The sequence below is a fragment of the Sphingomonas sp. IC-11 genome, from assembly GCF_021043365.1.
GTDB lineage: Bacteria > Pseudomonadota > Alphaproteobacteria > Sphingomonadales > Sphingomonadaceae > Sphingomonas.
In genome coordinates this window covers 112,775-170,083 of record NZ_JAJNDU010000005.1, presented here as the reverse complement: position 1 = coordinate 170,083, position 57,309 = coordinate 112,775, and the positions used below count along the sequence as shown (strand labels likewise).

General features: G+C 66.2%; 49 protein-coding genes and 1 tRNA gene (2 of these 50 only partly in view). 34 read left to right on the top strand and 16 right to left on the bottom strand.

Annotated elements, in window-relative coordinates; translation table 11 throughout:
- A protein-coding gene (locus LQ954_RS14615; protein ID WP_231023776.1) for an aminopeptidase P family protein crosses the window boundary here: on the top strand, positions 1 to 1,739 show its 3' portion. Its footprint begins 64 nt before the window's first position; only the last 1,739 of its 1,803 coding nucleotides appear in the window; its start codon lies beyond the left edge, outside the window; the stop codon is at positions 1,737 to 1,739.
- Between the two features lie 60 nt (positions 1,740 to 1,799).
- Here the strand turns inward: LQ954_RS14615 and LQ954_RS14610 are convergent, their stop codons facing one another.
- Positions 1,800 to 1,952, bottom strand: coding sequence for a hypothetical protein (locus LQ954_RS14610; RefSeq protein WP_227772189.1), 153 nt, complete (start codon positions 1,950 to 1,952; stop codon positions 1,800 to 1,802).
- Between the two features lie 88 nt (positions 1,953 to 2,040).
- On the opposite strand from LQ954_RS14610, the gene LQ954_RS14605 reads away from it, so the two are divergent.
- Positions 2,041 to 2,115 (top strand) — tRNA-Thr (locus LQ954_RS14605).
- Positions 2,116 to 2,127: 12 nt separating this feature from the next.
- On the opposite strand, the gene LQ954_RS14600 is transcribed toward LQ954_RS14605, so the two are convergent.
- The 5 genes from LQ954_RS14600 to purD form a co-directional block, all read right to left on the bottom strand.
- On the bottom strand, positions 2,128 to 2,610 hold the full coding sequence (locus LQ954_RS14600) for a PaaI family thioesterase (protein WP_227772188.1): 483 nt from the start codon (positions 2,608 to 2,610) through the stop codon (positions 2,128 to 2,130).
- Positions 2,611 to 2,708: 98 nt separating this feature from the next.
- Entirely contained in the window at positions 2,709 to 4,226 is a 1,518-nt protein-coding gene (locus LQ954_RS14595) for a lipopolysaccharide biosynthesis protein (protein ID WP_231023774.1), read from the bottom strand.
- A gap of 34 nt (positions 4,227 to 4,260) precedes the next feature.
- Positions 4,261 to 7,041 carry a DNA polymerase I gene (gene polA, locus LQ954_RS14590; RefSeq protein WP_231023773.1) on the bottom strand — a complete coding sequence of 927 codons (2,781 nt, stop codon included), beginning with the start codon at positions 7,039 to 7,041 and terminating at the stop codon, positions 4,261 to 4,263.
- Between the two features lie 71 nt (positions 7,042 to 7,112).
- Positions 7,113 to 7,886, bottom strand: a complete 774-nt coding sequence (locus LQ954_RS14585; RefSeq protein ID WP_231023772.1) for a hypothetical protein — start codon at positions 7,884 to 7,886, stop codon at positions 7,113 to 7,115.
- Between the two features lie 119 nt (positions 7,887 to 8,005).
- Positions 8,006 to 9,271 (bottom strand): phosphoribosylamine--glycine ligase, encoded by a 1,266-nt coding sequence (gene purD / locus LQ954_RS14580; protein ID WP_231023771.1) that lies wholly within the window; start codon positions 9,269 to 9,271, stop codon positions 8,006 to 8,008.
- Between purD and xseA the strand changes: the two genes are divergently transcribed.
- The 3 genes from xseA to LQ954_RS14565 are packed head-to-tail and all read left to right on the top strand — an operon-like array spanning position 9,270 to position 11,754.
- Positions 9,270 to 10,637, top strand: coding sequence for an exodeoxyribonuclease VII large subunit (gene xseA / locus LQ954_RS14575; protein ID WP_231023769.1), 1,368 nt, complete (start codon positions 9,270 to 9,272; stop codon positions 10,635 to 10,637). The genes purD and xseA overlap by 2 nt on opposite strands.
- 11 nt (positions 10,638 to 10,648) lie before the next feature.
- Positions 10,649 to 10,849 (top strand): DUF2093 domain-containing protein, encoded by a 201-nt coding sequence (locus LQ954_RS14570; protein WP_227772181.1) that lies wholly within the window; start codon positions 10,649 to 10,651, stop codon positions 10,847 to 10,849.
- Entirely contained in the window at positions 10,846 to 11,754 is a 909-nt protein-coding gene (locus LQ954_RS14565; RefSeq protein ID WP_231023767.1) for a M23 family metallopeptidase, read from the top strand. Before LQ954_RS14570 ends, LQ954_RS14565 begins: the two co-directional genes overlap by 4 nt.
- Here the strand turns inward: LQ954_RS14565 and LQ954_RS14560 are convergent, their stop codons facing one another.
- Positions 11,755 to 12,579, bottom strand: a complete 825-nt coding sequence (locus LQ954_RS14560) for an FAS1-like dehydratase domain-containing protein (RefSeq protein ID WP_231023766.1) — start codon at positions 12,577 to 12,579, stop codon at positions 11,755 to 11,757. It abuts the gene before it with no gap.
- A 143-nt stretch (positions 12,580 to 12,722) separates the two neighbouring features.
- On the opposite strand from LQ954_RS14560, the gene LQ954_RS14555 reads away from it, so the two are divergent.
- Both LQ954_RS14555 and LQ954_RS14550 read left to right on the top strand, forming a co-directional pair.
- Entirely contained in the window at positions 12,723 to 12,956 is a 234-nt protein-coding gene (locus LQ954_RS14555; protein ID WP_227772178.1) for a hypothetical protein, read from the top strand.
- A 50-nt stretch (positions 12,957 to 13,006) separates the two neighbouring features.
- Entirely contained in the window at positions 13,007 to 14,860 is a 1,854-nt protein-coding gene (locus LQ954_RS14550; RefSeq protein ID WP_227772177.1) for an AMP-binding protein, read from the top strand.
- Between the two features lie 107 nt (positions 14,861 to 14,967).
- Here LQ954_RS14550 and LQ954_RS14545 read toward each other — a convergent pair whose 3' ends face one another.
- Both LQ954_RS14545 and LQ954_RS14540 read right to left on the bottom strand, forming a co-directional pair.
- Positions 14,968 to 15,795, bottom strand: a complete 828-nt coding sequence (locus tag LQ954_RS14545; protein WP_231023765.1) for an arylamine N-acetyltransferase family protein — start codon at positions 15,793 to 15,795, stop codon at positions 14,968 to 14,970.
- Positions 15,792 to 17,474, bottom strand: a complete 1,683-nt coding sequence (locus LQ954_RS14540; RefSeq protein ID WP_231023764.1) for an acyl-CoA dehydrogenase — start codon at positions 17,472 to 17,474, stop codon at positions 15,792 to 15,794. The genes LQ954_RS14545 and LQ954_RS14540 overlap by 4 nt, the downstream gene beginning before the upstream one ends.
- Before the next feature lie 37 nt (positions 17,475 to 17,511).
- Between LQ954_RS14540 and LQ954_RS14535 the strand changes: the two genes are divergently transcribed.
- A complete protein-coding gene (locus tag LQ954_RS14535) occupies positions 17,512 to 18,429 on the top strand; it encodes an L-threonylcarbamoyladenylate synthase (protein ID WP_227772287.1) in 918 nt (305 codons plus the stop codon).
- Positions 18,430 to 18,432: 3 nt separating this feature from the next.
- On the opposite strand, the gene LQ954_RS14530 is transcribed toward LQ954_RS14535, so the two are convergent.
- Positions 18,433 to 18,738, bottom strand: coding sequence for a hypothetical protein (locus LQ954_RS14530; protein WP_231023763.1), 306 nt, complete (start codon positions 18,736 to 18,738; stop codon positions 18,433 to 18,435).
- 5 nt (positions 18,739 to 18,743) lie between these two features.
- Positions 18,744 to 19,289: a peptide-methionine (S)-S-oxide reductase MsrA gene (gene msrA / locus LQ954_RS14525; RefSeq protein ID WP_227772173.1), complete on the bottom strand. Its 546-nt coding sequence runs from the start codon at positions 19,287 to 19,289 to the stop codon at positions 18,744 to 18,746.
- Positions 19,290 to 19,354: 65 nt separating this feature from the next.
- On the opposite strand from msrA, the gene galE reads away from it, so the two are divergent.
- Complete coding sequence (galE, locus tag LQ954_RS14520; RefSeq protein ID WP_227772172.1) at positions 19,355 to 20,353, top strand: UDP-glucose 4-epimerase GalE; 999 nt, start codon at positions 19,355 to 19,357, stop codon at positions 20,351 to 20,353.
- Positions 20,350 to 21,189 (top strand): HpcH/HpaI aldolase/citrate lyase family protein, encoded by an 840-nt coding sequence (locus LQ954_RS14515; RefSeq protein ID WP_227772171.1) that lies wholly within the window; start codon positions 20,350 to 20,352, stop codon positions 21,187 to 21,189. The genes galE and LQ954_RS14515 overlap by 4 nt, the downstream gene beginning before the upstream one ends.
- A 17-nt stretch (positions 21,190 to 21,206) precedes the next feature.
- On the opposite strand, the gene LQ954_RS14510 is transcribed toward LQ954_RS14515, so the two are convergent.
- Positions 21,207 to 21,548 carry a hypothetical protein gene (locus tag LQ954_RS14510; RefSeq protein ID WP_231023762.1) on the bottom strand — a complete coding sequence of 114 codons (342 nt, stop codon included), beginning with the start codon at positions 21,546 to 21,548 and terminating at the stop codon, positions 21,207 to 21,209.
- 142 nt (positions 21,549 to 21,690) lie between these two features.
- Between LQ954_RS14510 and LQ954_RS14505 the strand changes: the two genes are divergently transcribed.
- Positions 21,691 to 22,848, top strand: coding sequence for an acyl-CoA dehydrogenase family protein (locus LQ954_RS14505; protein ID WP_231023761.1), 1,158 nt, complete (start codon positions 21,691 to 21,693; stop codon positions 22,846 to 22,848).
- A gap of 109 nt (positions 22,849 to 22,957) precedes the next feature.
- The gene (locus LQ954_RS14500) at positions 22,958 to 24,589 is read left to right on the top strand and encodes a long-chain-fatty-acid--CoA ligase (protein ID WP_231023759.1); all 1,632 of its coding nucleotides are present in this window, start codon (positions 22,958 to 22,960) and stop codon (positions 24,587 to 24,589) included.
- 207 nt (positions 24,590 to 24,796) lie between these two features.
- On the opposite strand, the gene LQ954_RS14495 is transcribed toward LQ954_RS14500, so the two are convergent.
- Complete coding sequence (locus LQ954_RS14495) at positions 24,797 to 25,324, bottom strand: winged helix DNA-binding protein (RefSeq protein WP_231023757.1); 528 nt, start codon at positions 25,322 to 25,324, stop codon at positions 24,797 to 24,799.
- A 186-nt stretch (positions 25,325 to 25,510) separates the two neighbouring features.
- Between LQ954_RS14495 and LQ954_RS14490 the strand changes: the two genes are divergently transcribed.
- The 18 genes from LQ954_RS14490 (at position 25,511) to topA (ending at position 47,070) form a co-directional block, all read left to right on the top strand.
- On the top strand, positions 25,511 to 27,721 hold the full coding sequence (locus LQ954_RS14490) for a xanthine dehydrogenase family protein molybdopterin-binding subunit (RefSeq protein WP_231023755.1): 2,211 nt from the start codon (positions 25,511 to 25,513) through the stop codon (positions 27,719 to 27,721).
- A complete protein-coding gene (hemH, locus tag LQ954_RS14485) occupies positions 27,718 to 28,725 on the top strand; it encodes a ferrochelatase (RefSeq protein WP_231023753.1) in 1,008 nt (335 codons plus the stop codon). The genes LQ954_RS14490 and hemH overlap by 4 nt, the downstream gene beginning before the upstream one ends.
- A gap of 32 nt (positions 28,726 to 28,757) precedes the next feature.
- Positions 28,758 to 29,480 (top strand): acetoacetyl-CoA reductase, encoded by a 723-nt coding sequence (gene phbB / locus LQ954_RS14480; RefSeq protein ID WP_231023751.1) that lies wholly within the window; start codon positions 28,758 to 28,760, stop codon positions 29,478 to 29,480.
- Between the two features lie 394 nt (positions 29,481 to 29,874).
- Positions 29,875 to 30,438 (top strand): alkyl hydroperoxide reductase subunit C, encoded by a 564-nt coding sequence (ahpC, locus tag LQ954_RS14475; RefSeq protein WP_227772163.1) that lies wholly within the window; start codon positions 29,875 to 29,877, stop codon positions 30,436 to 30,438.
- 296 nt (positions 30,439 to 30,734) lie between these two features.
- Positions 30,735 to 32,312, top strand: coding sequence for an alkyl hydroperoxide reductase subunit F (ahpF, locus tag LQ954_RS14470; protein WP_231023748.1), 1,578 nt, complete (start codon positions 30,735 to 30,737; stop codon positions 32,310 to 32,312).
- Between the two features lie 185 nt (positions 32,313 to 32,497).
- Positions 32,498 to 33,478: an NAD-dependent epimerase/dehydratase family protein gene (locus LQ954_RS14465; RefSeq protein WP_231023746.1), complete on the top strand. Its 981-nt coding sequence runs from the start codon at positions 32,498 to 32,500 to the stop codon at positions 33,476 to 33,478.
- 189 nt (positions 33,479 to 33,667) lie between these two features.
- Positions 33,668 to 34,204: a glycoside hydrolase family 108 protein gene (locus tag LQ954_RS14460; protein WP_231023744.1), complete on the top strand. Its 537-nt coding sequence runs from the start codon at positions 33,668 to 33,670 to the stop codon at positions 34,202 to 34,204.
- Positions 34,205 to 34,217: 13 nt separating this feature from the next.
- Positions 34,218 to 34,625, top strand: coding sequence for a holin family protein (locus tag LQ954_RS14455; protein ID WP_231023742.1), 408 nt, complete (start codon positions 34,218 to 34,220; stop codon positions 34,623 to 34,625).
- A 141-nt stretch (positions 34,626 to 34,766) separates the two neighbouring features.
- Positions 34,767 to 35,312: an ATP-dependent protease subunit HslV gene (hslV, locus tag LQ954_RS14450; protein ID WP_231023818.1), complete on the top strand. Its 546-nt coding sequence runs from the start codon at positions 34,767 to 34,769 to the stop codon at positions 35,310 to 35,312.
- A gap of 86 nt (positions 35,313 to 35,398) precedes the next feature.
- Entirely contained in the window at positions 35,399 to 36,820 is a 1,422-nt protein-coding gene (locus LQ954_RS14445; RefSeq protein WP_231023741.1) for an amidohydrolase, read from the top strand.
- The gene (locus tag LQ954_RS14440; RefSeq protein WP_231023740.1) at positions 36,817 to 38,109 is read left to right on the top strand and encodes an amidohydrolase family protein; all 1,293 of its coding nucleotides are present in this window, start codon (positions 36,817 to 36,819) and stop codon (positions 38,107 to 38,109) included. The genes LQ954_RS14445 and LQ954_RS14440 overlap by 4 nt, the downstream gene beginning before the upstream one ends.
- 104 nt (positions 38,110 to 38,213) lie before the next feature.
- Positions 38,214 to 40,172: a heme lyase CcmF/NrfE family subunit gene (locus LQ954_RS14435; RefSeq protein WP_231023739.1), complete on the top strand. Its 1,959-nt coding sequence runs from the start codon at positions 38,214 to 38,216 to the stop codon at positions 40,170 to 40,172.
- Positions 40,169 to 40,696 (top strand): DsbE family thiol:disulfide interchange protein, encoded by a 528-nt coding sequence (locus LQ954_RS14430; protein WP_231023737.1) that lies wholly within the window; start codon positions 40,169 to 40,171, stop codon positions 40,694 to 40,696. Before LQ954_RS14435 ends, LQ954_RS14430 begins: the two co-directional genes overlap by 4 nt.
- On the top strand, positions 40,678 to 41,175 hold the full coding sequence (locus tag LQ954_RS14425) for a cytochrome c-type biogenesis protein (RefSeq protein WP_330999985.1): 498 nt from the start codon (positions 40,678 to 40,680) through the stop codon (positions 41,173 to 41,175). Before LQ954_RS14430 ends, LQ954_RS14425 begins: the two co-directional genes overlap by 19 nt.
- Before the next feature lie 489 nt (positions 41,176 to 41,664).
- On the top strand, positions 41,665 to 42,459 hold the full coding sequence (locus LQ954_RS14420) for a glutathione S-transferase family protein (protein ID WP_231023736.1): 795 nt from the start codon (positions 41,665 to 41,667) through the stop codon (positions 42,457 to 42,459).
- 14 nt (positions 42,460 to 42,473) lie between these two features.
- Positions 42,474 to 43,829 carry a cytochrome P450 gene (locus tag LQ954_RS14415; protein ID WP_231023735.1) on the top strand — a complete coding sequence of 452 codons (1,356 nt, stop codon included), beginning with the start codon at positions 42,474 to 42,476 and terminating at the stop codon, positions 43,827 to 43,829.
- A gap of 11 nt (positions 43,830 to 43,840) precedes the next feature.
- The gene (locus tag LQ954_RS14410; RefSeq protein ID WP_231023734.1) at positions 43,841 to 44,212 is read left to right on the top strand and encodes a hypothetical protein; all 372 of its coding nucleotides are present in this window, start codon (positions 43,841 to 43,843) and stop codon (positions 44,210 to 44,212) included.
- 311 nt (positions 44,213 to 44,523) lie between these two features.
- Positions 44,524 to 47,070, top strand: a complete 2,547-nt coding sequence (topA, locus tag LQ954_RS14405; protein ID WP_231023733.1) for a type I DNA topoisomerase — start codon at positions 44,524 to 44,526, stop codon at positions 47,068 to 47,070.
- 192 nt (positions 47,071 to 47,262) lie between these two features.
- On the opposite strand, the gene LQ954_RS14400 is transcribed toward topA, so the two are convergent.
- Positions 47,263 to 48,513: a WcaI family glycosyltransferase gene (locus LQ954_RS14400; RefSeq protein ID WP_227772150.1), complete on the bottom strand. Its 1,251-nt coding sequence runs from the start codon at positions 48,511 to 48,513 to the stop codon at positions 47,263 to 47,265.
- 293 nt (positions 48,514 to 48,806) lie between these two features.
- Here LQ954_RS14400 and LQ954_RS14395 point away from each other — a divergent pair, with 293 nt between their 5' ends.
- The 4 genes from LQ954_RS14395 (at position 48,807) to LQ954_RS14380 (ending at position 53,305) form a co-directional block, all read left to right on the top strand.
- Positions 48,807 to 51,053 carry a TonB-dependent receptor gene (locus tag LQ954_RS14395; protein ID WP_231023732.1) on the top strand — a complete coding sequence of 749 codons (2,247 nt, stop codon included), beginning with the start codon at positions 48,807 to 48,809 and terminating at the stop codon, positions 51,051 to 51,053.
- Between the two features lie 170 nt (positions 51,054 to 51,223).
- Positions 51,224 to 52,246, top strand: coding sequence for a cellulase family glycosylhydrolase (locus tag LQ954_RS14390; RefSeq protein ID WP_231023731.1), 1,023 nt, complete (start codon positions 51,224 to 51,226; stop codon positions 52,244 to 52,246).
- Between the two features lies 1 nt (position 52,247).
- Positions 52,248 to 52,637, top strand: coding sequence for a hypothetical protein (locus LQ954_RS14385; RefSeq protein ID WP_227772147.1), 390 nt, complete (start codon positions 52,248 to 52,250; stop codon positions 52,635 to 52,637).
- A gap of 212 nt (positions 52,638 to 52,849) precedes the next feature.
- On the top strand, positions 52,850 to 53,305 hold the full coding sequence (locus tag LQ954_RS14380) for an Lrp/AsnC ligand binding domain-containing protein (protein WP_227772146.1): 456 nt from the start codon (positions 52,850 to 52,852) through the stop codon (positions 53,303 to 53,305).
- Between the two features lie 44 nt (positions 53,306 to 53,349).
- On the opposite strand, the gene LQ954_RS14375 is transcribed toward LQ954_RS14380, so the two are convergent.
- On the bottom strand, positions 53,350 to 55,080 hold the full coding sequence (locus LQ954_RS14375; RefSeq protein ID WP_231023730.1) for an amidohydrolase family protein: 1,731 nt from the start codon (positions 55,078 to 55,080) through the stop codon (positions 53,350 to 53,352).
- A gap of 41 nt (positions 55,081 to 55,121) precedes the next feature.
- On the bottom strand, positions 55,122 to 57,309 hold the 3' portion of the coding sequence (locus LQ954_RS14370; protein ID WP_231023729.1) for a TonB-dependent receptor. 296 nt of this gene lie beyond the right edge of the window; the window shows 2,188 of its 2,484 coding nt (coding positions 297–2,484); the start codon falls outside the window, past its right edge; the stop codon is at positions 55,122 to 55,124.

The following is a 57,309-nucleotide window of genomic DNA, read 5'->3' as shown; positions in this document are numbered from 1 at the left end:
GCTTCGTCGTGCCGCTAACCGATGAGCACATGAGCGAATATGTCGGCGCCTATGCCCAGCGGCTCGCCTGGCTCACCGGTTTCCAGGGATCGGCAGGCACCGCCGTGGTGCTGCCTGCCGAGGCCGCGATCTTCACCGATGGCCGCTACACGCTGCAAGTGCGCGAACAGGTGTCGGGCGACGATTGGCAGTTCGTGGGCGTGCCGGAGACCAGCGTTTCCACCTGGCTGGCGGGCCACGCCAAGCAGGGCGCGCGCATCGGCTATGATCCCTGGCTGCATACCCGTGCCTGGGTGGATGAGGCCGGAAAGGCGCTTGCTGCCATCAACGCCACCCTTGTCGCGGTGGACACCAACCCGGTCGATGCCGTGTGGCCCGACCAGCCCGCGCGCTCGGACGCGCAGCTCAGCGTCCACGACGACGCCAACGCCGGCCGCTCCTCCGCGGAAAAGCGTGCCGCCGTCGCCGACTGGCTTGCCGAGCAACAGGCAGATGCCGTGGTGCTCGCGTCGTTGGAATCGATTGCCTGGCTCCTGAACGTGCGCGGCGGCGACGTGTCCCGCACGCCGGTCGCGCTCGCCTATGCGGTGGTAAACGCCGACGGCACCGCCGATCTCTACGTCTCGCCCGAAAAGATGACGGACGCCGTGGCCCAGCATCTCGGAAACGCCGTGCGGGTTCATGACCGGCATGCGTTCGGCGCTGCCCTCGGCCGTTTCGCCGGCAAGCGCGTGGCGGTCGACCCCGCGCTGTCGGTTGCCGCCATCCCGCTCGCCATTGAGGCCGGTGGCGGTGAGGTGGTGGCGATGCGCGATCCCACCGTCATTCCGCGCGCCACGAAGAACGCGGTTGAGCGCGCCGGCCACCGCGCCGCCAGTATTCGCGACGGCGCGGCGCTGTCCCGCTTCCTGCGCTGGATCTCGATCGAAGCACCCAAGGGCGGTCAGACCGAGCTGTCGGCAGCGGCGAAGCTGGAGGAGTTCCGCCGCGAAACCGGCGTGCTGAAGGATCTGTCGTTCGACGCAATCTCGGCCACCGGCCCGCACGGCGCGATCCCGCACTATCACGTTACCGAGGAGTCGAGCCTGCCGATCGAGCCGGGCCAGCTCTACCTGATCGATTCGGGCGGCCAATATGTGGACGGCACCACCGATGTGACCCGCGTAGTGCCGATCGGCACGCCCACGGCGGAAATGCGCGATCGCTTCACCCGCGTGTTGAAGGGGCATATCGCGCTGGCCACCGCCGTCTTCCCGCATGGCACCACCGGCGCGCAGCTCGACGCGCTCGCGCGGCTTCCCTTGTGGCAGGCGGGGCTCGATTTCGCGCACGGCACAGGCCACGGCGTCGGCAGCTATCTGTCGGTGCATGAAGGGCCGGCGCGCATCGCCAAGCCAAGCTATCCCGGTAGTGGACCGTCGGAGCCGTTGCTGCCCGGCATGATCCTCTCCAACGAGCCGGGCTATTACAAGGCGGGCGAATACGGCATCCGCATCGAGAACCTGCTGCTGGTCGAGGAGCGCGACATCGCCGGCGGCGAATCCACGATGCTTGCGTTCGAAACGCTCACCCTTGCGCCGATCGACCGCGACCTCATCGATCCTGCCTTGATGACGCCGGCGGAACTCGGCTGGCTGAACGATTATCACGCCCGCGTCGCCGAAACGCTTGCCCCCGTGCTGGAGGGTGACGATCGCGTCTGGCTCATCGAACGGTGCGCGCCGATCGTTGCGGCCTGAATGCGGCCGGGCGGTGGTGGGCAGTGTTCAGCCGGCCGCCGCCTCCCGCAAACCGAGTCGCTATTCGGCAGGCGTCCCGCTCGACTCGGGTGGATGTGCCTCGCCATCGCTGGCCGGGGCGCCTGCCGTGCCCCGCGCCTGCGCCTTGCGCCGCCGCAGGTTGGCCCGCAGCGCGGCGGCCCGGCGGGCGTCCCGTTCGTCCTTGCTTTCCATGAACGCCGCTATCGCTTCGTGATAACGCCTTGACAATCCGTTCCCGCTCGTCTCTAGGGCGCCCTCGCCTGTGAACAGCGGGTCGAGTGCTGCCGTAGCTCAGTGGTAGAGCGCATCCTTGGTAAGGCTGAGGTCGTGAGTTCAATCCTCACCGGCAGCACCATTTTTCTTCCCGTCAGCCGGGCTGGCCGCTTTCCCGGTTCCTGTTGATCTTCTTGATCACGCCGGAAAAGCTCATCACCGCATCGCCTTCGTCGTCGATCGTACCGCGCACGAAGATCAGGCTGCGGCCTGCCTTCACCACCTCGCCCCGCGCGGTCAGCAGGCGATCAGGCCGCGCGCCACCAACGAACTCGGCGTTCAGCGTCGCCGTCACGCCATGAAACTCCGGCAGCACGGCCGAGGCGATCATGAACAGCGAAAAGTCTGCAAAGGTCAGCAGCGCGCCGCCATGGACATTGCCGCCGCCGTTGCGGTTCTTCGCCTGCGGGCGAAAGCCGCACTCAATGGTGCCGTCCGCATCATAACGCGCGAAAAATGGTCCCGTGTGATCCTCGAACGGATCGGTGCCTGGCCAGCGCAGCCAGCCCTGCCACTCCCCGTCCGTCACTGGCGTCAGCTTCACGCCGGCGGTTGCTGTGGTGGTATCCAGGATCATCCTCCTCTGCTGCCCCCGGGGCGCGCCGGTGTTGTCGCTGCGCGCAGAAGAGGAAAGCGGCCGGCGGGGTCAAGCCTGCCGATGTGGGGCCGCGGAGTTCAGCGGGCGGGCGCGCCCACGTTCGGCAACGTCGCCTCCTCCGCACTCGGCATCTTGCCGAACAGCGCGCGATCAGCCGGACCGAACGCCCAGCGCCACAGGATGAAGAGATAAACGCCGGCAATCGCCGGAATGCCGACCACGACCTCCACCCACTCCAGCCGGTGCGGAAGCGATGTGAAGGCGGCGCCAACCAGGATCGCCGCCAGCGTTGCCCACACCAATGGCCAGCGCAACGGTGACACTGGTGCGGCAAGGATCCGCCCCAGCAGCCACGCCTTGATCACCGACGTCAGCGCAAGGCTGATCATCAGGGCAATCGCCGGTGCCGCTGCCTGGTAGGCCGCAGGCAGCCCAAGCCCGCGCATCCAGAAGATCAGCGCGAAGCTCAGCCCGATCTGGAACGCCAGCATCACCGCCGAAATGAGGAGATTGCGGTGTCGCGCCGTGTACACCAGCGCGGTTTCGCAAACCGCCCCGGTGGAGGCCAGCACCTCGGCCGTCAGCAGGAACACCAGCGCTGCCGTGCCTGCGACGAACTGCGGCCCAACGATCCCCATCACCGCCTCGCCGGGGATCGATCCCATGAGGGTGAGGCAGCCCTGCGCCGCGATGATCCAGAACGCCACCTGCCGCACCTGCCGCGCGATCGCCGCCCGGTCGTTCACCGCCAGGCTCTGCGTGATCACCGGGCCAAGGATCGGGTCGAACGACGTTTTCAGCTTCTGCGGCAGGCTCGCGACCTGCTGCGCCATGTAATAGATGCCGACGATCTTGGGCTCGAACATCACGCCCAGGATGAACCGGTCGACGTTGCGCGTGCCCCATTCGAACGCATCCGCCCCGGCCAGCGGCACGTTGTCGCGGATCATCGCCAGCAGCCCGCGCACATGCGGGGACCAGCCACGCGGCAGGCCGTAGCTGCGCACCAGCGGCACGATCGATGCGATCAGCGCCGCGATCATCGACGCGACATAGCTCAGCACCAGGCCGTCGCGCGTCGTGAAGAAGGAGAACACCCAGGCCGCGATCGAGATCGTCCAGGGCTCCACCACCGCGCGCGCCGTCACCGCCGCCTTCACATTGTGCCGATAGGCCAGCGCCGCGAGGCTCACGTCGGACCAGGCGATCGCCAGCACGATCAGCGGCAGCCAGCGGTCGAGCCCCACGATCGGCGTATTGGGGTACATGACCTCGGGGAAGGTCCACAGCACCGCGCTCGCCAGCAGCGACAGCAGCGCCGCGACGACCAGCCCGTCGGCAACCACATGCACGTGCGGCCGATCCGTCCGGCTCAGCGCCTGCGCCAGCCCGCGCTTCAGGCCAAGCGTCGCCAGCAGCGCCGCCAGTTCCACCACCACCACCGCAATGGCGAACCGCCCGACGAGCTCCGGGCCATAAAGGCGCCCGGCAATGAACAGGAACGGGATGCGCGCCGCCAGCCGCAGGATGAACCCCGCGACATTGGTGCGCCCGCCCTTGGCAAGCTGCGCAATATCCTTCGACGTTTCGGTCACTGAGGCGTCCTGCCGGCCCCGCGCGGTTGGCGGGTCAATGCGCTGCCCCCCAGCTCGCGCCGGTGCCGATCTCCACCGCCAGCGGCACGTCCAGCTTCACCGACGGCTCGGCTGCGGTCGCCATCACGCGTTCGATCACCGGCTTCGCCGCGTCGACTTCGCCTTCGGGCACTTCGAACACCAGTTCGTCGTGCACCTGCAGCAGCATGCGCGTGCCGGTCAGCCCGGCCTCGGCCAGCGCCGGCTCCATCCGCGCCATCGCGCGCTTGATGATGTCGGCGCTCGTGCCCTGGATCGGCGCGTTGATCGCCGCACGCTCGGCGCCTTGCCGCTCGTGCTGCACCTTGCTCCTGATTCGCGGGAAATGGGTCTTGCGGCCGAACAGGGTGGTGGTGAAGCCCTGCTCGCGCACCGCCTGCAGCGTCTCGGCGATATAGCGGTTGATGCCCGGGAAGCGCTCGAAATAGCGGTCGATCATGGCCTGCGCCTCGTCCGCCGTCACGTCCAGGCGCCCGGCAAGGCCCCAGCGGCTGATGCCGTAGAGGATCGCGAAGTTGATCGTCTTGGCCCGCCCGCGCGTGTCTCGATCCACCGTGCCGAACAGCTCCTGCGCGGTCAGCGAGTGAATGTCGTCGCCGCGCGCGAAGGCTTCCTTCAGCGCCGGCACGTCGGCCATGTGCGCCGCCAGCCGAAGCTCGATCTGCGAATAGTCCGCCGCCAGGATCACATTGCCCGGCTCTGCCACGAAAGCGTCGCGGATCTGCCGGCCGATCTCGGTGCGGATCGGGATGTTCTGCAAATTGGGGTCGGTGGATGACAGGCGCCCGGTCTGCGCGCCGGTCAGCGAATAGCTGGTGTGGACGCGGCCCGTCGCCGGGTTGATCTGCTCCTGCAGCGCATCGGTATAGGTGGATTTCAGCTTCGACAGCTGGCGCCAGTCCAGCACCCGCGCGGCGATCTCCTTGCCCGGCGAATCCTTGTCCGCCGCGATCCGCTCAAGCTCGTTGACGTCGGTCGAATAGACGCCGCTCTTGCCCTTGCGCCCACCCTTGATGCCCATCTTCTCGAACAGGACATCGCCCAGCTGCTTCGGGCTGCCGATGGTGAAGGGCGCGCCGGCGATGCCGTGGATCACGCCTTCCAGCTCGGCCATCTGGGTGGCGAATTCCTGCGACAGCCCGGCCAGCCGCTCGCGATCCACCTTGATCCCGTGGCGCTCCATCCGCGAAATCACCGCGACGAGCGGCCGGTCGACCATCTCGTACACCCGCGTCACGCTTTCGATCGGCAGCCTCGGGCGGAAGCGGCGCCACAGTCGCAGCGTCACGTCCGCATCCTCCGCGGCGTAGCGGGTCGCGGCCTTCAGATCGACTTCGTGGAAGCCGATCGCCTTCTTCCCCGTGCCGGTCACGTCCTTGTAGGCGATGCAGCTGTGCGACAGATGCGTCGCGGCCAGCTCGTCCATGCCGTGCCCGTGAAGCCCGGCATCGAGGTCGAAGCTCATCACGATCGTGTCGTCATAAGGCGCAAGCTCCAGCCCAAGCCGCCCCAGCACGATCAAATCATATTTCAGATTGTGCCCGATCTTCAGGACCGACGCGTCCTCCAGCAGCGGCTTCAGCTTCGCCAGCGCCACGTCGCGGTCGAGCTGCGCCGGCTTCTGCGCAAACATGTCGCTCGCCCCGCCCTCGCCGACATGGCCCAGCGGCACGTAGCACGCGCGGTTCGGCGCCAGCGCCAGCGACACGCCCACCAGTTCGGCCAGCATCGGGTCCTTGGCGGTCGTCTCGGTGTCGATCGCCACCCAGCCCTGGTGCCGCGCCGCCGCGATCCAGCTGTCGAGCGCCGCTTCGTCGATGACGGTCTCGTATCCGTCATGGTCGCACGGCGGATCTTCCTCGTGCGGCACGCCGGCGGGCTCGGGCGGCGTCGGGTCCACGCCCTCGTTCTGCTCCGCCGCCAACTTCGTCAGCAGCGATTTGAAGCCATGATGCTCCAGGAACGCGCGCAGCGGCGCTTCCGGGATGCCGTCGAGCGCCATCTCCTCCAGCGGATGCGGCAGCGGCACGTCGCAGGCGAGCTCGACCAGCTTGCGGCTCAGCCGCGCCATCTCGGCATGCTCGATCAGATTGTCGCGCAGCTTGCCCTTCTTCATCTCGGGCGCGGCGGCCAGCACCGCCTCGACGCTGCCATGCTCCAGGATCAGCTTCGCCGCGGTCTTGGGGCCGACGCCGGGCACGCCCGGTACATTGTCGACGCTGTCGCCCATCAGCGCCAACACTTCGCCCAATTTGTCCGGCCCGACGCCAAACTTCTCCACCACGTCCTCTGGCCCGAAGCGCTTGTCCTTCATCGTGTCGAGCATGTCGATGCCCGGCTCGGTCAGCAGCTGCATCAGGTCCTTGTCGGAACTGACGATCGTCACTTGCCAGCCCTGCGCCAGCGCCGCCTTGCTGTACGACGCGATGAGGTCGTCCGCCTCCCAGCCCTGCTCCTCGATGCACGGCAGCGAGAAGGCGCGGGTCGCGTCGCGGATCATCGGGAATTGCGGCTTGAGATCCTCGGGCGCCGGTGGTCGATGCGCCTTGTACTGGTCGAACATCTCGTTGCGGAACGTATGCTCGGATTTGTCGAGGATCACCGCCAGGTGGCTGGGGCCATCGGCCTTGTGCAGATCGTTGGCCAGCTTCCACAACATGGTGGTGTAGCCATAAACGGCGCCGGCCGGCTCGCCGTGCTTGTTCGTGAGCTTCGGCAGCACGTGGTATGCGCGGAAGATGAAGCTCGAGCCATCGACGAGGTAAAGGTGCGGCATGTTGCGCCGCTTAGCGGATCGCTGCGCCCGGAACAAACCGTGCGCAGCGCAACGTGTTCAAACCGTGATGATCAGAGCTTGCCGAAGCGCGCTTCAAATCCCTTGATGTCGCCGGCGGCCAGCAGTTTCGCCTGCTCCAGCCAGCGATCCCGGCCCATGCGTCCGGTGAACGGCCCAAGCCGCGCGTCCAGGTCCTCGGCGGCGCGCTGGTCCAGCGCGGCCAGCTGACCGACGTTGGTAATACCCAGCTCCGCCAGCATTGCGGCGACCTTCGGGCCAAGGCCCTTGATCTGAGTCACCGGGCCCTCACCCGGAGGCGGACCCGCAGGAGCGACCGGGGCCGGCGCAGCAGCGGGCTCCACCGGCGTTTCGACAGGGGTCGCGGGCTCGGGCTGAGCCTCGACCGCCGGAGATGCCTGCTGCGGCGCGGCTGCCGCAATCGGCTCGTCGGCCAGAGGTGCAGGCTCGCTGGTGGCTGGCTCGGCCGGCACCACCTCGGGCATATCGGTCAGCGGCGGTGGCGGCGGCGCTACCGGGACAGGCGTGACAGGAGCAGCCGGGGCGGCCACCGGCGCGGCACGGCGTTGCTCCGGCTGCGCTTCAGGCCGGGCTGCGGCGCGCGGCTGCGCTGACGCAGTCGGGACATCAGTGGCGTCGTCATCGCGAAGCGGGCGATTGCTGACCGGGCTCTGCGCCAGCCGCTCCTGCTCTGCCTGATCGGCCTGCGTACGCGTGCGCCGCTTGCGAACGCCGACCATGATGGCGACGATCGTCAGCACCGCGACAATCGCGATGATCGCCAGCACGATGCTGGTCATTGTGTTGTCCACCGTGGTGGGCTGCATGAAACACTCCGCTACGCCTGGCGCCAAGCCTTAGGCGCGGTGCATGGTTCCCGCAACGGGCGGGAAGTTGCGTATTCTGGCCGGGCGCCGCGGGCAAGGGCTGCCCGCAGCGCGGCACGTCACTTGATCGCGCGCCACCCGATATCCCGGCGGCAGAAGCCGGATGGGAAATCGAGCGCGTCGACGCCGGCATAGGCGCGGCGCTGCGCCTCCGCGACATCGCTGCCCGTCGCGGTCACCGCCAGCACACGGCCGCCTGCCGCCACCAGCTTGCCGTCCACTTCACGCGTGCCCGCCTGGAACACCACCGCGCCCGTGGCCTCCGCCGCATCGACGCCGCCGATCACCCCGCCCGTCTCCGGCGTGCCCGGATATCCGCTGGCGGCCATCACCACCGTCAGCGCCACCGCATCCGCAAAGGCCGGCGCCGGTGCATCCGCCAACCGGCCTTCCGCCACCGCCCGCAGCGTTTCCAGAAGATCCCCGTCGAACCGGGCCATCAGGACCTGGCATTCGGGGTCGCCAAAGCGGACGTTATATTCGATCAGCTTCGGCCCCTCGGTCGTCAGCATCAGCCCGGCGTAGAGCACCCCAACGTAAGGCGTGCCCGCGGCTGCCAGCGCGTCGATGGTCGGACGGACGATCTCGCCAAGGGCGCGCTCCTCCAGTTCCGCGGTGAGCACGGCTGCGGGAGAATATGCCCCCATGCCGCCGGTATTGGGGCCGGTGTCGCCGTCGCCGACACGTTTGTGGTCCTGCGCGCTGCCAAAGCTCGCGGTGCTGGTGCCGTCCGACAGTACGAAGAGGCTCGCCTCCTCGCCTTCCAGGAACTCCTCGATCACTGCCTCTGCCGGTCCGCCGCTGAACAGCGCGGCAATCGCGTCCTCCGCCTCGGCCCGGGTCATCGCCACGACCACGCCCTTGCCCGCCGCGAGGCCATCCGCCTTGATGACGCAACGCAGCTGTTCACCTTCCGCAAAATCCTCCAGGCAGGCGAGCGCGCCATCCTTTGACGTCACGCGGAAATAGCGTGCCGTCGGGATACCGACCCGCGCGCACAGATCCTTGGTGAAGCCCTTGGAGCCTTCCAGCTTGGCGGCCTCGCGCCCCGGCCCGAACACCGGCACGCCGATGGTGCGGATGTTGTCAGCCAGCCCTTCGACCAGCGGCTGCTCCGGGCCGACCACCACCAGTCCAATCTGCTGCCGCCGGATGAAATCGATCACGGCGCGGTGATCCGACACGTTCAGATCGGCAACCGTCGCATGTTGCGCGATGCCGGGGTTGCCGGGCGCGGCATAGAGCGTATCTAGGCGTTCAGATTGCGCGAGTTTCCATGCCAGAGCGTGCTCGCGCCCGCCCGATCCGATCAGCAGGACGTTCATGCCCGACCCCTTTTTCGACGTTCCCGCGCGGCTGGTAGCGGACCCGACCCCCGGGGACAACGCCGCCGCCATGTCGGTGGGCGAACTCTCCAACCGGCTGAAGCGCGTGGTGGAGGGCGAGTTCGGCCACGTCCGCCTGCGCGGCGAGATTTCCGGCTACAAGCGCGTCGCCTCGGGCCATTGCTACCTGTGCCTGAAGGATGATGCCGCGGTGATCGACGGCGTGATCTGGAAGGGGCAGGCCTCTGCGCTCGCCTTCCGGCCCGAGGACGGGATCGAGGTGATCGCCACCGGCCGCCTCACCACCTATCCCGGCCGCTCCAAATATCAGGTCATCATCGAGCGGATGGAGCTGGCCGGCGCCGGCGCGCTCATGGCGCTGCTCGAGCGCAACAAGGCGCGCTTCGACGCCGAGGGGCTCTTTGCCAAGTCAAAGGCGCGCCGTCCGCTGCCGTTCCTGCCGCGCCGCATCGGGGTGGTCACTTCACCCACGGGCGCCGTGATCCGCGACATCATCCACCGGCTGGAGGATCGCTGCCCCAGCCATGTCCTCGTCTGGCCGGTAAAGGTGCAGGGCGATGGCGCGGCGAACGAAGTGGCTGCGGCCGTGCGCGGGTTCGACGCGCTGCCCGATCACCTTCGCCCCGATCTCGTCATCGTGGCACGCGGCGGCGGCTCGATCGAGGATCTGTGGGCGTTCAACGAGGAAGCGGTGGTCCGCGCCGTTGCCGCCTGCACCATCCCGATCATCTCGGCGGTGGGCCACGAAACCGATACCACCCTGTGCGACCACGCCGCCGATCTGCGCGCGCCGACACCGACGGCAGCAGCCGAACTGGCCGTCCCCGTTCTCGCCGACCTGCGCTTCACCGTTGGCGCCCACGGCCAGCGGATCGAACGTTGCGCGCGCCGCTATGTCGAGCGCGGGCGCGAGCGGCTTGATGCAATGGCGCGCCTGCTCCCCACCCGGGATCGCTTGCTGGGGCCGCAACGGCAACGCGTGGATGATCTCGGCGCTCGGCTCGACCGCGGGCTTGAGCGGCGGGTGGTGCGCGCACGCGGCGAACTCGATCGGACCGGCGCGGTGTTGCGCCCGGCGCTGCTCCAGCGGCGGCTGGAAGGCGCCCGGCAACGTCTGGAGGATCTGGGCCGGCTATTGGCCTCGGTCGATCCCGATGCGCCGCTTGCCCGTGGCTATGCCCGTGTCACGGATCGCGCCGGTGCGACGCTGACCAGCGCGGCGGCGGCACGCGCCGCTGGTGGCCTGACGCTCAATTTCGCCGACGGCGCGGTGGACACGAAGGTTGAGGGCGCCCGTTCGCGCTCCTATCCCCCAGCAAAGCCCGAACAGCCGACGCTGTTCTAGGAAGGTTGCATATGTTGATGTCGAAGACGGACCGCCCGGCGCGGATACACTACATGGCCAATGGCTTTCGCGTGCTGACTCCCGGCGATCACGTCGTTTGCGGCGTCAGTGGCGCGCATATCCCGATCGAGGATCTGCGCTATTGGGATGTCGCCACCCAACGTGCCTTTGCCAGTGCAGCGCTGGCGGCGGAGGCAATGGCGCCGCGATGAAGCGTGCCGCGCTGGCAGTTCTGCTCCCCCTGGCTGGCTGCGTGGTGCCGGCTGCCGACGCTCCGCCCCCTGCACCTGCACCTGCGCCTGCTGCGGCGCCTCGTCCGGTGGCGCCCTCCACGCCGCTGCCTCCGCCCCGGTTCGCCGTCAGCGGCATGGCCAGTCAGGGCGGCCTGATGCTCGGCACCGCGCCGACCGGCACGGTCCGGTTACTGAAGGACGGCGCGCCCATTGCGCTCGCCGCGGACGGCCGGTTCGTCATTGCTTTCGATCGCGACGCAGGGCTGACCTCGGTCCTGACCGCGACGCTGAGCGATGGCCGCACCGCGACTCACCAACTGTCGGTCGCCCCGCGCGCATGGCGGATCGAACGCCTTGACCGGGTGGCCAAGGTGCCGGTGCCCAGCGCAGACTTCCAGCGCCGTCGTCCGGCCGAACTCGCGCAGATCGAGGCCGCGCGTAGCCGGAACGAGGCCGCAGACGGCTGGCGTCAGCGCATCATATGGCCAGTCACGGGCCGAATTTCCGGGCTGTTCGGCGCCCAGCGCATCTACCGGGGCGAGCCAGGCTCGTACCATTCCGGGGTCGATGTCGCCCGGCCCACCGGCACGCCCGTTGTCGCCCCCGCCGATGGCGTGATCGTCCTTGCCGCGGACTCGCCGTTCACGCTGGAGGGCAATCTGCTGATCATCGACCATGGCATGGGCCTGAACAGCGCGTTCCTTCACCTGTCGCGCATCGACGTGTCCGTGGGCGCGCGCGTCCGACAGGGCCAGGTGGTTGGCGCGATCGGCGCGACCGGGCGCGTGTCCGGGCCGCATCTGCATTGGGCGATGAAGTGGCGCGACGCGCGGATCGATCCGTTGCTGATCGCCGGCCCCATGACGGGTTCTGGGCCGGATTGATCAGGCCAGCCGCGCCTCCGCTTCCATGCAGGCGCAGCCATCCCGGTCGGTCGTCCACAACGACAGCTGGCGGTCACCGGCCAGATTGAGCGCGGCCGGGCGATCGACGAACAGCGGCCGCGCGCCACGGAACGAAAAGTGCGTCAGCCGCGCGCCGGGCCGGTGGCGGAGCAGGTGATCGGCGAGCAGCATCGCCTGGTAAGGCCCATGCACCACCAAATCGGGATACAGCTCCTCCGTCGTCGCATAGGCACGATCATAATGGATGCGGTGCGCGTTGAAGGTCAGCGCGGAAAAGCGGAACAGCGCGGTTGCATCGAAGGTCACCTCGCGGCGCACCTCCGCAATTCGTGGATCCGCGGGCGCGGGCGCTGGCGTGCCATTGCCTGCGCCGCGGAACACCAGATCCTGCTCCTCCACCACGGCGATGGCGCCATCCACCAGAATGTCGTGTCGCACCGTCACAAAGGTCAGCCGGCCCGAGCGCCCGTCCTTCACCTTCACGTCGGTAACGATGCTTCGCCGGGTGGCAGGCGCACCAATCGGCAGCGGCGCGTGAAAGGTAAGCCGCCCGCCGGCCCACATGCGCCGCGGCGCCTCCACCGGCGGCAGGGCAGCGCCGCGCGCCGGATGGCCATCCGCGCTGATCGTCGACTGCGGCGCCTCGGGAAGGAAGAACAGCCAATGGGCGAGCGGCGGCAGCTCGCCCGCCGGCCAGTGCGCGCCATCATGATCGAACAAGGCAGCAAGGCGACGCAGCGGAGCGGCGACGAGATCGTCCTGCTGCTCGGTCGCGACCGGCGACCAGCCCTCGAATTGCTGCATTCCTCTTTCTCCAGCGGGGTTCCGACAAGCCGTAACGCTCACGGGCGGCCCCGTCACCCTCGCGCCGGTGACAGGAGCATGCCTCCTCAGCGGCCCAGGCGGGCGATGTTGAACCCCGTTAGTGGCGCGGCGTTATCCCTTTCATGGCCGGTGACTTGATGCATCCCCGCTACCCCTTGCCGCCCGCGCCGCCGACGCATCACCGCGCGCGTGCGACGATCCGGCTCGGCAAGCGCCGCCGATTCGATGCGCGGGTTGAGGTAACCAGCGGCGGACTGCTCGCCATTGGCGGGCTGGTTTCCTCCATCCTTCTTTCCACGGCGGTTCTTGTCCGCGTGGCGGTGCGAGAGGGCGGCAAGGCGCATAATCAGCACTAGGAGAAAATAATACGCCTGGCTTATATCGGGTCAAAACTAGGAGAGACCCGATGGCAACCGCGCCCGCCATGCCCACGCAGCCGCCGTTCAAGCGCCTCCCTCAGAAGGGGCCGGACATCACCGTTGAGCGTCGCTCCGACGGCACGATCCTGATCAGCTCGAATCACGCCATGGGCACGCCTGCCCGCTCGATCCCGCACCTCATGGCAGAGCGGGCCGCGCTTCACCCCGATCGTCCGTGGCTTATGCAACGCGCGCCCGGCCATGGGCCGTGGCAGGGCGTCACCTATGGCGAGGGCAAGAAGGCGGCCGACAGCGTGGCGCAATGGCTGATCGATCGGGGGCTTGGCGCCAATGACGCGGTGATGTGCCTCAGCGCGAATTCGGTCGCGCATGGCATCCTGATGCTGGGCTGCTTCACGGCCGGGGTGCCGATTGCGCCGCTCAGCCCCGCCTACAGCTTGGTATCCAGCGATCATGCCAAGCTGAAGCACTGCTTCAACACCGTGCGCCCGCGCATCGTCTTTGCCGAGAATTCGGAGTTGTTCGCGCGCGCGTTCGAGACACTGCGCAGCCTGGACCCGACGCTCACCTTCGTCACCATGGATGGTGGCGCTGGCACGATTCCGTTTGCCGAACTGACGGACACCGTCGCAACCGAGGCGGTGGACGAAGCACGTGAGGCGCTGACCCACGACACCGTCGGCAAATATCTCTTCACCTCCGGCTCCACCGGCATGCCCAAGGGCGTGCCGCAGCATCAGGGCATGTTCGTGAACCTCATCGCCGCCTCCGAAGGGCTGCGCGACGATCCCGATCCCGTTGATCACCCGATTTCGCTCGACTGGATGCCGTGGAATCACATTTCCGCCGGCACGATCCATTTCAACGCGAACATCGCCGGCGGCGGCACGCTCTATCTCGACGAGGGCAAGCCGGTGCCGGGCCTGTTCGAAACGACGATCAAGAACCTGCGCGAGATCTCCCCGATGAGCTTCGGCTCGGCTCCGGTCGCCTTCGCCATGCTGGCCGATGCGATGGAGCGCGATCCAACGCTGCGAAAGGCGTTCTTCAAGAACCTCCGCGGCATGGGCTACGGCGGCGCGACGCTGTCGGACGACCTTTATGATCGCATGCAGGCGCTGGCGATCGCGGAAACCGGCGAGCGCATGCCCTTCACCACGATGTATGGCGCGACCGAGACGCTGGGCGTCACCGTCGTTCACTGGGCATCGGAACGCGTCGGCCTCATTGGCCTGCCGCTGCCGGGCTCGACGCTGAAACTCGTGCCCAATGGCGCCAAGCTGGAGGTGCGCGTCAAGGGGCCGACCGTCACCACCGGCTATCACAATGATCCGGAAAAGACCGCCGCAGCCTTCGACGAGGAAGGCTATTACATGCTCGGTGACGCGGCCAAGTTCATCGATCCCGAGCGGCCAGAACTCGGCCTTGTGTTCGACGGCCGCGTGACCGAGGATTTCAAACTGTCGACCGGCACCTGGGTCTCGGTCGGCACGCTTCGCCCGGACATCTGCGCCGCCTGCTCGCCGTATCTTCAGGACGTGGTGATCGCCGGCCAGGACGAACCCTATATCGCCATCCTCGCCTGGCCCTCGCCGGCTGCGCTGCAGACGCTGGCGGAGGCGTCGCCCGGCTCCGATCCGATCCCGACGCTGGAGGGCCTGGTGAAGGAGAAGCTGGAGGCGTTCAACGAAACCGCCGGCGGCTCGTCTCGCCGCGTCCGCCGCTTCGCCATCCTGCGCACGCCGCCGTCGATTGACGCCGGCGAGATCACCGACAAGGGCTACGTCAACCAGCGCGCCACCCTCACCGCGCGCGACGATGTGGTGAAGGCGCTGTTCACCGAGGAACTGAGCGACGGCGTGATCGAGGTCGACGCGTAACGCCCGACCGACCCATCATTCCCGCGAAGGCGGGAATCCTATCCTTCAACGCCGCGGCTCCATCAGGACCGCGGCGTTCATGTATCGGCTATTCGCGACGCGCACGCTTAGAACAGCCCGAGCGCCGCGACATCCTCCTTCGACAAATCGATGCCGAACATCATGCTCAGCCGCATGCGATAGACGCGCGGATCCTCGATCACCGCCGCCGTCTCCTCCTCGCCCGCCCGCCGGCGATACTGCCGGTCGGTGAGCGTCGCGAAGCCGTGCGGCAGGACGATGCTCACCACCTTCAGCGTGGTGAACCGCGTGTCCGGCGCGGTGGACGTCCAGCGGTTCGCCATCTCCAGGTCCGCCGGCCACACCGTGTCCGTGGTGAAGCTGTATTGCGGCTGGAATCCCTCGCCCCCGCCGCGGCCATCGGTGCTCGCGCTATGACCATCGCGCAGCAGCATCCAGCCATGATCGTCGTCGCGCGTCAGCCGGAACGTCGCGCCATCAGGCGCCTCTGCCTCGGCGCCGTCCACCAGCGGCATCGGTGGGGTGTAGCTGCCGCCGAAACCCGGATCGGCGATCCATTGCTCATCCGCGAAGGTGACGAGGCTCAACGTGTGCGTCTTGGGCGGCACCCCGCCGCCGTTGAGCCAGACGCGCGCTAGCAGCGGCCGCGCCTCGAACCCCAGCGCCGCCAGCGCATCGAGGAACAGCCGGTTATGCTCGAAGCAATAGCCGCCGCGCCCGGCGACGACGAGCTTGCCGAACACGGCGTCTGACGAAATGTCGATCCCGCGCCCCAGCGGCACGTCGAGATTCTCGAACGGGATCGCCAGCCGATGCGCACGCTGCACCGCGGCCAGGCCATGGTGATCGACCGTCGCACGTGCCGGCAGGCGGATACGTTCCAGATAGGCGGGCAGGTTGAAGGGCAGGCTCATGCGGCAAACGCCTCCGCCTCGAGCGCGTAGAGTGGCGCGGCGGGCGCCTCTGCCGCCGCGCGCAGGCCCAGCGCCTCGGGCACGATCTGGTCGAGGTAGAAGGCAACGACTGCCTTCTTCGCCTTGCCGAACGAATCGTCGCCCGCCTCGGCCGCCTCGCGCTCCAGCAGCCAGCCGCACGTCGCGACCGACAGCATCGTCAGGAACGGGTAGCTCGCCGCCAGCCGGTCGTCGGCGTCCGCCGTCTGCAACCGCCGGCCGACCGCGTCGCACGCCGCGACCAGCTCGCCCAGCGCCGGGTGCGATGCCCCGCGCAAATCCTCGATCAGCGTCGCGAACGCTGCCCCGTTGGAAAGCGACAGCTTGCGGCCCACGAGGTCGGCGGCCTGGATCCCGTTCGTCCCCTCGTAGATCGGGGTGATGCGCGCATCGCGGAAGAACTGCGCCGCGCCCGTCTCCTCGATATAGCCCATCCCGCCATGCACCTGCACGCCGACGCTCGCGACTTCGTTGCCGATGTCGGTGCCATGCGCCTTGGCCAGCGGCGTCGCGATCTCCAGCCGGTCGCGCGCCGCCGCATCGCCTAGGTTCGCACGGTCCACCTGCCCCGCGGCATAATAGACCAGCGCACGCGCCGCCTGCGTCTGCGCCTTCATCCGCATCAGCATGCGCCGCACGTCGGGATGCTCGATGATCGCCGCCGGCTGCCCCTCGCGCGCGCCCTGGATGCGCTCGCGGGCATATTCCACCGCCTTCTGCGTCGCGGCCTCCGCCACCTGCACGCCCTGGAGGCCGACGTTGAGGCGGGCGTTGTTCATCATCGTGAACATCGCGCGCATGCCGCCGAACTCGGACCCGATCAGCTCGCCGATGCAATCGTCATGGTCGCCGAACGACAAGACGCACGTCGGCGAGGCATGGAGCCCCATCTTGTGCTCGATCGAAACGACGCGAACGTCGTTGGGCGTCCCGTCGCTGCGCACCTTGGGCACCAGGAACAGCGAAATGCCCTTCGTCCCCTTCGGGGCATCGGGCGTGCGCGCGAGCACCAGGTGAACGATATTGTCGGCGAGGTCATGGTCGCCGAACGAGATGAAGATCTTGGTGCCCTTGATCGAATAGGTGCCATCGCCGCGCGGTGTGGCAGTGGCGCGCAGCGCGCCGACGTCGCTGCCCGCCTGCGGCTCGGTCAGGTTCATCGTGCCGGTCCACTCGCCGGTGGCGAGCTTGGGCAGCCACGTCGCCTGCTGCTCGGGCGTGCCGTGATGCTGCAACGCCTCGATCGCACCCACCGACAGGATCGGCGCCAGCGCGAAGCCCATGTTGGCGCTGCCCAAAGTCTCCAGCACGGCGCACTGCACCGCGAACGGCAGGCCCTGCCCGCCGAATCCCTCCGGCACGCCGATCGTGCCCCAGCCGCCCTCGACATAGGCCTTGTACGCCGCCTTGTAGCCGTCCGGCATCACCACGCCATCGGGCGTCCACTTCGCGCCCACCGTGTCGCCGGCACGTGCCAGCGGCGCCCATTCGCCCTCGGCGAGCTGCCCGATTCCCTCCAGCACCGCCTCGATCACGTCGGGACTGGCGGCATGGTAGCGTTCCGTAGCGGCAAGCTCGGCGATGCGCACGATATGCTCGAGCACGAAACGCTGCTCGGCGACCGGGGCGGTGTAAGGCATGTTCTTCTCCAGTGTCGCGCCGCTATACCGTCCGGCGATGACGGCTCAAATCCCTCGAATTTTGCCCTTTGGTGATGCTGCGATCACCGAGGCGGCGGCGCTGATCCACTCGGGCGGGATCGTCGCCGTGCCGACGGAAACGGTATATGGGCTCGCCGCCGACGCAACCAATGCCGATGCCGTCGCGCGCATCTATGCCGCCAAGGGCCGGCCGAGCTTCAACCCGCTGATTGTCCACCTGCCGGATCGCGCGGCGGCGGAGCGGATCGCTGTGTTCGACGATGAGGCGCTGGCATTGGCGGATCGCTGGTGGCCCGGCCCGCTCACCCTCGTCCTGCCGCTGCGCACCGATGCCGGCATCGCCGGCCTCGTCACTGCCGGGCTCGAAACGATCGCGCTGCGCGTTCCCGCCCACCGCGCGATGCAGGCGCTGCTGCAAGCCTCGGGCCGCCCGCTCGCCGCCCCGTCTGCCAACGCCAGCAACGCGATCAGCCCGACCCGCGCCGAACACGTCGCCGCCAGCCTCGGCAACCGCGTCCCGCTGATCCTCGACGACGGGCCGACCACGGCGGGCCTTGAATCCACTATTGTCGGCAAGGGCGCGATCCTGCGCCCCGGCCCGATCACCGCCGAGCAGCTCGGCCTGTCAGCCGCCGCTCCCGGCGCCAAGGTCACCGCCCCCGGCCAGCTCGCCACGCATTACGCCCCAACAAAGCTGCTGCGCCTCGACGCGACCGAGCGTGACGGTGACGAATGGCTGATCGGCTATGGTGAGATCACAGGCGACGACACCCTGTCCGCCACCGGCGACCCGGTCGAGGCCGCCGCCCGCCTGTTCGACGCGCTCCACCGCGCCGACGCCGCCCCGGCCAGGAAGATCGCCGTCGCGCCCGTGCCGAACGAGGGCATCGGCACGGCAATCAACGACCGCCTGCGCCGCGCCGCGCACCGGTAAGTTTCAGGCAAGCCGATAGGGCGAAGGATCGCCCACCTCATCGATCAGTTGCGCCCGCGCCTCGGCAAGGCTGCGCCGATAATCCGCCGCCAGCGCTCCGGGCGGCAGCCCGCGCGCCGTTTCCAGTTCCGCCACGATCGCGGCATCATCCCCGCGCACGATGCGGGCGACCAGCGCATCGGCATCTTCCCCGATCCGCCCCGCGAGCAGCCGCATGGTGCGGGCGCGCAGCCGGAACTCGAAGTCCACCAGCCGCGCGGTTTCGACCTCCGCTTTCTTCAGCAGCGCTGCGCGGAGGTCGAAGGCCATGGTCGTCAGGCGGTAACGGTCGCCGCCTTGGACCGCGCCGCGAAGCTCTTGCGCAGCTTCTGCAGCTTGGGCGGGATCACCGCCAGGCAATAGGGGTTCCGCTGCCCCTCGCCGTCCCAATAATCCTGGTGGTAATCCTCAGCCGGATAGTATTCGTCGGCCTGCTCGATCGTTGTGACGATCGGCTTGTCATGATCGGCCTGCGCCCGCTTGATCGCCTGGTTCGCCTGCTCCTCCTGCATCACCGTCTCGGGGAAGATGGCGGAGCGATATTGCGTGCCGACGTCATTGCCCTGGCGGTTCAGCTGCGTCGGATCATGCGTCGCAAAGAAGATGTCGAGCAGGTCGCCATAGCTGATTTGCGCGGGATCGAAGCCGACGCGGATCGCCTCGGCATGGCCTGTATCGCCGCCGCACACCTGCTTGTACGTCGGGTTGGGCACGGTGCCGCCGATATAGATGCTTTCCACGCTCTCGACGCCGATCACGTCCTTGAACACGGCCTCGGTGCACCAGAAACAGCCACCGGCCAGCGTCGCATATTCGGTCATGGGGAAGGTCTCCTTTGCGGCCAATGTAGGAAGCCGCTAGGGCGCGCGCAAAGAGGGAGATCGGCATGGCATTGGGCGGCAAGGTGATGGTGACGGGCGGGGCCGGCTATATCGGCAGCCACGCCGTGCTGGCGCTGCTCGACGCCGGCCATGACGTCGTGGTGATCGACAATCTCGTCACCGGCTTCGACTGGGCGATCGATCAGCGCGCGGCCTTCGTCAACATCGCGGTCGAGGATCCGGGCGTGCGCGACGTGATCCGCCAGCACAACGTGCGCGCGATCATGCATTTCGCCGGTTCGGTGGTGGTGCCGGAATCGGTCGAGAACCCGCTCAAATATTACCGCAACAACACCGCCGCGACGCGCAGCCTGATCGAAAGCGCGGTGGTGGAGGGCGTGCCGCACTTCATCTTCTCCTCGACCGCCGCGACCTACGGCAACCCGACCAAGGTGCCGATCACGGAGGCCGACCCGCAGCTGCCGATCAATCCCTACGGCACGTCGAAGCTGATGACCGAGGCGATGCTGCGCGATGTCGCGGCGGCGCACCCGATGAACTATGGCGCATTGCGCTATTTCAACGTCGCCGGCGCTGACCCCGAGGGGCGCACTGGCCAGTCGACGGTCGGCGCCACCCACCTCATCAAGATCGCGGTCGAGGCGGCGACCGGCAAGCGCGCCGCGGTCGGCGTATTCGGCACCGATTTCCCGACCCGCGACGGCACTGGCGTGCGTGATTACATCCATGTCTCCGATCTCGCCGACGCGCATGTTGCCGCCTTGAAGCAGCTGATCGCCGCTCCGACCGAAAGCTTCACCTTCAACTGCGGCTATGGCCGCGGCTTCTCGGTCCTCGAGGTGCTCGACGCGGTCGACCGCGTCACCAACATCACGATCGAGCGCCGCATCGAGGGCCGACGCGCGGGCGACCCGGCGGAACTGGTGGCGGACAATAGCGCGATCCTCGCCGCGCTCGACTGGCAGCCGAAGCGCGCCGATCTCGACGGCATCGTGCGCGATGCGCTCGCCTGGGAACGCAAGCTGGCGGAGATGGGCAAGTGAAGCTGCGATCGCTCCTGTTCGTCCCCGGTGACCGGCCGGAACGCTTTCCCAAGGCGGCCGCGACCGGCGCCGACGCGCTGATCCTCGACCTCGAAGATGCCGTCGCCCCGGATCGCAAGCCCGAGGCGCGCGCCGCCGTCCGCGCCTGGATCGAGGCGCCGCGCGAAAATGGCGCCCCGGCCATCTTCGTGCGCATCAACCCGATCGACAGCGATGAGGTCGCCGCCGACCTGGAGGCGCTCGCCGGCCTGTCGCTCGACGGCATCGTCCTGCCCAAGGCAGAAGGCGCATCGTCGGTCGCCACGCTCACGAATCGCCTGCCCGGTGACTATGCGATCCTTCCGGTCGCCAGCGAGACCGCGGCGGCGGTGTTCCAGCTCGGCACCTTCGGCAGCGTCGCCGGCCGGCTCGCCGGCGTCACCTGGGGTGCGGAGGATCTCCCCGCCGCGATCGGCGCGACCAGCGCGCGCGAGGAGGACGGCAGCTACACCGATCCCTATCGCGTCGTGCGCGCGCTCACCCTGTTCGGTGCGCACGCCGCCGGGGTGCCCGCGATTGAAACCGTGTTCCCCGATTTCCGCAACCTCGACGGCCTCGCCGCCTATGCCGCGCGCGGCCGGCGTGACGGCTTCACCGGCATGCTCGCGATCCACCCGACGCAGGTCGCGGTGATCAACCAGGCCTTCACCCCGAGCGAGGCCGAACTCGCCCATGCCCGCGCCGTGATCGCCGCGTTCGAGGCGAACCCGGGCGCCGGCGCGCTGCAGCTCGACGGCAAGATGATCGACGCCCCGCACCTGAAAAGCGCGCGCCGCCTGCTCGCGCTGGTGGAGTAAGGAGCAGCGCCCTCGCGCTACCTGCCCGCGCGGCGGAGCGTCCTGTCGATCAGCCAGACGTGCAGCAGCTGGATAGCCACGAACAATGCGCCGATCCCGACAAACACCGGGAACACCAGATGCTCCTGGCCCGGTCGCGGCGCCACGTTGAGGAACAACCAGATCAACGCGGCGAGCATCGGGATCGACAGCGCAGGCATGAACGCCAGCGCCATCCGCCGCGGCGCGGACCACGTCACGTCCCCGTTCAGCAGCCATTGCATCGGCAGCCGGTCTTGACCGCGGAACCGCGCATCCGCCCACCACGCCACGCCGAGCATCGCCGCGCCATACATGACCGCAATGATGATCATGATCATGCGTCGATCTCTCCTGCGCCAAGCCTATCACGGCATGTCATCGCGCGGAACGCACCGCTTGCTGCGCGCCGATAGGGCTGGCGACACGAAACGAAACACGACATTAGCGCCCCCATCTGACAACAATCATGCGGGAATGGGGATGACGAGAGGCCAGGAAATCGCCGCCAGGGTCAAGGCGTTCGTGCGCGAAAAGATCGTGCCGTACGAGCGTGATCCGCGCTGCGGCACGCACGGGCCATCCGACGAACTGGTGCAGGAAATGCGCGGGCTGGCGCGCGCGGCTGGCGTGCTGACGCCGCACATCCTGCCCGATGGCGGCCACCTGACGCATCGCGAGACGGCGGACGTGCTGCGCGCGTCGGGGCTGTCACCGCTCGGCCCGCTGGCGGTCAACGTCATGGCGCCGGACGAGGGCAACATGTACCTCCTTGGCCAGAAGGCGAGCCCGGAGCTGAAGGAGCGCTTCCTGAAGCCGCTGGTCAGCGGCGAGGCGCGCAGCGCCTTCTTCATGACCGAGCCCGCAACCGATGGCGGCGCCGGTTCCGACCCGTCGATGATGCTGACCACCGCGGTTCGCGACGGCAATCACTGGGTCATCAACGGCCGAAAGACCTTCATCACCGGCGCGGACGGCGCCAAGGTCGGCATCGTCATGGCCAAGGCCGATGAGGGCGCGTCGATGTTCCTCGTCGACCTGCCCGATCCGGCGATCCGCATCGAGCGCGTGCTCGACACGATCGACAGCTCGATGCCCGGCGGCCACTCCGTGGTCACGATCGACAACCTCCGCGTGCCGGCCGACCAGATGCTGGGTGATCCCGGCGACGGCTTCAAGCTGGCGCAGGTCCGCCTGGCGCCCGCGCGGCTGACGCACTGCATGCGCTGGCATGGCGCCTGCGCCCGCGCGCACGAGATCGCCACCGATTACGCCAACCGCCGCCACGCCTTTGGCAAGCCGCTGGTTGACCATGAGGGCGTCGGATTCATGCTGGCGGAGAACCTGATCGACCTGAAGCAGGCCGAGCTGATGATCGACTGGTGCGCCGACGTGCTCGACACCGGCGTGCTGGGCACGGTGGAAAGCTCGATGGCCAAGGTCGCGGTGTCGGAGGCGCTGATGCGGATCGCCGATCGCTGCGTCCAGGTGATGGGCGCGACCGGGGTCAGCGGCGATACGATTGTGGAGCAGGTGTTCCGCGAAGTCCGCGCGTTCCGCATCTATGACGGCCCCACCGAAGTTCACAAATGGAGCCTCGCAAAGAAGGTGAAGCGCGACTGGAAGGCCGCGCAGGGCTGAACAACGCTTCCGTCACCCCGGGCTTGACCCGGCGTCCCGCTTCTTCTTCTCTCGGGCAGAACTGGCAGGCCCGGATCAATTCCGGGGTGACGACAAGTAGGAGAGAGTAATGCTGGGCCTGATGCAGTCGGGGCAACTGACCGTCGATACCTTCCTCGATCATGCCGCCACGTGGCAGCCGACGCGCGAAATCGTGTCGCGCGACGCCGCCGGCCATGTCACGCGCAGCAATTACGCCAGCATCCGCGACATGGCGAAGCAGGTGTCCGCCGCGCTCGCCCGCGCCGGCATTCGCCAGGGTGATCGCGTCGCCACCATGGGGTGGAACACGCATCGCCACATCGCCGCCTGGTATGGCGCCACCAACATGGGCGCGGTGCTGCACACGCTGAACCCGCGGCTGTTCCTCGAACAGATCGCCTATATCGCCAGTCACGCCGGCGATCGCATCCTGTTCGCCGATCCGAACTGCGCTGACACGGTGGCGCAATTGCTGCCGCAGGTGCCCTCGATCGAGCGCGTCATCTTCCTGTGCGACGCGGCCTCGATGCCGGCGACCGACTATCCCGCCACCGCCTTCGACGATTGGATCGCTGGCGAGCCGGCGGAATATGCCTGGGGCGGGTTCGACGAGAATCTCGCCTGCGGCCTCTGCTATACCAGCGGCACGACGGGTAACCCAAAAGGCGTGCTCTATTCGCACCGCTCCAATTACCTCCACACCATGCTGACGCTGCAGGCCGATGCGCTGGCGCTGTCGGGGCGCGACACGGTGCTGCTGGTCGTCCCGATGTACCATGCCAATGCCTGGGGCGTGGTCTATTCCGCCCCCGCCGTCGGCGCGAAGCTGGTGCTGCCCGGGCCGCGGATGGACGGCGAGTCGATCTGTGACCTGATCGAGGCGGAAGGCGTCACGTATTCCGCCGCCGTGCCCACCGTCTGGCAGGGCCTGCTGCAATACCTGCGCAGCTCGGGCCGGCGGATCGATTCACTGCAGCGCGTGACGATTGGCGGCTCCGCCGTGCCCGAGATGCTCGTCCGCGCCTTCCGCGACGAATATGGCGTCGAAGTCACGCAAGGCTGGGGGATGACCGAAACGTCGCCGCTCGCCACGCTCTCCACCCCGTCCGCGGAAGTCGCGGCGATGGATGAGGACGGCCGCGTCGCGCACACCATCAAGCAGGGCCGCCTGATGTGCGGGCTGAAGTTCAAGCTGACCGATGATGACGGCAATCCCCTGCCGCACGACGGTGAGACGTTCGGCCATCTCAAGATCAAGGGGCCGACGATCGTCTCCTCCTATTTCGGCGGCGAGGGCGGCGAGATCCTCGACGAGGAAGGCTATTTTGATACGGGCGACGTCGCGACGATCGACCAGCGCGGCTATATGCAGATCACCGATCGCGCGAAGGACGTGGTGAAGTCCGGCGGCGAGTGGATCAGCTCGATCGAGATCGAGAATATCGCCATCGGCCACCCCTCGATCGCGCTTGCCGCCGTCATCGGCGTCGCCCACCCCAAGTGGGACGAGCGCCCCATCTTGCTGTGCCAGCTGAAGCCGGGCGAGGCGGCGACGGGCGACGATCTGCTCGCCTTCCTCGAAGGCAAGATCGCCAAATGGTGGATGCCCGACGATGTCGTGTTCGTGGAGGAAATCCCACTCGGCGCGACGGGCAAGATCGACAAGAAGCTGATCCGTCAGCGCATGGCAGATTACACGCTGCCCGTTACGTCAGGCTGAGTTCGATCGGCTGCAAGCGCGGAACAAAATCACGGTAAGTCCGCTCTGCCACCCATGGGCACCGAGTGGAAAGACGTCACGGCCGCAGAGTGCACCGCGATGTTGCGCCTGATCCTTGATTGCCTGGACCGGACCGCACCGGAAAAGAACGGGCCGGACGCACAGGCGTTATCGCTTGCTGCCCTGCATGTGCAGCAAGCGATTGATCTAATTCATCACCCGAACGCGCTCGATTCCTAGCTGGCGATTGCTCTCCATCGTATCGTCAAGGGCGCGCTCCACGCGCTCCACCGCTTCCATCGTCAGGCGGGCATAGCTCTTGCGCTTGTCGAACGGATCCGCCTCACGCACCACCAATCCGCGCTTTTCGAGCAGCGCGACCCAGCGAAGCCCCGTGCTGGGCGGCACCTTGGCCGCAAGGCACAGCGACGTGATCGACGTGGCGGTGCGCTGGCGGTGATGGACGTAGAGTTCGAGCAGGATGCTCCATGCGGGATCAAAGAACAGATCTTCGCCGAATGCCTGGTCGCGCCGCGCACGTGCCCGGATCCAGGCAATGGCCGTGTTCAGCCGCTCGGCCGCGATGGACGACGCACCCCCCTCTTGCGCGGGCGAACCCGCCGCATTCGTGCCGGCTCCTTCGCCGACCGCCGGATTGGGTGACGCGATCGTCCGCGAGAGTTCTGCCAGCACCTTTTCGATTCGCTCAAGAATAGGATTCTCGTCGGATCGCATGACCATCTCCCGAACCTCCCCATTGCCGGCGTGTTTCCGCCGTTCGCGTCTATTCGTACGCTTGAACATCACATCCGTTCCGGCAGCAATCAGGGTTGTCGCCATTATTCAAGCATAATCACGCAGTTAACGACACTGCGCGCAGTCCCTCATGACGCGGCGATCGGTCGGCGCTAAGCGGTGCCGATGATTTCGCGACGCTCTCTGCTGGTCACCGGCGGGGCCGGTATCGGCCTCGCTGTGGCCTGGGCTGCGTGGCCGCGCCGCTATGCCGTCGATCTTGCCCCGCAAAAGGGTGAAACCGCGCTCGGCGCCTGGTTGAAAATCGCGGAAAGCGGCCGGATCACCATTGCCGTGCCGCAAGCCGAACATGGCCAGGGCGTGTACACCACCCTGCCGCAGATCCTCGCTGACGAACTCGGCGCAGACTGGCGGACCATCGGCGTCGAGGCCGCGCTGCCGAACCCGATCTACGCCAATCCGCTCGCGGCAACCATGTTGTTCGGCGGTGGTCTCACCCATGTTCCGGAGCCCATCCAGCGCGAACATTGGGTCCGCTCGGCGCTGCTGCTGACCGGCGGCTCCACGTCCGTCCGCATGTTCGAGGCGGCGCTACGTGACGCCGGCGCCGCAGCCCGCGTGCTGTTGGCGAAGGCAGCGGCTGCGCGCTGGGACGTCGACTGGGAACAGTGCGAGACCAGCGAGGGAATGGTGGTCAACGCCGGTCGCCGCCTGCGCTTCGGCGAACTCGCGGCAGAGGCGGCCGGGTATGATCTTCCGGCGGAATTGCCGCTGCGCATCGGTGACGAGGGGCGACTGACCGGCCAGTCCGTGCCGCGCCTCGATGCGCCGGCGAAGGTTGACGGATCGGCGAACTTCACCGCTGATGTGCGGCTGCCCGACATGGTCTTTGCCAGCATTGCGCAAGGGCCTGCCGGCGGGGAAAGCCGGTTGGTTCAGGTCGAAAAGGCGGCAGCGGATCGCGTGAGCGGCGTCATGGCGGTCATCGAGAACGACCGCTGGGTCGCCGCCATCGCCAATAACAGTTGGGCTGCGATCCAGGGCGTGGCGGCGCTGCGCCCGCGCTTCGAAACCCGCGGGCGACTTGCCGACAGCGCGGCCGTTACCCGGGCTCTCGACAATGCCTTCGCCGCTGAGGGCGACCGGCTTGCCGCCGTCGGGGACATCGCAGAGGTGCTGCGCGGCGACGTTGCCCGCGCCGAATATTCGATCGGCATCGGCGCCCATGCCGCACTGGAGACGCCCACCGCCACTGCCTGGTGGCATGCCGACCGGCTGGAGCTGTGGATCCCTACTCAGGCGCCGGGCCTGGCCCGCGCCGCTGCGGCGAGGGCCGTCGGTTTGCCGGAAAGCGCCGTCACCGTTCATCCGATGCTGATCGGCGGCTCGTTCGGTCAGGCGCTGGACCATGATGCCGTGGCGCAGGCCGCTGTCATTGCGCTCACCGTGCGGCGGCCGGTCCAGCTCACCTGGTCGCGGCGGGAGGCGATCCTCCATGATCGCTTCGGCGCGCCGGCCAAGGCACGCATGGCCGCGCGCCTTTCGGCCGATGGTCGCATCCTGGGATGGCAGGCCCAGATCGCGACTCCCGCTACCGGTGCAGCACTGGCGCAGCGGCTGCTGAGCGCTGATCCGCTCACCCGGGTGGCCACGGCATTGCCGCGCCGAGCAGACGCTTACGCCATGTCGGGCGCCTTGCCGCCCTATCGCCTGCCCGCCATGGCCATTGACCATCATCGCGCCGACATCGCCCTCCCCGTGGGGCACCTGCGCGGCGGCGCGGACCGAGCGAACGCCTTTTTCACCGAATGTTTCATCGATGAACTGGCCCATCGCGCCGGTGCCGAGCCCATGTCGTTCCGCATCGGCATGCTCGGGCATGACCCGCGTCTGGCGCGCTGCCTTACCACCGCCGCCTCGCTGGGTGGCTGGGACGGCGGGCGCGCGGGCAGCGGACAAGGGCTTGCCTGTCACGCTATGGCTGGCAGCATGATCGCCGTTCTGGCGGAGGCGCAATATGACGCGGCGGGGCGTCCCAGCGTCAGCCGTATCGTCGCCGCCGTCGATTGCGGCCGGGCGATCAACCCCGACATCGTCCGCCAGCAGGTGGAGGGCGGCATCGTCTTCGCCATCGCGCTTGTCGCCGGGCGAGCGCCAGCCTTTACGGCCGGTCTTACCGACGCCCGCACCTTGGGCGACTTGCAGCTGCCGCGCCTTTCCGACACACCTGAAATCACCGTTGAACTGATCCCCAGCGCGGCGGACCCTGGCGGCGTCAGTGATCTGGGCGTTCCCGCCGTGGCACCCGCCATCGCCAACGCGCTTGCCTCCGCCACCGGCAACCGGCCGCGCCACCTTCCGTTTGGACTTCCATGAACAAGCCAGCCGATCACCCGCCGATCCCTCCCCGCCGCGTCGGCGTGCTGCTGATCAATCTCGGCACACCCGATGCGCCGGATGCGCCCGCGGTACGTCGCTATCTCGCGGAGTTCCTCTCCGATCCCCGCGTGGTGGAACTGCCCAAATTGCTGTGGCAGCCGATCCTGCGCGGTGCAGTGCTGACGACACGGCCGAAGAAATCGGCCCACGCTTATCAGCAGGTCTGGCGCGAGGACGGCTCGCCGCTCGCCGCGATCACGCGCGCGCAAGCCAAGGCGCTCGAAGGGGCATTCGGGCCGGACGTCGTCGTCGATTACGCCATGCGCTATGGCCGTCCCGCGATTGGCGATCGGGTGCAGGCGCTGAAGGATGCGGGTTGCGAACGGATCCTGCTGGCGCCGCTCTATCCGCAATATTCCGGCGCCACGACCGCCACGGCGAATGACAAGGCGTTTGCCCAGCTCGCCGCCATGCGCTGGCAACCGGCCGTGCGAACCTTGCCGCCGTATCACGACGATCCCGCCTATATCGGCGCGCTCAAGCGCTCGATCGAGGAAAGCCTGGCCGCGCTCGACTTCACGCCCGATGCGCTGCTGACCAGCTTCCACGGCATGCCAGAGCGCACGCTGCGGCTTGGCGATCCCTATTATTGCCAATGCCACAAGACGGCCCGGCTTGTGCAGGAAGCGCTTGGCCGTGAGGTAATCCTGACGTTCCAGTCGCGATTTGGCCGCGCCAAATGGCTGGAGCCCGCGACCGACGTGGTGCTGGAGGAATTGCCGGCCAAGGGCATCCGCAAGGTCGCGATCGTTGCACCCGGCTTTTCTGCCGACTGTCTCGAGACGCTGGAGGAACTGGCGATCCGTGGGCGCGAGAGCTTCATGGAGGCTGGCGGCACTCACTTTGCGTATCTGCCGTGCCTGAATGACAGTGCGGTCGGCATTGATTTGTTACGTGGCCTGATCGCCCGGGAGCTTGAAGGCTGGGTATCGCTTCAATAGCCTCTTCTCGCCTGAGCGAGGGAGAACGGAGCATGAAACGGGTAGCGGTCGTCACCGGCGGCACGCGCGGCATCGGTGAAGCGATCAGCCTCGCCCTGGAGGACATGGGCCTGACGGTCGCGGCCAATTACGCCGGCAATGACGATCGCGCGGCAGCCTTTACGGAACGAACCGGTATCCGGACCTACAAATGGGACGTCAGCGACCATGACGCGTGCCAGGCCGGCGCTGCCCGCGTGGCCAAGGAGCTCGGGCCGATCGACGTTCTCGTCAACAACGCCGGCATCACCCGCGACGGCACGATCCTGAAGATGACCTATGAAATGTGGAAGGAGGTCATCGACACGAACCTTGGCGGCTGCTTCAACATGGCCAAGGCGGTATTTCCCGGCATGCGCGAGCGCGGCTGGGGCCGCATCGTCAACATTGGCTCGATCAACGGCCAGGCCGGGCAATATGGCCAGGTGAACTATGCCGCCGCGAAGAGCGGCATCCACGGCTTCACCAAGGCGCTGGCGCAGGAAGGCGCGCGGTCGGGCGTGACCGTGAACGCGATCGCGCCCGGCTATATCGATACAGACATGGTGGCGGCGGTGCCTGAAGACGTGCTCGACAAGATCGTCGCGCGCATCCCTGTCGGCCGCTTGGGCCAGGCCCACGAAATTGCCCGCGGCGTGGCGTTCCTCTGCTCCGAGGAGGGCGGCTTCGTGACCGGCTCGACGCTTTCCATCAACGGCGGCCAACACATGTACTGAGCACCGCCTACGGGTGGCTGCTCAGGCAAGATCAGGAGTGCGCCGCCACCTTCCGAAGTGCGCGTGGCCGCTCGCCTCGTCATGCAAACTGACGTCCAGATGACGTGAGACAATCCCGCATTTGACTGCTGAGCGTCGCGGCACGCACCGCAGGGATTACACCCGTTTCGGACCTATATAGATCCGTCGCAGTGCAGCAAAGCAGGGCGTCGTCCGGGCAACCAAGATCGAGTGCGTGCGTTTTCCGCTTCAGCCTGCGCTGCTCTGTCGACTGAAGCCCGACCGCTCGCCGGCGATATGATCGATAAATTCGATCACCGCGAGCGATTATAAACGGTTCAATCGTTTGCTGCGGCGCACTATCTACGCCTCGCACTTACGCAAGGAGTTACGCATGTCGCTTATCGGCACGACCATCAAGCCGTTCGAGACCCAGGCCTATAAGGAAGGCAAGTTCGTCACCGTCACCGACGCGGACACGCGCGGCAAGTGGGCGGTGTTCTTCTTCTATCCGGCCGACTTCACCTTCGTGTGCCCGACCGAGCTTGAGGACCTCGCCGATCACTACGAGACGTTCCAGAAGATGGGCGTTGAGATCTACTCGGTGTCGACCGACACGCACTTCAGCCACAAGGCGTGGCACGACACCTCGCCCGCGATCGGCAAGATCAACTTCTACATGCTGGGCGACCAGAACCACACCATCTCGAACAACTTCGACATCCTGCGCGCGGGCCAGGGCCTGGCCGATCGCGGCACCTTCGTCGTTGATCCCGATGGCGTGATCCAGCTGATGGAAGTCACCAGCGAGGGCGTCGGCCGCAATGCGGTTGAGCTGCTGCGCAAGATCAAGGCGGCGCAGTACATTGCGGCGCACCCGGGCGAGGTTTGCCCGGCGAAGTGGGAAGAGGGTGAAACCACGCTCGCCCCGTCGCTCGACCTCGTCGGCAAGATCTGAGCCTTACCGCTCGGACCAGGGACGGGGCCGCGTACCAAGCCCCGTCCATCCCACACCGTCATGCCGGGCTGGCCCCGGCATCCACGAAGCTGCAGGCGTTTCAGGCGCCCGGTAAGCGGCACCGTGGACCCCGGGCGAGCCTCGGGGTGACGAGGTGAGGGAACGATAATCCCGCTACATCAACAATACCTGCCCTCACGCCAGCGGTGCGGCGCCACTCCCCCCGCGTCCCCTCCCCCCTTGCGCGGGGCCGCACCGCTGACGTGAAGGCAGCCAGCAATTCCCAGGAGGGCTAGATGCTCGACAATAATCTGAAGACCCAGCTCAAGGGCTATCTCGCCAATATCCGCCAGCCGATCGAGCTGGTCGCCTCCGCCGACGATCGCGCCAAGTCACGCGAGATGCTGGAGCTGCTGGACGAAATCGCGGCGCTCTCCGATCAGGTCAGCGTCGTGCGTGCCGACGACGATCAGCGTCGCCCCTCGTTCCTGATCCGCCGTGTGGGCACCGACGTCGCCGTGCGCTTCGCCGGCGTCCCGATGGGGCATGAATTCACCTCGCTCGTCCTCGCCCTGCTCCAGGTCGGCGGCCACCCGTCGAAGCTGTCCCAGGAAGTGATTGCGCAGGTCCAGGCGCTCGACGGCGATTATCAGTTCGAAAGCTATTTCTCGCTCACCTGCCAGAACTGCCCGGACGTCGTGCAGGCGCTGAACCTGATGAGCGTGCTCAACCCGCGCATCCGCCACGTCGCGATCGAGGGCGGCGCGTTCCAGGACGAGGTCGAGGCGCGGCAGATCATGTCGGTCCCGGCAATCTTCCTCAACGGCCAGCCGTTCGCGCAGGGCCGCATGGACGTGGAGCAGATCCTCGCCAAGCTCGATACCGGCGCGGTTGCCCGCACCGCGGAGAAGATCTCGGCCAAGGAGCCGTTCGAAGTGCTCGTCGTCGGCGGTGGCCCGGCCGGCGCGTCGGCGGCGATCTATGCCGCGCGCAAGGGCATCCGCACCGGCATCGCCACCGAGCGGTTCGGCGGTCAGGTGCTCGACACCATGTCGATCGAGAATTTCATATCGGTCAGCCACACCGAGGGGCCGAAGCTCGTCGCGCAGCTGGAGCAGCATGTCGGCGACTATGACGTCGACGTGATGAACCTGCAGAAGGCGGCGAAGCTCGTCCCTGCCAAGCAGGAGGGCGGCCTCCACGAAGTGACGCTGGAAAGCGGCGCTACCCTCAAGGCGCGCACGGTGATCCTGTCGACCGGCGCGCGGTGGCGCCAGATGAACGTGCCGGGCGAGGACCAGTATCGCAACAAGGGCGTGACCTACTGCCCGCACTGCGATGGCCCGCTGTTCAAGGGCAAGCGGGTCGCGGTGATCGGCGGCGGCAACTCAGGTGTCGAGGCGGCGATCGACCTTGCCGGCATCGTCGCGCACGTCACGCTGATCGAGTTCGACCGCGAATTGCGCGCCGACGCGGTGCTGCAGCGCAAGCTCGCCAGCCTGCCCAACGTCAAGGTCATCACCTCGGCACTGACCACGGAAGTGAAGGGCGACGGCAGCAAGGTGACCTCGCTCACCTACAAGGATCGCAATCACGACACGCTGCACGAGATCGAGCTGGAGGGTATCTTCGTCCAGATCGGCCTCGTCCCCAACACCGAATGGCTGAAGGACGCGGTGGCGCTGTCGAACCGCGGCGAGATCGAGATCGATCACCGCGGCGAAACCTCGCGCCCCGGCATCTTCGCGGCCGGCGATTGCACGACCGTGCCCTACAAGCAGATCGTGATCGCGATGGGCGAAGGGTCGAAGGCGTCCTTGTCGGCGTTTGATTACCTCATCCGCCTGCCGGCCGAGCTGGCCGAGGCCGCCTGAACCAACTGGCCCGATGCTTTCACCGGCATCGGGCCCATTCCTCAGTACGCGGCGACGCCAGACCAACTTTTCGCGGCAATCCGCGCCGTTGGTACTTCCGATGCTCCGCTCGCCAATCCTCCCTTGTCACGACGTCGCCGTAATGCTCCTGCCATAAGCGGGGCGGCAGAAGGGGAGCGACACCATTGGCCTATCTCGTCACCGGCGCGGCCGGCTTCATCGGCGCGGCAGTTGCGCACCGGCTGCTCGACCGTGGCGAGCAGGTCGTCGGCATCGACAATTGCAACGATTATTACCCTGTCCAGCTGAAGCGTGATCGCCTCGCGCGTCTGGCGGAACGCCCCGGCTTCACCTTTGCCGAGGTGGATATCGCCGATAATGCCGCGCTCACCGCCGCGCTGGCGCCGCACCGCATCACGCACATCATCCATCTCGCCGCGCAGGCGGGGGTCCGTTACTCGCTGACGAACCCGCATGCCTATGTGCAGTCGAACCTGGTCGGCCAGGTCAACATGCTTGAATATGCGCGCGCGCTCGATGGCCTGGTGTCGATGAGCTACGCCTCGTCGAGCTCCGTTTATGGCGGCAATACGAAGCTGCCGTTCGCCGAGGAGGATCGGGTGGATGGGCCGATCTCGCTCTACGCGGCGACGAAGAAGGCCGATGAGCTGATGGGCAATGTCTATGCCCATCTCTACCGCCTGCCGTTGACCGGCCTCAGGTTCTTCACCGTCTATGGCCCGTGGGGCCGGCCGGACATGGCGCTGTGGCTGTTCACCGACGCAATCCTGAAGGGCAAGCCGATCCGCGTGTTCAACAATGGCGACATGAGCCGCGACTTTACCTTCATCGACGACATCGTCTCGGGCGTGATCGCGGTCACCGACAGCCCACCCGCCGATGACGGCAGCAACCCGCCGCATCGGGTCTACAACATCGGCAACAACAAGCCCGAACAGCTGCTGCGCATGATTGACGTGCTCGAGGACGCCATCGGCATCAAGGCGGTGCGCAGCCTGGAGCCGATGCAGCCCGGCGACGTCCCCGCCACCTATGCGGACATCACCGCAATCAGCCGCGACCACGGCTTCGCTCCCACTACCCCGATCGAGGTCGGCATCCCCAAATTCGTGGACTGGTTCAAGGAATACCACCGCCTGAGCTGAGCAGGACTGCATCCGACTCGGCACGTCATCCTGAATCCAGTTTCTGGCGGGTCGCGACCCGTCAGCTGCCGCCTTCCTGTATCCCCTCGATCCTCCGGAGCGGCGCTGCGGCTGTCGCCACCATCGTCGCTGTCCTACACGCCGGCACCCGATGTATGTTCCCTTTCTGTTCACATGCAGGAGAGGGCCATGATCAACGATCTCATCCACGCCGTCATCGACCGCGAGGGCGGCTACATCCATCACCCGGCGGATCGCGGCGGCGCGACTCGTTGGGGGATTACGGAGGCGGTGGCGCGGGCGAACGGCTATGCCGGCGACATGCGGCATTTCGCGCGTGAGGCTGCCGCCGCCATCTATCGCCGCATCTACTGGCAGCGCCCGCGGCTTGACGATGTCGCAGAGCGCGCGCCGCTGATTGCCGCCGAACTGTTCGACACGGGCGTCAATATGGGGCCGGCGGTCGCGATCGGCTTCCTTCAGCGCGCGCTGAACGCGCTCAATCGCGGCGCGCGTGATTATCCTGACGTGCTGCTCGACGGCCGCATCGGCCCGCAGACGCTGGGCGCGCTCGACGGCTTCCTCGCAATCCGTGGGGCAGCCGGGGAAACCGTGCTGCTCAAGGCGCTCGAGGCGCTGCAGGGCGAACGCTACGTCTCGCTCGCCGAGCGTCGTCCCGCGAACGAAGCATTCCTCTACGGCTGGCTCGCCAACCGCCTCGCCTGAAGGAGAAGGGCACATGGCATTGCTCGACACGATCATCGGCCCGGTCGCCGGGCTGATCGACAAGATCATCCCCGATCCCAAGGCGCGCGAGGCGGCAAAGCTCGAACTGCTGCGGCTCGAAGGCTCGCAGGAGCTCGATCGGATCAGGACGCAAATGGCCGCCGTGCTGGCCGAGGCGGAGTCGCCCGATCCCTGGACCAGCCGGGCGCGGCCGAGCTTCCTCTACGTCATGTACGTGCTGCTGCTCTGGTCGATCCCGATGGGGATCATCGCCGCGGTCAGCCCGGCGACCGCGCGGGTGATTGCCGGCGGCATGAACGCCTATCTCGCCGGGATCCCGGAGCCGCTCTACGCCCTCTTCGCCACCGGCTACCTCGGCTACACCGTGGCGCGCGAATGGGGAAAGGCGAAAGGCCGCTGAACTTCATATCCGTGCAGCATTGCGTCTGTGCGCAAGGTTCGAGAAGTTTGCCCCCGGGGATCGTCGCGCTGGCGCTTTCCGGGGGTCTGTTCCGCGATGGTCATCCACCCTACATCGCGCGCCATGAGTGAACAAAGCAGCATGCCCGTCTGGCACGGCACCACCATCCTGTCGGTGCGGCGTGGCGGAAAAGTGGTCGTCGCGGGCGACGGCCAAGTATCGATGGGCCAGACGGTGATGAAACCGAACGCGCGCAAGGTCCGCACGCTCGGCCCCGAAGGAAAGGTGATCGGCGGCTTTGCGGGCGCGACCGCCGACGCCTTCACCCTGTTCGAACGGCTCGAGGCAAAGCTCGAACGCCACCAGGGCCATCTGATGCGCGCCGCCGTGGAACTCGCCAAGGACTGGCGGACCGACAAGTACCTGCGCAACCTGGAGGCGATGATGATCGTCGCCGACAAGGAGGTGACGCTGATCCTCACCGGCAATGGCGACGTGCTGGAGCCTGAGGCGGGGATCGCCGCGATCGGCTCGGGCGGCAATTACGCGCTCGCCGCCGCCCGTGCGCTGGTCGATTACGAGCAGGATGCCGAAACGATCTGCCGCAAGGCGATGGGGATTGCCGCGGAAGTGTGCGTCTACACCAATGATCGCCTCGTCGTGGAGACGCTCGACAGCGCGGCATGAATCAGCGCGCGTGATTGCGACGGATTGCGCTGGAGCAGCGGCTAAGCGCTTGTCTTCCGCCGCGCGTCCGTCCAATCACGGCGCCCATGATCCTCCGTACCTCCACCGCCGGGCGCGTGCTGGCAGCCGGCCTCGCCGCGCTGTCGCTGGTCGCCTGTTCGCAGGGCGATGCCCGCCCCAAGACGGCATCGTCCAAGGCGCCGCCCAAGCCTTATTCGCGCGATCCGTACCCGTCGACGTACCGCGCTTATCCGGGCGTCCCGACGGTGGTGCGCAACGTCACGATCTTCGATGGCGAAGGCGGCCGGATCGACAATGGCCAAGTGCTGTTCGCGGACGGCAAGATCGTCGCCGTGGGCGCGAGCGTGGATGCCCCGGCGGACGCGCAGGTGATCGACGGCACCGGCAAGTGGGTCACGCCGGGCGTCATCGATATCCACAGCCACCTCGGCGATTACCCGACGCCCAGCGTCCAGGCGCACAGCGACGGCAATGAAGCGACCGGCCCGATCACCGCGGATGTCTGGGCCGAACACAGTGTCTGGCCGCAGGATCCCGGCTTCAGCCGCGCGCTCGCGAACGGCGGCGTCACCACGCTGCAGATCCTGCCGGGCTCGGCGAACCTCATGGGCGGCCGCTCGGTCACGCTGAAGAACGTCTATTCACGGACCATGCAGGGGATGAAGTTCCCCGGCGCGCCTTATGGCCTGAAGATGGCGTGCGGCGAGAATCCGAAGCGCGTCTATGGCTCCAAGGGGCGCCAGCCCTCCACGCGCATGGGCAATATCGCGGTCGACCGCGCCACCTGGGCGAAGGCACAGAGCTATCGCCGCAAGTGGGACAAGTATGACGCCGACGGCGGCGACATGCCCGATCGCGACATCGCCATGGATACGCTGCGCGGTGTGCTGGCGGGCGAGATCCTGATCCAGAACCACTGCTACCGCGCCGACGAAATGGCGATCGTCGAGGATATGGCGAAGGAGTTCGGCTACAAGGTCACCGCCTTCCACCACGCCGTCGAAGCGTACAAGATCGCTGACGTACTGAAGGCGAACGGCACCTGCGCCGCCGTCTGGGCCGATTGGTACGGCTTCAAGATGGAAAGCTACGACGGCATTGGCGAAAACCTCGCCATCCTCGAAAAGGCCGGCACCTGCGCGATGATCCACTCGGATGACGAGAACGGCATCCAGCGGTTGAACCAGGAAGTCGCCAAGGTGCTCGCCTCCGGTCGCCGCGGTGGCATCGATATCGCACCGGAAGTTGCGTGGAAGTGGCTGTCGCTTAACCCTGCGAAGGCGATGGGCATTGCCGACAAGACCGGCAGCCTCGTCCCCGGCAAGATGGCTGACGTCGTGCTGTGGAACGGCAATCCCTTCAGCGTCTACACCCGCCCCGATAAGGTCTGGATCGACGGGGCGCTCCTTTATGATGCCAATGATCCCAAGCGCCGTCCGGTGAGCGACTTCGAACTTGGCCAGCCCGGCTCGGGAGACGTCAAGTGAAGCGCGCTTTTCTCCTCCTCGCCACGATGCTGGCGAGCCCGGTTGCGGCCCAGACGGTTGCCATCACCAATGCGACGATCGCCATCGGCGACGGCTCCGCTCCCATTGAGAACGGCACGGTCGTCTTCCAGAACGGCCGCATCGTCTCCGCGGGCAAGAGCGTTGCCGTCCCTGCTGGCGCCGAAGTGATCGACGGCAGCGGCAAGTGGGTAGCACCCGGCTTCGTCGCGGGCTTCAGCGATCTGGGGATCGCCGACGCTGGCGGCGTGTCCGAGAGCAATGACGCCGGCGCGCGCTCCGCGCCTTTCAACGCCGCGATTGACGTATCCGTCGCCATCAATCCGGCGGAGGTGAAGGTCGCCAATGAGCGTCTCGGCGGCGTCACCCGCGCGTTTGTCGCACCGGAGGCTGCCGGATCGATCTTCGCCGGCCAGGGCGCCGTCATCGATCTCGGCAACGATCCACAGCCGGTTACCCGCGCGCGCGCCTTCCAGTTCGTTGAGCTGGGGGAGACCGGCGGGCGTCTCGCCGGTGGCAGCCGCCCGGCGGCTTATGCCATGCTGCGCGATGCCCTGGCGCAGGCGCAGGACTTCCGCCGCAACCCTTCCGCTTTCGGCGGTCGGGAAAAGGACTCGTTGGTGAAGCGCGGTGATGCCGAAGCGCTACTGCGCGTGCTCGACGGCGAGACCCCGCTCGTCGTCCATGTGGAGCGCGCAAGCGATATCTTGACGGTGCTCGCGCTGCCGCGTGACTATCCCAAGCTGAAGCTGGTACTGACCGGCGTGAGCGAAGGCTGGATGGTGGCACGCGAGATAGCTGCCGCTCGCGTCCCGGTGATCGCCGCCGCGCTCGCGGATCTGCCGGCGCAATTCGAGTCGCTCGGCGCAACCGAATCGAACGTCGGCCGCATGCGCGCCGCGGGCGTCCAGGTTGCGCTTGCCTCGACCGGCAACAACGGCGGCGAGCATAATCTGCGTCAGTACGCCGGCAACCTCGTCGCGATCACTCGCGTACCCGGCCACACCGGCCTCAACTGGGGCGAGGCGCTGGCCGCGATCACGTCCGGCCCGGCCGCCGCGCTCGGCATGGACGGTGAGCTCGGCTCGCTGCGCGCCGGCCGCCGTGCCGATGTCGTGCTCTGGGATGGCGATCCGCTCGAAATCTCCTCGTCGCCCACCGCGGTGTGGGTTGATGGCGTCGCCCAGCCAATGCGCTCGCGTCAGTCGCAACTGCGCGATCGTTATCTGGTCCCGACTGAGGGGGCGCTGCCGAAGGCTTATGAGCGCTGAGTATCCGTGACTGAGGAACTGGCCATGCCGGCTGGCAACCGGCACGCCGCCCTTGGCGCGGCCAGCGTAGCGGGCCATGGCCTGCGGCCCTGCGGAGCACACGCATGACCGCCGAAGCAGGCCTCGTCGCGCTCTGGCTGGCCGCGGCGCTGGCCGCGATGCAGCTGGCGCTGGCGGCACTCGCGGTGCGGCGTCGCGACGACCTGTTGAGCGCCGCCGTCCGGCCGGTCGCCATCGTGCAGGGCCTGCTGGCCGTGCTGGCGATGGCCATGTTGATCCGAGTGTTTCTGCTGTCGGACATGTCGGTCGCGTTGGTCGTCGCGAACAGCCATTCTGCAAAGCCCTGGCTTTACAAATTCGCTGGCGCATGGGGCAATCACGAAGGATCCATGCTGCTGTGGGTGACGATCCTTGGTGTCGCTGGCGCCGCCGTCGCCTGGCTGGAACGTCGCGTCGCCGAACGCACCCTTACCGCCACCCTCGGGGCGCAGGCCGCCATTGCGCTTGGTTTCTACGCTTTCCTGCTCTTCGCCTCGAACCCCTTTGCGCGGCTCGCGAACCCGCCGCTGGACGGTCAGGGGCTCAATCCGCTCCTTCAGGATCCCGGCCTCGCCTTCCACCCGCCGACCCTCTACGCCGGCTATGTCGGCCTGTCGGTTGCCTTCTCCTTCGCGGTCGGCGCGCTTCTCACACGTGACGTCGGGCCAGCCTTCGCGCGTGCCATGCGCCCTTGGGTGCTCGCCGCTTGGGTGTTCCTGACGATCGGCATCACCGCCGGCAGCTACTGGGCCTATTATGAGCTTGGCTGGGGCGGCTGGTGGTTCTGGGATCCGGTCGAGAATGCGTCGCTCATGCCGTGGCTCGCGGCAACCGCCCTGCTCCACTCAGTCAGCGTGCTCGCGACCCGCGACGGCCTGCGGGCCTGGACGGTGATGCTGGCGGTGGTCGCATTCTCCATGTCGATGCTGGGGACTTTCCTGGTTCGCTCGGGCATCCTGACGAGCGTTCACGCCTTCGCCGTCGATCCGGAGCGGGGCACCTTCATCCTGATCCTGCTGGCCATTTACATCGGCGGCGCGCTGACGCTCTTCGCTACGCGGATCGGCCTGGTGCGGGCAGGAAATACGTTCGAACTGGTCAGCCGCGAGGGCAGCCTGGTCGCCAACAATCTGCTGCTCTCCGTGATCCTGGGCATCGTCCTGATCGGGACCTTCTACCCGATCGTCGCCGCCGCTATGGGTACGCAATTGTCGGTTGGACCGCCCTTTTTCGAAAAGGCCGCGGGCCCGATCGCGCTGGTTCTCGTCGTCATCATGGCCGCCGGGCCCTTGCTCCGCTGGCGACGCGATAGTGCCGCGGCGCTGGTGAAGCGGATGACCTGGCCGATCGCGGTCACCGGTGTCAGCGCCGTTTCCCTCGTCGTGCTCGCCGGCTGGTTCGGGCTGCTGCCGATGTTCGGGCTGGCGCTCGCTGCGGGCTTGGCCGTCGCCAGCATCGTGCCGCTGTTCGGGCGCAATCTCCTGCGCACGCCGATGTTTGTTTACGGCATGGTGCTTGCGCATCTGGGCATCGCCATCAGCCTTGCCGGCATGGCTGCCTCGACCGCCTTCACCAAGGAAACGCTGGTAGCGAAGGGCATTGGCGAGGCAGCCAGCGTTGGCCCGTACCGCGTCACGCTCCGCGGCATCCGTCCGGTCATCGGGGATAATTGGTCGGCTCTTGAGGCCCGCCTCGAGGTGCAGCGCGGCGAGGCAGCGAGCGCGCTGCTGACGCCGCAGTCGCGGTTCTTTTCCAACCCGCCGACCACGACCAGTGAAAGCGCCATCCTCACCGCACTGGATGGACAGCTTTATACCGTGCTGGGCCAGCCTGATGGCCAAGGCCGCTGGCAGATCCGCTTGTGGTGGAAGCCTTGGGTGACCCTCATCTGGTTTGGCGGGCTGCTGATCGCCGTGGGCGGCGCGCTTTCGATCCTCGGCCACTGGTTGCGGGATCGTCGGCAGAAGCGCCGGGCGCACGATGCGGCGGAAGCAGCGGCTTATCGGGAGGCGTGGGGCGCATGAGGCGCTGGCTGCTTTGGCTTCCCCTCGTCCTGTTCGCGCTGGTGGTGGTGTTTGCCGTGCGCGAGTTGCGAAAGCCGAGCGATCGGACGGTATATTCCGCGATGGTCGGGAAAGCCGTTCCGGACTTCACACTGCCGCCGATCCTGTCTGGCCGACCAGGCCTTTCCGCGGCCGATCTGAAGGTCGGCCAGCCCCGCCTGCTCAACATATTCGCCAGCTGGTGCGTCCCCTGTATCGCAGAGGCGCCGCAGCTGATGAAGCTGAAGGCGATGGGCATCCCGATCGACGCGGTTGCAATCCGCGACAGCGAGCCGGCGATCGCTCAATTTCTGAAGCGCTATGGCGATCCGTACGCGCGCATCGGTGACGATCGCGACAGCCGCGTTCAGCTCTCGCTAGGCTCATCCGGCGTGCCTGAGACCTTCGTGATCGATGGCCGCGGGATCATCGTGAAGCAACATGTCGGCGATATTCGTGACGAGGATGTCGCGGCGCTGGCAGAAGCATGGCGGAACGCGCGGTGAAGACGGCGCGCGGCATCCTTCTCCGTTCCCGTGGCCGCGCCGCGCTGCTCCTGCGGCGGATCGTCGGAGCATTCGCCGCAGCCGTGCTCGTGCTGGCCCTGGCCACACCGGCTGTTGCGCAGAGCCGTGCGCCCGCGCCCTATGCCAATGTCCAACTCCCCGATCCCGCCAAGGAGGCGGAGGCGACCGCATTGATGGCGACGCTGCGCTGTCTGGTGTGTCAGGGGCAGGCGATCGTCGACAGCGATGCCGACATGGCCGGCGACATGCGCAGCTTGGTGCGGCAGCGGATCGCCGCTGGCGAAAGTGCGGACGAGGTTCGCGACTGGCTGATCGCGCGCTACGGCGATTACGTCACTTATGATCCACCGATGAGCGCCGTCACCATCCCGCTCTGGCTCACCCCGCTGGCGCTCCTGGGGCTTGGCATCTGGATCGCCAGCGCCAGCTTCCGCCGCCGCCGGCCGCCCCGCTCATAGCCTCGCCGCATAAATCTCCCTGCTGGCCGCTTCAGCCGCATCTCGACCGCGGGGCACGCCCGCCCAAGCATGAGGCATGGCCGCATCGGCTGGGCCTTCTCAACAAACCGCGGCTCGCGCAGCACTGCCCCGAGCGCGGATTGCCCGCGAATAGCCTGACAAAAGCGACGGTAGCTCGAGCGTTTGGAGTCCATCCGCCTCGACGTGCTTTGCCGCCTCGGTAGCGATCCGTCCCCACGCAGCCCGGCTCGGCCAACAGCCCAGTTCCGCAACTTCCCAGCCCGTCCTTACCTGGACGGGGCGCCATCCGCTTAGCGACGGTTAATGCGGACGCGGCGGCGGGTATCAGGCCGACTTTCGCCATGTCAGTCCCACGATGGGCCGAGCTTGCAGATTGGAAGGCCGACACACCACCAATTCGCACTGGAATTTGCCCGCGCCTACGCATAGCGTCACACCCAGAACAAAAGTTATGGAGAGGGCAGCCGCATGGCCGTCACGTTATGGGATCACCCGCTGTCGCCTTATGCGCAGAAGGTGAAGATCGCGCTGCGTGAAAAGGGCGTCGGGTTCGACACGGCCGTGCCCGGCGGGATCGGTGTCGGCGGCGCGGCCGGCGATTTCGTGGCCGCCAACCCCCGCGCTGAAGTCCCCGCGCTGATCCACGACGGCGTCGGCATCTTCGATTCCACCATCATCCTCGAATATATCGAGGATGCGTGGCCGCAGCCGGCGCTGCTGCCCACCGCCCCTGCTGATCGCGCCCGCGTGCGGATGATCGAGGAAGTGGTGGACACCCATCTCGAGGCGGTGAACTGGGGCCTGTCTGAATTGCGCTGGTTCCGCCGCGCCGAAGGCCCGCTGGCCGACACGTTGACCACTCGTGCGAGCCAGCAAGTGCGGGGATATTTCGGCTGGCTGGAACGCGAACTCGGCGACCGGGAGTGGTTTAACGGCGATACGTTCGGCTGGGGGGACCTGTCGGTGGTGCCCTATGTGAATGGATCTGTGGGCCATGGCATCGCACCTGAGCCCGGTTCCCGCCTCGCTGCGTGGCTGGCACGTGCGAATGAACGCCCTTCGGTGCGCGAAACCGTTGCCGAAGCTGCCACGACTGCCTCTTCCGGCGGGATGGGCGACGTCGCCAAGCTTTTGGAACAAGGGCTTTTCAAGCGGGAATACCGCGATCACCGCCTGGAATGGATGGTGAAGTCCGGCGGATTGGAAGTCGTCTCGCAGGGCATGGCGCGCGGCAACATCCGCTTCACGCCAGATCTTGCCTGAAATCGGAGCAGCACATGCATCTCGTCAGCGATCACATCATTGAAGGCCGTCCGGGGCCGACGTTCGAACAGGCGTATCCCACCCTTGCGGGCGTGGACCTGACCGACATTCGTCGCTTCACTTCCGGGCAGCCGTGGGCCGATTACGCGCGGATGCGTTCCGAAGCGCCGGTGATGTGGCACCCGATGCCTCGCGATGGCGTCGGCTTTTGGGCCGTGACCAGCTTCGAAGGCGTAAAGCGCGTTAACGGTGACCCGCAGACCTTCAGCAGCGAAAAGGGCGGCATCCTGATGGCGCTTGGGCCGCAGGAAACGCGGCATCCGATCCTGTTCTCGGCCTCCACCAATTCGATGATCAACCTCGACGCTCGCCCGCATCGTGAGCTCAGGCGCGAACACATGCCCTATTTCACCGCCACCTATATCAAGGGGCTGCGCGATCGTGTGTCAGCGGAGGTGACGCGGCTGCTCGACACCATGGCGCCGCTCGGCAAATGCGACCTTGTTGAAAAGTTTTCGCAGCGGCTGCCGATCTTCACGCTGTGTGAAATGCTGGGTGTGCCGGAGGCCGATCGCGAGAAGTTCATCGGCTGGATCCACTTCCTTGAAATGGCCCAGCAAATCGCCACCGAGCAGGCCGAACAGATGGCCGGCGGCGGTCAACTTAATCCGCAGATTTCGGCCTTTATCGAGCTGTTCAACAAGAACGTCGGAGAGATGTTCGAATATGGCCGGTACATGCTGGCGAAGCGCCGCGCTGAACCGCAGGCGGATCTGATGAGCGCCATTGCCAATGCCGTGGTGGAGGGCGATCCACTGCCCGATCCCTATCTGGACGGGGCATGGCTGCTGATCGTGTTCGCGGGGAACGACACCACCCGCAATTCGATCTCGGGCGCAATGAAGCTTTTCACCGAGAACCCCGGCGAGAAGCAGAAGCTGCAAGCCGACGGCAGCTTGCTCACCAACGCCGTGCACGAAATCACACGCATGGTTTCTCCCGTCATCTACATGCGTCGCACCGCTACGGTCGATACCGAGCTGGAGGGGCAGCGCATTGCCGAAGGCGAGAAGGTAATCATGTATTATGGAGCCGCCAACCGCGATCCCCGCATGTTCGCCGATCCCGACCGGTTCGACATCGCTCGGGCCAATGCGGAACGAAACATCGCCTTTGGCCATGGTCCGCATATTTGCATCGGTCGCATGACAGCGCAGTTGCAGCTTGAGGAAGCCTATCGTCAGATCTTCGCGCGCTTCCCGGACATTCGCTGGACGGGCGACATGGACATTGCCCCGAACAATTTCGTGCATGCCGTCCGCCGGCTCGAGGTGGAGTTCACGCCGGAACGGGCGGTCAAGGCAGCATGAGGGCCACCGGCATGGCCGCGCCGCGCTGGGTGTCGTGGTGGTTCCGTGGCGCGGCCGTGTTCGGCCTCATCGTGCTGCTGCCGCAGTATCTGCTTCCGCAACCGACCGGCGCAGAGTTGGTCGGTTACGGATTCATCGGCACGGCGGCGGCGTTTCAGCTCGTCTTCTGGGTCATCGGTGCGGATCCGTCCCGTTATCGCACCCTGATGCTGCCCTCCGTGGCGGAAAAGCTGGCCTTCGGTGTTCCCGCGGTGGCCCTGTTTCTGGCCGGCAAGGTGCCCCCGCCGGTTCTGCTGTTCGGATGTATCGATCTGATCCTTGGTTTGGGATTCCTGCTCGCATGGCGTGCAACGTCGCCAGCATCGACGCTGGCGACGGTTTAGCGTCGTTCCGCCCGGAGGAGCGCAGCGGCTAAGACATACGACGGGATCACAGCTCAATCTGCTCCCGAACGCTCGCGAGCGGGAAAGCAGTCGCCGCGAGATAGCGCGGCTGCGATCACAGGTGAACGCCCGCTGCGGGTGCGACAATCGATACAGCCGTATCGGCTTCGCTGGACGCGCACGACGCTCTTGTCCTTACGCCACCACTGAACGACACTGTTCGCTCTATCGACGATGCGCCGTGGCTTGACGGCGCCTCGCGATGATCCCCACCCTCGCGCGTACGTGTGAGACTTCCTAGTTAGGCGCCAATGCAACTCGTCATCGTCGAATCGCCCGCCAAGGCGAAGACCATCGAAAAGTACCTGGGCTCGGATTTTCGCGTCCTTGCAAGCTACGGCCACGTTCGCGATCTGCCGGCCAAGGACGGGTCGGTGGATCCCGATGCCGGCTTTACGATGGAATGGGAAAATTACGCCGACAAGGCCAAGCAACTGAAGGCGATCGCCGACGCGGCAAAGGGGGCTGACCGCCTGATTCTGGCAACCGACCCTGATCGGGAAGGCGAAGCGATCAGCTGGCACGTCCAGGAAGTGTTGGCGAAGCGCAAGGCGTTGCCGAAGAAGGTTGATCGCGTAACGTTCAATGCCATCACGAAGCCGGCGGTGACCCAGGCGATGGCCAACCCCCGCGAGCTCGATACCGATCTGATCGACGCTTATCGCGCGCGCCGCGCGCTCGATTATCTCGTCGGCTTCACGCTCTCGCCGGTGCTATGGCGCAAGCTGCCGGGCGCGAAGTCGGCTGGCCGCGTGCAATCCGTGGCGCTTCGGCTGATTGTTGACCGAGAGCGCGAGATCGAAGCGTTCCGCGCGCAGGAATATTGGTCCGTCACGGCTGGTCTGGAACAGGACGGCACGTCCTTCACCGCCCGGCTGGTGCAATGGGAGGGCAAGAAGCTCGACCGGTTGTCGATTGGAAACGAGGGCGATGCGCTCAAGGCCAAGGCGGCGGTCGAAGCCGGGCTTTTCTCGGTTGAACGGGTGGAGACCAAGCCCGCCACGCGCAATCCCCCGCCGCCCTTCACTACCTCCACGCTGCAGCAGGAAGCGGCACGCAAGCTTGGTTTCTCGGCCGATCACACGATGCGGATTGCCCAGCAGCTCTACGAAGACGGCGCGATCACCTATATGCGTACCGACGGCGTGCAGATGGACGGCAGCGCCATCGATGCAGCGCGGGGCGCGATCGCTAATCGGTATGACGCGAGCTACGTGCCCGACAAGCCGCGGCAATATCAAACCAAGGCCAAGAACGCCCAGGAGGCGCACGAGGCCATCCGGCCGACCGACTTCTCGCGCGATCGTGTGGGGTCCGGCGATCACGCCAGGCTGTACGAACTGGTCTGGAAGCGCGCGTTGGCGAGCCAGATGGCCTCCGCCCGCATGGAGCGAACGACCGTTGATCTGGCGGACGGCACGGGCCGCAACCTGCTGCGCGCGACTGGACAGGTGGTGCTCTTCCCCGGCTATCTTGCGCTCTACGAGGAAGGTCAGGACGACACCGCCGACGAGGATGCGCGGCGTTTGCCCAAGCTTCGGGAAGGCGACGCTCCGGCAAAACAGTCGGTCGAGGCCGAGCAGCATTTCACCCAGCCGCCGCCACGCTTCTCGGAGGCCTCGCTGGTCAAGCGGATGGAGGAACTCGGGATCGGCCGTCCCTCCACCTATGCCTCGATCATCAAGACGCTGAAGGACCGCGCCTATGTGCGGGTGGAGAAGAACCGCTTCTTCGCCGAGGAGAGCGGGCGGTTGGTGACGGCGTTCCTGGAACGCTTCTTCGAACGCTATGTCGCCTATGACTACACCGCCGAGCTCGAGGAGGAGCTTGACGACGTGTCGGGCGGACGCGCCCAATGGCAGGCCGTGCTTGAGGCATTCTGGCGCGACTTCAAGCCGCGCACCGCTGAGGTTATGGACTTCAAGCCGAGCGAGGTGACGGAACAGCTCGACGCGTTCCTCGCGCCCTACCTTTTCCCCGACAAGGCGGATGGCACCGACCCGCGGCTGTGCCCGAGCTGCGCGACGGGCAAGCTTGCCCTGCGGGGCGGTCGCTTTGGCGCCTTCATCGCCTGCTCGAACTACCCGGAATGCAAATACACCCGCCGCTTCGCGCAAGCGGGTGGAGAAGCCGCAGAGAGCACGGGACCAGAGCAGCTCGGCCAGGATCCTGAGACAGGGCTGCCGGTCGAGCGGAAGTCCGGACGCTTTGGTCCGTATATTCAGCTTGGCGAAGGCAAGGACGCCAAGCGAGCTTCCATTCCGAAGGACATCGGCGAACTCGATCTGGAAATGGCGCTCAAGCTCCTGAGCCTGCCGCGCATCATCGGTCAGCATCCTGAAACGGGCAAGGACATCGTGGCGTCGATCGGCCGCTATGGCCCCTATCTGCAGCATGACGGCAAATATGCCCGGCTCGCCGGCACGATAGACGTGTTTGAAACCGGCATGAACGCCGCGGTGGTGAAGCTAGCGGAGGCAGCGAGTGGGGCGGGGCGTCCGCAACGCGGAACGCGCGAGCCGCTAAAGGTGCTTGGAAAGCATCCGCGCTCGGAGGCCGAGATCAAGTTGATGGAGGGCCGCTACGGCCCGTATGTCACCGATGGCGAAACCAACGCCACGCTGCCCAAGACGATCGCCCCCGACCAGCTGACGTTGGAAGAGGCAGCGGAATTGATCGATGCCCGGGCTGCCATGCCTAGCAAGGGCAAGACGGCCAAGAAGAAGCCGGCCGCCAAGAAGCCTGCGGCCAAATCCGCGGACAAGAAGCCCGCCAAGAAAGCGGCCGCCAAGAAGTAGGCCATCAGTCCAGGCGTGAACACGGCCTCCGCCGCGCTCACGCCTGGGCGGGCGTGGCAACGGCGGCGCCGCAGCTGACTTTTCCCATGTGGAGTAGCAGCGGATATCCGGTCGCACCCGGCAGGTCGGAGCGGCCCGGTGATCGGCTTTGCCACTCTACGCGCTGCCGTCCTGCTTCTTATGCCGCGTTCATTAGCCCTGCGGCAGCACCGTTGACCAACTCCGTTGGGCCACAACCGCGCACAACTCGCGCTCGAACCCCTCCAGAATAGCTTGCTTGCTCCAACGCTCGACAGCCTTGCCGTGAGCAGCCCGCCCCAGCGTGGCGCGCAGCGGTTCATCATCCAGGAGGCGACTGATCGCCTCGGCAAAAGCATGCGCATCGTCCGGCGGCACGATCAGTCCGCATCCGCTCAACTCACGCCCAAGGTCCGTCTGCGGCGAGACCGTGGCCACGACGGGGCGACCCGACGCCAGCATGTTCGGCAGCTTCGAAGGCAGAACCAGATCGGCTGCCCCGGCGATCTGCGGCAGCAAGTGGATCGTCGCCAGGCCCAGCAGGTCCGCAAGGCGATCGGCCGGCTGCAGGTCATAGAACCGGATGTTGTCGCATTCGGCGACGCTCTCGGCCAACTCCCGCTTCCGCGGCCCGTCACCGCAAACGATGAACAACAAGTCACGCCGGTGCGCCAGCAAGCTTGCGGTCTGGGCGATGATCTCGACGCCCTGTTTCGCGGCGATGTTGCCGGAGTACAGCGCGACAAACGGACGATCGACCTTCCACTCGGCCCGGTACGGCGATGGCCGGTCAATTGGCGCGACGTCCGGGCGCGCCCAGTTCGGAAACTCAACGATCTCGTGGCGGGACACGCGCTTGTTCGCCAGATGGCGACACATGGCCGGCGAAATGCTGCTTACCCTGTCGCCACGGAGGGCGAGCCGCTGGACTGCGCGGGCGAGCCGGGTGACCCAGGATGATCCGCCGATCTGCCCGGTGGCAATCGCCATCTCCGCCTCGAGGTCCTGCACATGCACCCAGAACGGCAATCGGAACAGCTTGGCGCAGAAACGGGCGGCGATTGCCGCCATGGTTGACGGGATGATCGCAACGACGGCGTTAGGACGTCGTCGCAACATCAGTGCACTCACGACGAGAAAGGCGAGCACAGCAAAGCTGCCCAAGTGCAACAATCGTCGCAGGCCATTCGGCACCGACGGCACATAGTGGGGGAGGCGGATTATACTGACGCCGTTTTCGACAGCCCGCCAGATCCTAAGTCGTCGATAAGCGGGGATGATTTTCCAGTGCGGGTAGGAAGGTGTTCCGCATACGACGCGGACTTTATGACCTGCGTTGGCAAGCATTTCTGCCATGCCTGTTGTACAAGGTCCGACACCGACCGGCTCGGGGGCATAGTTTGGTCCAACGATGAGGATCTCCATCCCCTTTTTCACGACGCACAAACCTGTCTGGCGGCGGTATCAACGCATAAGACGATGCTTACCTTACTAGGTGACATGGAAGTCTCCCCCGTTTTCTTGCGGCTTTTACCGCCCCGGGCATGTTCTTTATCTCCGCCAATTGATTGTCCAATAACTATTAATTAACCTGGATCAATATCATGATTCCGTAGCTAGGTCGGGAACCCGGCATGCCGAGGCGCGCTGCGGGCTGCTTGACCGCCGATCAAGATCTCCATAGCGGGCTGCCGCTTTGCACATGGACCTTGTCGGGAATGAATGACGTGCGAGCCTTGATGATCGTGGCTTGCGTTGCTGGTGCGCCCGCCGCGGCCCAGCCATTGTCCGAACAGAAGGAAACCGTGGCCGATATTCTGGTCACGGCGGAGCGCCGTGAGGAGCGCGCGCAGACCGTGCCTCTCGCGCTTTCCGTCCTGCCCTCCTCCCGGCTCGAGGAGGAGGCGATGGCGAACCTGGACCGGATCGGCGCGGCCGTGCCCAACCTTTACCTGGCGCGGAACTTCGGGACGAGTTCTGGCGCTCTCGTGTTCTTGCGCGGCGTGGGCGAGGGAGACTCGATCTTCACCAATGATCCGCCGGTCGGAATCTATGTCGACGACGTGATAATGCCGCGGTCCACCGGCGCCCTGCTCGACCTTATTGACGTGGAGCGAGTGGAGGTGCTGCGCGGGCCACAAGGCACGCTTTACGGCCGAAACACCAGCGGCGGCGCCATCAAGCTGGTAATGAAGCAGCCCTCTTTCGACAAAGTGAGCGCCCAAACGGATGTAACCGTCGGAAGCTATGGGCGGATTGATGCGAGGACGACGGCCAATCTGCCGCTGACCAGCAATCTCGCGACGCGCTTCTCCGCTATCTCGCGCAACCAGGACGGCTGGGGGCACAACCTAACCAACAGAGAACGCGTGAACACCCAGGATCTGCTGGGCGCGCGCGCGTCGATCCTCTGGGAGCCATCCCCAGCTGCAACCATTTACGCGACCCTCGATCTAACACGCGACCGTTCCAGCCCGCGATTTCCGCAGCGGTTCAAGCCCGATCCGGAGCACGCCGGGCGCTATACCAGCATGTTCATTGCCCCTGACGGCGATATCGACGCCTTCGCCTCGGCTGACACCGATCCGCTCAATCGGACCGACACCGGCGGAGCGTCGGTGCGAGCAGAGTATCGCTTCAGCCGCGCAACACTGACGACCATCACCGGCTATCGCGCACTCCGCTCACGGATCGGGTTCGACCAGACGGCCAATCCGCCGGGTGCCCGGGCAAATGTGATCCTTCTTCAGGATCAGGATCAGCATAATTTCACCCAGGAAGTGCAGCTTGCGGGGGAAGCGTTTGCACAGCGCCTGGAATGGCTCGCCGGGGCCTATTACTTTCACGAGCGTAACGATCAGCTTACCGCGATAAGCTTCGCCACGCCCGCTGGCACAGGTGCGCGGTTCCGCAACCGGGACTTCTTCAACGCGCCATCGCGTGGGGTCGGGCTCACGGGCAATTGGTCACCCTATCAGCCACAGCTGGATACGCGCAGCTACTCGCTGTTCGGATCCAGCACTGTTCTGCTTGGCAATCATGCGCGGATCACTGCGGGCCTTCGCTACACCGATGAGCGTAAGCGGTACGACGTTTCGTTTCTCTCCGGGCCCGACACCATCCTGATACTGCCGGATGGCCGTGTCGCCCGCCGCCGCATCGCGGAGCGCTGGAGAGATGTGTCGCCCCGTCTCGGCCTGGACTATCGAATGGATACCGGCACCGGCGAGACCATGATTTACGCCTTGGCTGCCAAGGGCTTCCGCAGCGGCAGCTTCGACGGACGCGCACGTAACGTCGATTTCGTGATGAACCGACAGGCTGCGATCGCGCCTGAAACCGTGTGGAACTATGAGCTTGGCGTGAAATCCGACTGGCTGCACCGCAAGCTGCGCCTCAACGCGACTTATTTCATCAACGACTACCGGAATATCGCCTTCTCTGCGTCCCGGGCCACCGCCGGGCCACCCGACATCTTTCGCCAGAATGTCGGCGACGCGCGCATCCAGGGTCTGGAACTGGAATGGACCGCACAGCCGCTGGCGGGCGTGGAGATAGGCGGCTGGGTGGCCACGCTGGCGGACCGGTTCACCACGCTTGCCTCCAGCCCCGGCTGCACCGCCTTTGTTCCCGATGAACGCGATCTGGACCTGCGGTTCACGCCTGCCTTGCGCTATCAGGTACGGGCGAGCTTCACACAGGAGCTAGGGTCCGCGCGTGTGCGGCTGGGCGGCGATTACAGCGCATCCTCCCCTTATTCGATTGCGCTGTGCAACGAACCGCAGCATCGCGTGACCAACGCAGCGCAGCTGAACATGCAGGCCGGCGCGGATTGGCGCGACTGGGGACTTCTGATCGCCGCAACCAACCTGGCAGATCGCCGCTACAATAGCGGAAGCGTCGGCTCGATCGGATATCCCGTCGCGCCTCGGGAGCTGATCTTGCGGCTCAGCCGAAGCTTTTGATCCGATTTGCCGGTGGATCCGGGTGACGGCCGAAAGTACCCAAGCAACTACGTATTCCTACCTACGGTGAAAACCGTATGACTCAAGAAACAATCGACTCGTCGCTAAGATATTGAAGCGAATCAATTTCCTTTCCCTTGCGCGCCGACAGGTTTTTCACAGGAATCATTATGCGCGCCTTGGCCGTTACGGCTCTTTTGCTTCTCGCCACTCCCGCTATTGCTGGCCCCGTCAAATCCACAGCGTCGAAGAACATCAACCTCAGCAGCAGCCCCCTGATGGGCGTCAATCTTTCCGGCTGTGAGTTCGTGGACAACGGCGCACTTTGTCCGACCCCGTCGGCCATCAACACCTATATCGACAAGGGTTTCAACGCCTTCCGCATTCCCTTCCGCGGCGCACAGGCCAGCAATCCGGTCGTGATCGCGAAGATCAAGGCTGCTGCCGATGCTGCTGCGGCTCGCGGCGCCTATGTGATCCTGGACCGCCATGATTATGGCAACACATTCGATGCCGCGGGCGCCGCCTGGTGGGCCGCCCTGATGAAGAACTTCCCCGACGATCGCCATGTTCTGGTTGATACGATGAACGAGCCCAAGAAGGGCCGCTCCTATGAAAAGGACGCCAGCGGGAAGTCATACGCCACTGACGTGAACGAGGGCATCGCGGCCTTCCGCAAAGCAGGCTTCAAGCATGTGCTGCTGATCGAGTGGCGCAACTGGGCCGGCATGCAGAACTTCAACAAGAACGAGACCGCGGACAAGCCCTGCAGCAGCCCTGCATGCTCCTTCGACCGCGCTGGCGGCCTCAAGGATCCGCTCGGCCGGACGATGATCTCCGGTCACCGCTATCCCGACTCGGACGGCTCCGGCACCAGTGCCACGTGCGTGAGCAATACAACGGCGTCGAAGCTGGTCGGAAACACCACGGCGGCTGCACAGGCCCGCACCATGAAGGTGTGGATCGGCGAGTTCGCCTTCGGGAATGCGCTGGGCGTGAATGCGACGTGCAAGGCGATCGGCGCCGATCTGGTCCGCTACATGCGCTCGCTGCCGAAGACCTATGTTGGCGTCAGCTGGTGGGGCGGCGGCGCCGGGTGGAAGGAAGACTATCACTACAAGGTAGAGCCCAAGAAGGGCACCTTCGCCTCCGCGCCCGATAGCGAATATCTGAAGATCCTCGTGGGCAAGTAAGGTGGCGGTTACTTCGCGAGCCATTGGTTCGGGCGGAGGCCGGGCCCGTCCGGCGCTTCTGCTCGGCGCCGCCGCTGTTGCGGCACTACTGGGCGGCTGCGGCAGCCGCAGTGAACCGGCCGAGCCGCACGGAATCGTCGTCGTCAAGGGCGGTGGCGATTTCGGGTCCTTGACCGCAGGGCAAGCCCGTCTCGCGGCGGGTGACCCGACCGCCTTCGCCGGAGCGGCCGATGGCAGCAGCTCTGACGTCGGCGAGCCGCTGGCACCAGACGTTGCGGCCCTTGATGATCCCATCCGGGATGCGGCCATCACGGCAAAGCGGGAGGCCGATCCTTATCGGATCAGCGCCGTAGACCCCGACGCGCTCGCCGCTGCCGGGATCAGCGGCTGAGGCGTAGGAAAGTGGGTGCCGACGACATGCCCGCAGATGAGCAAGTCGCCGGCACCGCCCCGCTCTGGCCGCCAGCATGGGCAAAGATAGCGGCAACAAGCACCTCGTCCCTCCATTCCCCTCCGCGATGGCGTAGGGGGAAGATCGATCCTTGCGTGGTCCGGCGAGCGCGATACCTTCGGCCAAACAACGGGGGGAGCCGAAGGTCTGCTATGCTTGACCAGATTGACCGGAACATTCTTCGGGTGCTTCAGCGCAACGGCCGCATCACCAATCAGGACCTCGCGGCCCAGGCCGGGATTTCCCCATCCGCGTGCTTCGATCGTCTGCGCAAGCTTCGTGAACAAGGATATGTCAGCGACATCGTCGCGTTGCTCGATCCTCAGAAGCTCGATCGCGCGCTGCTGGTCTTCATCGAAGTAATGCTGGATCGCACCACCAGCAACGTGCTGGAGGATTTCGCGGTGGCGGTTCAGGATATGCCCGAGATCCTGGAATGCCACATGGTCGCCGGCGGCTTCGACTATCTGCTGAAGGCGCGGGTGGAGGACATGGCCGCTTACCGCACGTTTCTCGGCAATTCGCTGTTCCACATGACCGGCATTCGCGAGACGCGAACTTTCGCCGTGCTGGAAGAAGTGAAGTACACCACGGCGCTCCCGATCTAAGCGGGTCTTTCGGGTGCCCTCGCTGACGAGGGCACCCGCATGGTTCAGGACACAGGGGTGGGCTGCGGGGTTGTGGCGAAAGGCGGCTCCTGCGGGATGACCGGCGGCGACACTGGCGTCGGCACCACCTGCTTCTCGCGTTCCACCATGGCCGCGACGTCGGCGAGCAGCCGGGGCGCGTCATACACGATACCGTCTTTGATCGTGTAGCGAACGCCGCCAATCCGCTCCTGCTTGTTCGTCTCCGGATTCAACCGGACATAGCCGGTGCCGTACAGCGTCTTGAGGTTGGCGAGCGGGTTTTCCGGCACGATCACCAGGTCGGCCAGCATGCCGCGCCGCACCGCGCCGAACTCCGGCTCCTGCCCCTTGGGCTCCATCAGCGTCTTGGCGCCATTGACCGTGGCCGCGCGGAAAATCTCCAGCGGCGTCAGCCCGGCCTCCTGGTACAGCTCCAACTCCTCGACATAGGCGAAGCCATAGACCTTGTAGATGAAGCCGGAATCGGTCCCCACCGTCACCCGGCCGCCGATCTGGTTATAATCATGGATCAGCTGGAAGAAGTTCTTGTAGAATCCCTTCCAGTTCGTCTCGATCTGGCTGGTCCAGTCGAAGAAATAGGAACCGTGATTGTCGCGGGTGGACTGGAAGTAGTTCCATAGCTGCGGCGTCGTATATTTACCCTGCCAGTCGGCATTGCGCGCGCGCATCAGGTCGCGGGAGGCGGCATAGATGTTGAACGTCGGGTCGAACGTGACGCCGTTTGCCTTCTGCTCCTTTAGATAATCCCACCATTGTTCGGACCCGACGTCATAGATCTCGTCCTTGATGTCGGCGACCTGCGCGAAGCGATGCAGCTCGTTGTAGAAATTATAGTCGGGCGTGAACTTCTGGATCGTGTGATTCTTCAGCAGCGATTCCATGTGCCCATAGAAGTGGGTGATCGTATCCAGCCCGGCGCGACCGGCGATGATCCCGTTGAAATCGGACACGCCCGTCTGGCTGAGGTGGGCGACGGTGCCCATCTTGTTCTTGTGCGCTTCGTCGATCGCTGCGGTCATGACGGCCGGGGTTTCATCCTCCCGCCCGAAGAACTTGATCCCGTCGATGTCGTTTTTGGCCGCCCAGCGCACCCATTCGCGCGCCTTTTCGGGGCTGGAGATGCGCCCGCCGGACCAGCCTGCGCCCAGCGTCTGATAATTGAAAATGCGCGGCGCCGCGATCTCGTTACGCGCCGATCGCGCCTTTTCGTTGCTGGTGAAGGACGGGGAGGCGAGCGACACGCCGCGCACCGTGGTCACGCCATGCGCCAGCCACAGCTTGTAGGCGTAGGATGCGTCGGGTGCCTTGTCCTTGGCGGGCAAATGCGTGTGCAGGTCCACGAAGCCGGGCAGCACGTACATGCCGGTGGCGTCAATTTCCTGGTCGAAATCCTGCGGCGCACGGTTCTGCGCCAGCGCCATGCCCGGCCAGCCGGCCTGGCGGATGTCGGCGATGCGATTGCCTTCGACGATGATGTCGACCGGGCCGCGCGGCACCGATCCGGTGCCGTCGATCAGCGTCGCGCCGCGAATGACGAGGCGGCGGAACGGCCCCGCGCCCTCGCCGGCGACGCGTGCCGGCGCGGCCCCCGGCTGGTTCCCCGCAGGGGCGGCGGCCGCGGCCGCGCGTGGTGCCTTTTCCTCATGCGCCAGCGACTGGGTGGAGAGCGAGGCAATACCTGCAACAGCGGACGTGATCAGCAGGCGAGCGTTGAATCGGCGGAACAATGCCATGGTCGATCCTTGAAAGAATGGATGGGGCGTGACGCGGCGGATCAGAACCGCCGCATCAGGTTGAGCCCATAGGTGCGCGGCGCGATGCTGACGGCGTTGGTGATGCCGCCGGAGTTCGCACTGGCGCTCATCTGATTGATGGCGGTGTCGTCGAACAGGTTGTTGGCGAACAGATACACCCCCCAGTCACTGTCCACGCCCTCGATGCCGAAGCGCAAGTTGACCACGTCATACGCATCGATTTTCCGACGGTATATGTCTGTCGGGCTAAGCGTGCTGTAGAATGATCCGACATGGCTCGCGTCGATGCGGGCAGTGCCGGTCAGCGTGTCGGACAGCGGACGCTTGTAATCGAGCGAGGCGGAGGCGGTGATCCGCGGCACATTGGGGATACGGTCGCCGCGCCGGCCGGTCGCCACCACGAAGTCGCTGACTTGGTCCTCCGACAGCTTGGCATCGGTGTAACCGAACGCACCGCTGAAGGAGAGGCCCTGGAAAAGGTTGGCCGACAGCTCGGCCTCCGCACCCCAGACACGCGCCGCACCCGCGTTCGAGATCAGGCCGAATACCGAACCGGTGCCGGCCGTGCGTGCCGAGACCTGCAGATTGTCCCAGTCGATGCGATAGCCGGCGAGGTTCAGGTACACGCCGCGCGCCAGCGTGGTCTTGGCGCCCACCTCGTAGTTCCACAGGCTGTCGGACGTATAAGCCGCGCGCTCGGCGGGCAGGCCGATCACCTGGTTCACGCCGCCGGGGCGGAAGCCCTGTGCCGCCTGGGCGTAGAACAGCAGCCGCGTGGTTGGCTGCCACGACACGTTGAACTTGTAGATCAGGCCGTCTTCTTCGTAGCTCGCCTCGGTATAGGGCGTCACGCGCGAGCTGTAGTGGATCTGGCCGACGTCGATCCGCCCGCCCACCGTACGCTCGAAGTTGAAATAGCGCGCGCCCGCGGTCAGCGTCAGCTGATCGGCCAGCTTGTAGCTGAGTTCCGCATAAGCCGCCTTCTGGCGCAGTTCGTCGTTGATCGTGCGGTCATAGGCGATCGCGCCCGGCGTTGACGGGCTGTACACCGCGCCAGTCTCCGGGCTGGCCACCAGCAGCAGCGATCGCACTTCCGTATCGCGGCTCTCCAAGAAGCCGCCGACCGTCCACTGGAACGGGCTTTCGTTGTTGGAGCTGAGGCGAAGCTCGTGCACCCAGTTGTTTAGCTTCTGGGGCTGGTACAGCGCCGACGTTTGCAGTGGCACGGTGGCGTTGAAATAGCCGGTCAGCTGATCCGCGGTACATTGCGTCGTGTTCGCGGCCGCGGTGATACCCAGCTGGTAGCGGCGGCACCCCTCACGCGTGCCGGCGGAATTCAGCACGTTAACGAAGCGCCCTTCCGCATTCTGCACCGTGCCGACGCGGCCGTTGAACGTGTCGCTGACGTCATAGGTGCGCGTGAAGTCGCGGTCGAAATAGCTGGTGGATCCGGTCACGCTGAACCCGCCGAAATCATAGCGGATCGTGCCGTTGAAGATGCGGTTGTCATCTTCGTTGATGTTGTCCGCGTGCATGTTGCTGGCGAAATCGAATCCGTTGGCACGCGAGAAATCAGGCCGCCACAAGGGGATCGGCGCATCGACATGCTCATAGGTCGCAGACAGGTCGATGGTCAGGTCTTCGGTCGGCGTGATGCGCAGCAGCGCACGGCCGCCATAGCTTTCGCCGTCATTGATGTTCTTGACGTTGCGCAGATAGCGCGGATCAGGGCTGGTATCGACGACGTTACCGGCATTCGGATCGTTGGTAAGAATGATATTGTCGACGTAGCCGGCGAACTTGTTGTAATTGCCCACGATCCTGAGCGCGATCTTGTCTTCGACGATCGGCAGGTTGATCATCCCGTCCAGCGAGAACCCGGGCCCGCCGCCTTCCACGGTGGTCATGTTGCCGCTGAATGCCGCCTCCAGACGATCGGCCTTCGGCTTTTCAAAGATGATGCGCAGCGTGCCGCCCATGGACCCGGATCCGAACAGCGTTCCCTGCGGCCCGCGCAGCACTTCGGCGCGCTCCACGTCGAACAAGCGGAAATCCGGGGTGCTGCCGCCCGAATCCGACGTGGTGCCGACCGAGCCGGACACCGGCGTTTCGTCATAATAGACGCCCACGGTGGGCTCACCGGCGGAGGTGATGCCGCGGATCAGCACCCGGCGGCTGCCCGGTCCGCTGTCAACAATGCGCAGCGAC

Excerpts from the sequence above, each read along its gene's own strand:
- LQ954_RS14505 (WP_231023761.1), top strand. The coding sequence starts at position 21,691 with ATGACGAGAGGCCAGGAAATCGCCGCCAGGGTCAAGGCGTTCGTGCGC.
- galE (WP_227772172.1), top strand. The coding sequence starts at position 19,355 with ATGGCATTGGGCGGCAAGGTGATGGTGACGGGCGGGGCCGGCTATATC.
- LQ954_RS14455 (WP_231023742.1), top strand. The coding sequence starts at position 34,218 with ATGGCATTGCTCGACACGATCATCGGCCCGGTCGCCGGGCTGATCGAC.
- LQ954_RS14555 (WP_227772178.1), top strand. The coding sequence starts at position 12,723 with ATGGCCGGTGACTTGATGCATCCCCGCTACCCCTTGCCGCCCGCGCCG.
- phbB (WP_231023751.1), top strand. The coding sequence starts at position 28,758 with ATGAAACGGGTAGCGGTCGTCACCGGCGGCACGCGCGGCATCGGTGAA.
- ahpF (WP_231023748.1), top strand. The coding sequence starts at position 30,735 with ATGCTCGACAATAATCTGAAGACCCAGCTCAAGGGCTATCTCGCCAAT.
- LQ954_RS14490 (WP_231023755.1), top strand. The coding sequence starts at position 25,511 with ATGATTTCGCGACGCTCTCTGCTGGTCACCGGCGGGGCCGGTATCGGC.
- LQ954_RS14460 (WP_231023744.1), top strand. The coding sequence starts at position 33,668 with ATGATCAACGATCTCATCCACGCCGTCATCGACCGCGAGGGCGGCTAC.
- LQ954_RS14560 (WP_231023766.1), bottom strand. The coding sequence starts at position 12,579 with ATGCAGCAATTCGAGGGCTGGTCGCCGGTCGCGACCGAGCAGCAGGAC.
- xseA (WP_231023769.1), top strand. The coding sequence starts at position 9,270 with ATGCCCGACCCCTTTTTCGACGTTCCCGCGCGGCTGGTAGCGGACCCG.
- LQ954_RS14610 (WP_227772189.1), bottom strand. The coding sequence starts at position 1,952 with ATGGAAAGCAAGGACGAACGGGACGCCCGCCGGGCCGCCGCGCTGCGG.
- LQ954_RS14570 (WP_227772181.1), top strand. The coding sequence starts at position 10,649 with ATGTTGATGTCGAAGACGGACCGCCCGGCGCGGATACACTACATGGCC.
- LQ954_RS14550 (WP_227772177.1), top strand. The coding sequence starts at position 13,007 with ATGGCAACCGCGCCCGCCATGCCCACGCAGCCGCCGTTCAAGCGCCTC.
- LQ954_RS14375 (WP_231023730.1), bottom strand. The coding sequence starts at position 55,080 with ATGGCATTGTTCCGCCGATTCAACGCTCGCCTGCTGATCACGTCCGCT.
- LQ954_RS14540 (WP_231023764.1), bottom strand. The coding sequence starts at position 17,474 with ATGCCTTACACCGCCCCGGTCGCCGAGCAGCGTTTCGTGCTCGAGCAT.
- LQ954_RS14600 (WP_227772188.1), bottom strand. The coding sequence starts at position 2,610 with ATGATCCTGGATACCACCACAGCAACCGCCGGCGTGAAGCTGACGCCA.
- LQ954_RS14510 (WP_231023762.1), bottom strand. The coding sequence starts at position 21,548 with ATGATCATGATCATCATTGCGGTCATGTATGGCGCGGCGATGCTCGGC.
- LQ954_RS14585 (WP_231023772.1), bottom strand. The coding sequence starts at position 7,886 with ATGCAGCCCACCACGGTGGACAACACAATGACCAGCATCGTGCTGGCG.
- LQ954_RS14495 (WP_231023757.1), bottom strand. The coding sequence starts at position 25,324 with ATGCGATCCGACGAGAATCCTATTCTTGAGCGAATCGAAAAGGTGCTG.
- LQ954_RS14565 (WP_231023767.1), top strand. The coding sequence starts at position 10,846 with ATGAAGCGTGCCGCGCTGGCAGTTCTGCTCCCCCTGGCTGGCTGCGTG.
- LQ954_RS14420 (WP_231023736.1), top strand. The coding sequence starts at position 41,665 with ATGGCCGTCACGTTATGGGATCACCCGCTGTCGCCTTATGCGCAGAAG.
- LQ954_RS14435 (WP_231023739.1), top strand. The coding sequence starts at position 38,214 with ATGACCGCCGAAGCAGGCCTCGTCGCGCTCTGGCTGGCCGCGGCGCTG.
- topA (WP_231023733.1), top strand. The coding sequence starts at position 44,524 with ATGCAACTCGTCATCGTCGAATCGCCCGCCAAGGCGAAGACCATCGAA.
- purD (WP_231023771.1), bottom strand. The coding sequence starts at position 9,271 with ATGAACGTCCTGCTGATCGGATCGGGCGGGCGCGAGCACGCTCTGGCA.
- ahpC (WP_227772163.1), top strand. The coding sequence starts at position 29,875 with ATGTCGCTTATCGGCACGACCATCAAGCCGTTCGAGACCCAGGCCTAT.
- polA (WP_231023773.1), bottom strand. The coding sequence starts at position 7,041 with ATGCCGCACCTTTACCTCGTCGATGGCTCGAGCTTCATCTTCCGCGCA.
- msrA (WP_227772173.1), bottom strand. The coding sequence starts at position 19,289 with ATGACCGAATATGCGACGCTGGCCGGTGGCTGTTTCTGGTGCACCGAG.
- hemH (WP_231023753.1), top strand. The coding sequence starts at position 27,718 with ATGAACAAGCCAGCCGATCACCCGCCGATCCCTCCCCGCCGCGTCGGC.
- LQ954_RS14390 (WP_231023731.1), top strand. The coding sequence starts at position 51,224 with ATGCGCGCCTTGGCCGTTACGGCTCTTTTGCTTCTCGCCACTCCCGCT.
- LQ954_RS14500 (WP_231023759.1), top strand. The coding sequence starts at position 22,958 with ATGCTGGGCCTGATGCAGTCGGGGCAACTGACCGTCGATACCTTCCTC.
- LQ954_RS14415 (WP_231023735.1), top strand. The coding sequence starts at position 42,474 with ATGCATCTCGTCAGCGATCACATCATTGAAGGCCGTCCGGGGCCGACG.
- LQ954_RS14410 (WP_231023734.1), top strand. The coding sequence starts at position 43,841 with ATGGCCGCGCCGCGCTGGGTGTCGTGGTGGTTCCGTGGCGCGGCCGTG.
- hslV (WP_231023818.1), top strand. The coding sequence starts at position 34,767 with ATGCCCGTCTGGCACGGCACCACCATCCTGTCGGTGCGGCGTGGCGGA.
- LQ954_RS14535 (WP_227772287.1), top strand. The coding sequence starts at position 17,512 with ATGACGGCTCAAATCCCTCGAATTTTGCCCTTTGGTGATGCTGCGATC.
- LQ954_RS14545 (WP_231023765.1), bottom strand. The coding sequence starts at position 15,795 with ATGAGCCTGCCCTTCAACCTGCCCGCCTATCTGGAACGTATCCGCCTG.
- LQ954_RS14430 (WP_231023737.1), top strand. The coding sequence starts at position 40,169 with ATGAGGCGCTGGCTGCTTTGGCTTCCCCTCGTCCTGTTCGCGCTGGTG.
- LQ954_RS14400 (WP_227772150.1), bottom strand. The coding sequence starts at position 48,513 with ATGGAGATCCTCATCGTTGGACCAAACTATGCCCCCGAGCCGGTCGGT.
- LQ954_RS14425 (WP_330999985.1), top strand. The coding sequence starts at position 40,678 with ATGGCGGAACGCGCGGTGAAGACGGCGCGCGGCATCCTTCTCCGTTCC.
- LQ954_RS14445 (WP_231023741.1), top strand. The coding sequence starts at position 35,399 with ATGATCCTCCGTACCTCCACCGCCGGGCGCGTGCTGGCAGCCGGCCTC.
- LQ954_RS14530 (WP_231023763.1), bottom strand. The coding sequence starts at position 18,738 with ATGGCCTTCGACCTCCGCGCAGCGCTGCTGAAGAAAGCGGAGGTCGAA.
- LQ954_RS14395 (WP_231023732.1), top strand. The coding sequence starts at position 48,807 with ATGAATGACGTGCGAGCCTTGATGATCGTGGCTTGCGTTGCTGGTGCG.
- LQ954_RS14380 (WP_227772146.1), top strand. The coding sequence starts at position 52,850 with ATGCTTGACCAGATTGACCGGAACATTCTTCGGGTGCTTCAGCGCAAC.